Origin of the sequence: Burkholderia sp. MSMB0856, assembly GCF_001524645.2 — a bacterium.
Taxonomy (GTDB): domain Bacteria; phylum Pseudomonadota; class Gammaproteobacteria; order Burkholderiales; family Burkholderiaceae; genus Burkholderia; species Burkholderia diffusa.
In genome coordinates this window covers 2,405,978-2,463,648 of sequence record NZ_CP013428.1, presented here as the reverse complement: position 1 = coordinate 2,463,648, position 57,671 = coordinate 2,405,978, and the positions used below count along the sequence as shown (strand labels likewise).

At 68.6% G+C, this 57,671-nt stretch carries 47 protein-coding genes and 1 pseudogene (2 of these 48 running past the window's edge); 29 read left to right on the top strand and 19 right to left on the bottom strand.

Features of this window, described 5'->3' with window-relative positions:
- Positions 1-634 carry the 3' portion of a GGDEF domain-containing protein gene (locus WS87_RS28650; protein ID WP_059818508.1) on the top strand. It extends 317 nt beyond the left edge of the window, so only the last 634 of its 951 coding nucleotides appear in the window; its start codon lies off the left edge, out of view; its stop codon occupies positions 632-634.
- A gap of 38 nt (positions 635-672) precedes the next feature.
- Here the strand turns inward: WS87_RS28650 and WS87_RS28645 are convergent, their stop codons facing one another.
- Positions 673-1,557, bottom strand: coding sequence for an alpha/beta fold hydrolase (locus WS87_RS28645; RefSeq protein WP_059529019.1), 885 nt, complete (start codon positions 1,555-1,557; stop codon positions 673-675).
- A 207-nt stretch (positions 1,558-1,764) separates the two neighbouring features.
- Between WS87_RS28645 and WS87_RS28640 the strand changes: the two genes are divergently transcribed.
- The 5 genes from WS87_RS28640 (at position 1,765) to WS87_RS28620 (ending at position 7,157) form a co-directional block, all read left to right on the top strand.
- Complete coding sequence (locus WS87_RS28640) at positions 1,765-2,097, top strand: hypothetical protein (RefSeq protein ID WP_059529016.1); 333 nt, start codon at positions 1,765-1,767, stop codon at positions 2,095-2,097.
- Positions 2,098-2,354: 257 nt separating this feature from the next.
- On the top strand, positions 2,355-3,203 hold the full coding sequence (gene hpnD, locus WS87_RS28635) for a presqualene diphosphate synthase HpnD (protein ID WP_059529130.1): 849 nt from the start codon (positions 2,355-2,357) through the stop codon (positions 3,201-3,203).
- Positions 3,204-3,207: 4 nt separating this feature from the next.
- Positions 3,208-4,461 (top strand): hydroxysqualene dehydroxylase HpnE, encoded by a 1,254-nt coding sequence (hpnE, locus tag WS87_RS28630; RefSeq protein ID WP_059818507.1) that lies wholly within the window; start codon positions 3,208-3,210, stop codon positions 4,459-4,461.
- Between the two features lie 11 nt (positions 4,462-4,472).
- The gene (gene shc / locus WS87_RS28625) at positions 4,473-6,446 is read left to right on the top strand and encodes a squalene--hopene cyclase (RefSeq protein WP_059818506.1); all 1,974 of its coding nucleotides are present in this window, start codon (positions 4,473-4,475) and stop codon (positions 6,444-6,446) included.
- 54 nt (positions 6,447-6,500) lie between these two features.
- Positions 6,501-7,157 carry a phosphorylase gene (locus WS87_RS28620; protein ID WP_059689356.1) on the top strand — a complete coding sequence of 219 codons (657 nt, stop codon included), beginning with the start codon at positions 6,501-6,503 and terminating at the stop codon, positions 7,155-7,157.
- Between the two features lie 116 nt (positions 7,158-7,273).
- Here WS87_RS28620 and WS87_RS28615 read toward each other — a convergent pair whose 3' ends face one another.
- Positions 7,274-8,278 (bottom strand): MlaA family lipoprotein, encoded by a 1,005-nt coding sequence (locus tag WS87_RS28615; RefSeq protein ID WP_059818505.1) that lies wholly within the window; start codon positions 8,276-8,278, stop codon positions 7,274-7,276.
- Positions 8,274-10,905: pseudogene (locus tag WS87_RS28610) on the bottom strand (MMPL family transporter); the annotation flags it as partial. The gene WS87_RS28615 and the pseudogene WS87_RS28610, both read right to left, overlap by 5 nt.
- A 327-nt stretch (positions 10,906-11,232) precedes the next feature.
- On the opposite strand from WS87_RS28610, the gene WS87_RS28605 reads away from it, so the two are divergent.
- Positions 11,233-11,829, top strand: coding sequence for an MlaC/ttg2D family ABC transporter substrate-binding protein (locus WS87_RS28605; RefSeq protein WP_059529002.1), 597 nt, complete (start codon positions 11,233-11,235; stop codon positions 11,827-11,829).
- A 108-nt stretch (positions 11,830-11,937) separates the two neighbouring features.
- Here the strand turns inward: WS87_RS28605 and WS87_RS28600 are convergent, their stop codons facing one another.
- The 8 genes from WS87_RS28600 to glcD form a co-directional block, all read right to left on the bottom strand.
- The gene (locus WS87_RS28600; RefSeq protein WP_059818503.1) at positions 11,938-12,582 is read right to left on the bottom strand and encodes a response regulator; all 645 of its coding nucleotides are present in this window, start codon (positions 12,580-12,582) and stop codon (positions 11,938-11,940) included.
- A 31-nt stretch (positions 12,583-12,613) separates the two neighbouring features.
- Positions 12,614-13,993, bottom strand: a complete 1,380-nt coding sequence (locus WS87_RS28595; protein WP_059698177.1) for a cache domain-containing protein — start codon at positions 13,991-13,993, stop codon at positions 12,614-12,616.
- 131 nt (positions 13,994-14,124) lie between these two features.
- Positions 14,125-15,687, bottom strand: coding sequence for a sensor domain-containing diguanylate cyclase (locus tag WS87_RS28590; RefSeq protein ID WP_059818502.1), 1,563 nt, complete (start codon positions 15,685-15,687; stop codon positions 14,125-14,127).
- 548 nt (positions 15,688-16,235) lie between these two features.
- Positions 16,236-18,410, bottom strand: a complete 2,175-nt coding sequence (locus tag WS87_RS28585) for a malate synthase G (RefSeq protein WP_059818501.1) — start codon at positions 18,408-18,410, stop codon at positions 16,236-16,238.
- 42 nt (positions 18,411-18,452) lie between these two features.
- Positions 18,453-18,857, bottom strand: a complete 405-nt coding sequence (locus WS87_RS28580) for a GlcG/HbpS family heme-binding protein (protein ID WP_059818500.1) — start codon at positions 18,855-18,857, stop codon at positions 18,453-18,455.
- Positions 18,858-18,879: 22 nt separating this feature from the next.
- Complete coding sequence (gene glcF / locus WS87_RS28575) at positions 18,880-20,100, bottom strand: glycolate oxidase subunit GlcF (RefSeq protein ID WP_059818499.1); 1,221 nt, start codon at positions 20,098-20,100, stop codon at positions 18,880-18,882.
- A gap of 25 nt (positions 20,101-20,125) precedes the next feature.
- Positions 20,126-21,208: a glycolate oxidase subunit GlcE gene (gene glcE, locus WS87_RS28570; RefSeq protein WP_059818498.1), complete on the bottom strand. Its 1,083-nt coding sequence runs from the start codon at positions 21,206-21,208 to the stop codon at positions 20,126-20,128.
- A complete protein-coding gene (gene glcD, locus WS87_RS28565) occupies positions 21,208-22,707 on the bottom strand; it encodes a glycolate oxidase subunit GlcD (protein ID WP_059818497.1) in 1,500 nt (499 codons plus the stop codon). Before glcD ends, glcE begins: the two co-directional genes overlap by 1 nt.
- Positions 22,708-22,940: 233 nt before the next feature.
- On the opposite strand from glcD, the gene glcC reads away from it, so the two are divergent.
- Together glcC and WS87_RS28555 are read left to right on the top strand one after the other, a co-directional pair.
- On the top strand, positions 22,941-23,711 hold the full coding sequence (glcC, locus tag WS87_RS28560; protein ID WP_059818496.1) for a transcriptional regulator GlcC: 771 nt from the start codon (positions 22,941-22,943) through the stop codon (positions 23,709-23,711).
- A 196-nt stretch (positions 23,712-23,907) separates the two neighbouring features.
- Complete coding sequence (locus WS87_RS28555) at positions 23,908-25,389, top strand: nitronate monooxygenase (RefSeq protein WP_059818495.1); 1,482 nt, start codon at positions 23,908-23,910, stop codon at positions 25,387-25,389.
- A 166-nt stretch (positions 25,390-25,555) separates the two neighbouring features.
- Here the strand turns inward: WS87_RS28555 and WS87_RS28550 are convergent, their stop codons facing one another.
- From WS87_RS28550 to WS87_RS28530, 5 genes are all read right to left on the bottom strand, one after another.
- Entirely contained in the window at positions 25,556-26,407 is an 852-nt protein-coding gene (locus WS87_RS28550) for a carbohydrate ABC transporter permease (protein ID WP_059818494.1), read from the bottom strand.
- A 26-nt stretch (positions 26,408-26,433) separates the two neighbouring features.
- Complete coding sequence (locus tag WS87_RS28545; protein WP_059689227.1) at positions 26,434-27,393, bottom strand: carbohydrate ABC transporter permease; 960 nt, start codon at positions 27,391-27,393, stop codon at positions 26,434-26,436.
- Between the two features lie 54 nt (positions 27,394-27,447).
- On the bottom strand, positions 27,448-28,707 hold the full coding sequence (locus tag WS87_RS28540; protein WP_059818527.1) for an ABC transporter substrate-binding protein: 1,260 nt from the start codon (positions 28,705-28,707) through the stop codon (positions 27,448-27,450).
- A 63-nt stretch (positions 28,708-28,770) separates the two neighbouring features.
- Positions 28,771-30,756 carry a beta-galactosidase gene (locus tag WS87_RS28535; protein WP_059818493.1) on the bottom strand — a complete coding sequence of 662 codons (1,986 nt, stop codon included), beginning with the start codon at positions 30,754-30,756 and terminating at the stop codon, positions 28,771-28,773.
- A gap of 8 nt (positions 30,757-30,764) precedes the next feature.
- The gene (locus tag WS87_RS28530) at positions 30,765-31,913 is read right to left on the bottom strand and encodes an ABC transporter ATP-binding protein (protein ID WP_059818492.1); all 1,149 of its coding nucleotides are present in this window, start codon (positions 31,911-31,913) and stop codon (positions 30,765-30,767) included.
- A 190-nt stretch (positions 31,914-32,103) separates the two neighbouring features.
- Here WS87_RS28530 and WS87_RS28525 point away from each other — a divergent pair, with 190 nt between their 5' ends.
- Positions 32,104-33,138, top strand: a complete 1,035-nt coding sequence (locus tag WS87_RS28525) for a LacI family DNA-binding transcriptional regulator (RefSeq protein ID WP_059818491.1) — start codon at positions 32,104-32,106, stop codon at positions 33,136-33,138.
- Positions 33,139-33,253: 115 nt separating this feature from the next.
- On the opposite strand, the gene WS87_RS28520 is transcribed toward WS87_RS28525, so the two are convergent.
- The gene (locus WS87_RS28520; RefSeq protein WP_059689231.1) at positions 33,254-33,895 is read right to left on the bottom strand and encodes a GntR family transcriptional regulator; all 642 of its coding nucleotides are present in this window, start codon (positions 33,893-33,895) and stop codon (positions 33,254-33,256) included.
- A 94-nt stretch (positions 33,896-33,989) separates the two neighbouring features.
- On the opposite strand from WS87_RS28520, the gene WS87_RS28515 reads away from it, so the two are divergent.
- Positions 33,990-34,466 (top strand): OsmC family protein, encoded by a 477-nt coding sequence (locus tag WS87_RS28515; protein ID WP_059818490.1) that lies wholly within the window; start codon positions 33,990-33,992, stop codon positions 34,464-34,466.
- An 88-nt stretch (positions 34,467-34,554) separates the two neighbouring features.
- Here the strand turns inward: WS87_RS28515 and WS87_RS28510 are convergent, their stop codons facing one another.
- Complete coding sequence (locus WS87_RS28510) at positions 34,555-35,505, bottom strand: LysR family transcriptional regulator (protein WP_059818489.1); 951 nt, start codon at positions 35,503-35,505, stop codon at positions 34,555-34,557.
- Between the two features lie 114 nt (positions 35,506-35,619).
- On the opposite strand from WS87_RS28510, the gene WS87_RS28505 reads away from it, so the two are divergent.
- From WS87_RS28505 to WS87_RS28435, 15 genes are all read left to right on the top strand, one after another.
- The gene (locus WS87_RS28505; protein ID WP_059528963.1) at positions 35,620-37,371 is read left to right on the top strand and encodes an IlvD/Edd family dehydratase; all 1,752 of its coding nucleotides are present in this window, start codon (positions 35,620-35,622) and stop codon (positions 37,369-37,371) included.
- Between the two features lie 101 nt (positions 37,372-37,472).
- On the top strand, positions 37,473-38,402 hold the full coding sequence (locus WS87_RS28500) for a dihydrodipicolinate synthase family protein (RefSeq protein WP_059818488.1): 930 nt from the start codon (positions 37,473-37,475) through the stop codon (positions 38,400-38,402).
- A gap of 24 nt (positions 38,403-38,426) precedes the next feature.
- The gene (locus WS87_RS28495; RefSeq protein WP_059689236.1) at positions 38,427-39,356 is read left to right on the top strand and encodes a Gfo/Idh/MocA family protein; all 930 of its coding nucleotides are present in this window, start codon (positions 38,427-38,429) and stop codon (positions 39,354-39,356) included.
- An 81-nt stretch (positions 39,357-39,437) separates the two neighbouring features.
- A complete protein-coding gene (locus WS87_RS28490; RefSeq protein WP_059818487.1) occupies positions 39,438-40,442 on the top strand; it encodes an arabinose ABC transporter substrate-binding protein in 1,005 nt (334 codons plus the stop codon).
- 20 nt (positions 40,443-40,462) lie between these two features.
- A complete protein-coding gene (gene araG / locus WS87_RS28485; protein WP_059818526.1) occupies positions 40,463-42,010 on the top strand; it encodes an L-arabinose ABC transporter ATP-binding protein AraG in 1,548 nt (515 codons plus the stop codon).
- Between the two features lie 25 nt (positions 42,011-42,035).
- The gene (gene araH, locus WS87_RS28480; RefSeq protein WP_044847378.1) at positions 42,036-43,055 is read left to right on the top strand and encodes an L-arabinose ABC transporter permease AraH; all 1,020 of its coding nucleotides are present in this window, start codon (positions 42,036-42,038) and stop codon (positions 43,053-43,055) included.
- Positions 43,056-43,106: 51 nt separating this feature from the next.
- Entirely contained in the window at positions 43,107-44,006 is a 900-nt protein-coding gene (locus tag WS87_RS28475; protein ID WP_059818486.1) for an SMP-30/gluconolactonase/LRE family protein, read from the top strand.
- Between the two features lie 171 nt (positions 44,007-44,177).
- Positions 44,178-44,681 carry a MarR family winged helix-turn-helix transcriptional regulator gene (locus WS87_RS28470; RefSeq protein WP_059818485.1) on the top strand — a complete coding sequence of 168 codons (504 nt, stop codon included), beginning with the start codon at positions 44,178-44,180 and terminating at the stop codon, positions 44,679-44,681.
- Positions 44,682-44,911: 230 nt separating this feature from the next.
- Positions 44,912-45,742, top strand: coding sequence for a p-hydroxycinnamoyl CoA hydratase/lyase (locus WS87_RS28465; RefSeq protein WP_059448873.1), 831 nt, complete (start codon positions 44,912-44,914; stop codon positions 45,740-45,742).
- A gap of 47 nt (positions 45,743-45,789) precedes the next feature.
- Positions 45,790-47,238: an aldehyde dehydrogenase gene (locus WS87_RS28460; RefSeq protein WP_059818484.1), complete on the top strand. Its 1,449-nt coding sequence runs from the start codon at positions 45,790-45,792 to the stop codon at positions 47,236-47,238.
- Positions 47,235-49,142 carry a feruloyl-CoA synthase gene (locus WS87_RS28455; protein ID WP_059818483.1) on the top strand — a complete coding sequence of 636 codons (1,908 nt, stop codon included), beginning with the start codon at positions 47,235-47,237 and terminating at the stop codon, positions 49,140-49,142. Before WS87_RS28460 ends, WS87_RS28455 begins: the two co-directional genes overlap by 4 nt.
- Positions 49,143-49,294: 152 nt before the next feature.
- Positions 49,295-50,500 (top strand): 3-(3-hydroxy-phenyl)propionate transporter MhpT, encoded by a 1,206-nt coding sequence (mhpT, locus tag WS87_RS28450; protein ID WP_059528943.1) that lies wholly within the window; start codon positions 49,295-49,297, stop codon positions 50,498-50,500.
- Between the two features lie 65 nt (positions 50,501-50,565).
- A complete protein-coding gene (locus tag WS87_RS28445) occupies positions 50,566-51,714 on the top strand; it encodes a porin (protein ID WP_059818482.1) in 1,149 nt (382 codons plus the stop codon).
- A gap of 28 nt (positions 51,715-51,742) precedes the next feature.
- Positions 51,743-53,467, top strand: a complete 1,725-nt coding sequence (locus WS87_RS28440) for a tannase/feruloyl esterase family alpha/beta hydrolase (protein ID WP_059818481.1) — start codon at positions 51,743-51,745, stop codon at positions 53,465-53,467.
- 227 nt (positions 53,468-53,694) lie between these two features.
- Positions 53,695-54,312: a 3'-5' exonuclease gene (locus WS87_RS28435; protein WP_059818480.1), complete on the top strand. Its 618-nt coding sequence runs from the start codon at positions 53,695-53,697 to the stop codon at positions 54,310-54,312.
- Positions 54,313-54,404: 92 nt separating this feature from the next.
- Here WS87_RS28435 and WS87_RS28430 read toward each other — a convergent pair whose 3' ends face one another.
- Complete coding sequence (locus tag WS87_RS28430) at positions 54,405-55,118, bottom strand: GntR family transcriptional regulator (protein WP_059818479.1); 714 nt, start codon at positions 55,116-55,118, stop codon at positions 54,405-54,407.
- 172 nt (positions 55,119-55,290) lie between these two features.
- On the opposite strand from WS87_RS28430, the gene WS87_RS28425 reads away from it, so the two are divergent.
- The 3 genes in view from WS87_RS28425 to hydA are tightly spaced (at most 49 nt apart) and all read left to right on the top strand, a layout consistent with a single transcriptional unit that may run on beyond the window.
- On the top strand, positions 55,291-56,589 hold the full coding sequence (locus tag WS87_RS28425; RefSeq protein ID WP_059818478.1) for an MFS transporter: 1,299 nt from the start codon (positions 55,291-55,293) through the stop codon (positions 56,587-56,589).
- 49 nt (positions 56,590-56,638) lie between these two features.
- Positions 56,639-57,367, top strand: coding sequence for a maleate cis-trans isomerase family protein (locus WS87_RS28420; RefSeq protein ID WP_059818477.1), 729 nt, complete (start codon positions 56,639-56,641; stop codon positions 57,365-57,367).
- 10 nt (positions 57,368-57,377) lie between these two features.
- Positions 57,378-57,671, top strand: the beginning of a protein-coding gene (gene hydA / locus WS87_RS28415) for a dihydropyrimidinase (protein WP_059689249.1). 1,122 nt of this gene lie beyond the right edge of the window; only the first 294 of its 1,416 coding nucleotides appear in the window; it begins with the start codon at positions 57,378-57,380; its stop codon lies beyond the right edge, outside the window.

Genomic DNA, 57,671 nt, shown 5'->3' with positions numbered 1-57,671 from the left:
CTACATGCAGCAGGACTGCACGTTCATGCCGCTCACGCGCGGCCGCGAAGTCGAGGCCGTCTGCGTGACGATCTCGGACGTCACGCACGTGAGCGTGATGCAGCGCGAGCGCGAGGAGGCGGTCGCGAAGCTGCGCGAGCATGCGAATCGCGACGGCCTGACCGGCATCGCGAACCGGCGCTTCTTCGAGGCGCGGCTCGGCGACGAATTCGCGCGCTGGCAGCGCTACGGCGGCGACTTGTCGGTGCTGCTGTTCGACCTCGACCACTTCAAGACGATCAACGACCGGTTCGGGCACGCGGCCGGCGATGCGGTATTGCGCGAGACGGCGCGCCGCGTCGCGTCCATCGTGCGCGCGCAGGATACGTTCGGCCGCTTCGGTGGCGAGGAATTCGCGCTGCTGCTGCCGTGCACGAATCTCGACGAGGCGATGCGGGTGGCCGACAAGGTACGCGACGCGATCGGCAGCACGCCGGTCGACGCGGAAGGCGTCAGCGTGCCGGTGACGGCGAGCGTCGGCGGCGCGTGCGCGACGGCGGGCGCGTCGGGGTTCGACGCGCTCGTCAACGAGGCCGACACCGCGCTCTATCGCGCGAAGCGGCTCGGGCGCGATCGGTCGATCGCCTACGCGTAACCGCCGCGTCGCCGCTTCACGCGCGCGATGCGCGCCGTTCAGCTTTTCGCGATATCCGCGAGCACGCCGGCCAGCACGGCCGGCTGCGACACGAACGGCGAATGGCTGCTGTCGAGCTGGTGCACGTGCGTCGGGTTGCCGGGCACGAACGCGTCGGCTTCGTCGATGAAGCGCTGCTGCAGCGCGGGCAGGATCACGCGATCCGCCAGGCACTTGATGTAGTGACGATCGATCGCGCCCCAGCGCGCGGTGGTCGTCGGGATCGCGGTCGCGAACGGCGCAGCCGGCACGTCGCAGGTCATCAGGTTCGCCACCGCCTCGAAGTCGGCCTGCGGCACGTCGTCGTACAGCGCGCGCTTCGCGAGCTCGCGATACGCGGCATCGCCGCTGCGCGGATCGATCCGCAGCGCGCCCGCGACGCGCGGGCTCGCGAGCATCAGCGGGCCCAGCATTTCACCCTTGTTTTCGGGTGCACGCACATAGTCGAGGCCCGGCACGCCCGACGCGGGCATGAACGCCGCGAGATAGACGATCTTCGCGATCTTCTCCGGCGCGCGCTCCGCCGCGGCCGTGATCGCGAGGCCGCCCATGCTGTGGCCGACGAGCACGACCTTGCCGCGGCCGAGCGCGTATGCGTCGTCGACCGCCTGCATTACCTGCGTCGCGTAATCGTCGAGCGTGGTATTCGCGACCGGCGACGGCTCGGCGCCGAATGCGTCCTCGTCGAGCGGCCGTTCGAGATACGACGCGGGAAAGCGGGCATTGATGCCGTGCGCGGGCAGGTCGCGCGCGATCGACAGGTAGCCGCGCGCGGCCAGCGCGGCCGCGACGTGCGCGTAGCACCACGCTCCATGCCACGCGCCGTGCACCAGCACGAAAACGGGGTGGTCGGATTGCGCGGCGGCGGTTACGTTCGTCTCCATGGTGTCCGTGTCTTTTTTCGAGAAAGATGTTCATCTTAGACGAAGCCGCGCGCGTCCAAGCATGAACACGCGGCCCGACCGTGCACGCGCCCGGATCGGCCGTCGCGATCAGGCCCTTTTGTCTCGTTCAGGCCACATTTCGTCCTGATCTGATTTGAATTTGCGCCGAAGCGCGCTAATTTGACGCTTTGTTACCGATTGCGCTCCATGAACGTCGACTACCTCTTCTACCGGCGGCCGGAAAAGCCTGGCCCCTATTCGCTCGACGATCTGGGCGAGATCGCGCCGCCGATCGGTCCGAGCGACGTGGTGCGCGCGGGGATCGCGCGCGTGTTCGAGCAGATCGACTGGCACGAGTCGCCCGACGTGCCGGGCGCGTGGTTCGGCACCGGCGGCCCGTCGTTCCAGTTCACGGCGGAGCCCGACGGGCGCGTGACGAGCTTCATGGGCTCGCGCCTCGAGCGCCGCTCGATGCTGCAGCTGACGCGCGAAATGGGGCTCATCGCGCTCGATCTGCAGCGCGACATCGTCTACGGCTGACGGGCGGCGCGACGCCGTTCCCCGTCGCGGCCGGCCACGCCGGCACCGGGCCCCGAGGCGGCCCGCCGGGCGCGGCGTGTGTCCGCCATCGAACTTCAAAGATTGCTATACTTTCGCCCAATTCCGGCTTCCGGCCGGTAATTTGTGCCTGTCTGCGTCGATCGTTCGCATATCTCGCACGCATTTGACGCCCTGACCAACCCAGCCGGGCATGGCCTCTTCAATCGCCCCGCGTGGGTGTCTCCGTGGAGCTCGTCTTGGCCGTTTCCAATCTCGTCGTGGACGAACAAGAAACCGACGCCGCTGCCGTCACATCGGGCAGTTCTTTCTATCTGGCGATGCGCATCCTGCCGGCAGTGCAGCGCGACGCGATGTTCCAGGTCTACGCGTTCTGCCGCGCGGTCGACGACATCGCCGACAGCGACCTGCCGCGCGCCGAGCGCAACGCGGGCCTCGATCGCTGGCGCGCGGACATCGATGCCTGCTTCGCCGGCCAGCCGCCGCGCCATCTGGTCGCGCTCGAGCGCGAGATCCGCGCATTCGACCTGAAGCGCGAGGACTTCCACGCGATGATCGACGGGATGGCGATGGACGCCGCCGAGGACATCTGCGCGCCGGACGAACCGACGCTCGACCTGTTCTGCGATCGCGTGGCGAGTGCGGCCGGCCGTCTGTCGGTGAGGATTTTCGGGATCCCGGAGGCGGAAGGCATCGAGCTGTCGCACCACCTCGGCCGCGCGCTGCAGCTGACGAACATCCTGCGCGACATCGACGACGACGCAGCGATCAACCGCTGCTATCTGCCGCGCGAGCTGCTCGCGCGCGAAGGCATCGCGATCACCGATCCGGCGACGATCGTGCGCGACCCGGCGCTGCCGCGCGTGTGCGCGACGCTCGTCGAGCGCGCGCTCGAACACTTCCGCGCGGCGGACGCCGTGATGGATCGCTGCACGCGCGCGCAGGTCAAGGCGCCGCGCATCATGTCGGGCGCGTACCGCTGCATTCTGGAAGCCGCGATCGCGCGTGGCTTCGCCGCCCCGCGCGTGCCGCTGCGCAAGCCGAAGGCGCGCATGCTGATGATCGCCGCGCGCTACGCGCTGTTCTGAGCCGATGCCCAGAACCGTCCACGTGATCGGTGCAGGACTCGCGGGCCTGTCGGCCGCCGTCGAGCTGCAACGCCGCGGGCGGCGCATCGTGCTGCACGACGCGCATGCGCATGCGGGCGGCCGCTGCCGCTCGTGGTTCGACGGGACGCTGAACACGACGCTCGACAGCGGGCTGCACCAGGTCTTCGCGGGGCAGTCCGCGACGCAGCGCTATCTGCGTGCAATCGGCGCGGCCGATCAGCTGACGGGCCCCGCGCTGCCTGAATATCCGGTGGTCGACGTCGCGTCGCAGCAGCGCTGGACGCTGCGCTTCGGCAACGGGCGCTGGCCGTCGTGGCTGTTCGACGCGGCATCGCGTGCGCCGGGCACCACGCCGCTCGACTACCTCGCGCTGGCGTCGCTCGCGTTCGCGCGCACCGGCCGTTCACTCGCACAGACGATGCGATGCGACGGCGTGCTGTGGGATCGTTGGCTGCGGCCATATTGGCTCGGGGTGCTGCACGTCGAACCGCGCCACGCGAGCGCCGAGCTCGCGCGTGCGGCACTGTTCGGCATGTTTGCCGCGGGCGGCCCCGGTTGGCGCCCGCTCGTCGCGCGCCACGGGCTTGGCAGCGCATTCGTCGAACCGGCGCTGCGGATGCTGCAGCACGGCGGCGCGCAGATCCAGCTGAACTCGCGACTCGATGCGTTCGAATTCGGCGCGCACGGCAACGCGGTCGATGCGGTCGCGATCGGCGGCGAGCGCGTCGATCTCGCGCCGGGCGACGCGGTCGTGCTGGCGGTGCCGCCCGAGGTCGCGCAGCCGCTCGTCCCGGATCTCACCGCGCCCGACACGTTCAGCGCGGTCGTGACCGCGTATTTCGCGGTCGATACACCGGCCGGCAGCCCGTTGCAGACGGCCGTCGTCAACGGCATCGTCGACGCGGTGCGCACCGGCGATGGTCCGCTCGCGGCGACGATCCGCGACGCGGGCCGCTGGCTCGACATGCCGCGCGATGCGCTCGCGCGGCGCATCTGGGAAGACGTCGCGCGCGTGACCGGCGCGAACCCGGAAACCCTCCCCACGTGGCAGCTCGTCGTCGAGCCGCGCGCGGGGTTCGCGGCGGTGCCGTCGCAGGAAATGAAACGTCCGGCCGTGCGTACGCGCTGGACCAATCTCGTGCTGGCGGGCGACTGGATTGCCACCGGCTTGCCCGCCACGATCGAGGGCGCGATCCGTTCCGGCCAGTTGGCCGCGGACGTGCTCCAGACACAATAAGAGAGGGACCGATGAACGATCTCACCGATATGGCTACCCTGTCCGCCGGCACCGTGCCGGCCGGGCTCGACGCGGCCGTCGCCAGCGCGACCGACGCGCTGCTGGCCGCGCAGAACGCGGACGGACACTGGGTCTACGAACTCGAAGCCGATTCGACGATTCCCGCCGAATACGTGCTGCTCGTCCACTATCTCGGCGAGACGCCGAACCTCGAGCTCGAACAGAAGATCGGCCGCTATCTGCGTCGCATCCAGCAGGCCGACGGCGGCTGGCCGCTGTTCACCGACGGCGCGCCGAACATCAGCGCGAGCGTGAAGGCGTATTTCGCGCTGAAGGTGATCGGCGACGACGAGAACGCCGAGCACATGCAGCGTGCGCGTCGCGCGATTCACGCGATGGGCGGCGCCGAGATGTCGAACGTGTTCACGCGGATCCAGCTCGCGCTGTACGGTGCGATTCCGTGGCGCGCGGTGCCGATGATGCCGGTCGAGATCATGCTGCTGCCGCAGTGGTTCCCGTTCCACCTGTCGAAGGTGTCGTATTGGGCGCGCACCGTGATCGTGCCGCTGCTGGTGCTGAACGCGAAGCGTCCGATCGCGAAGAACCCGCGCGGCGTGCGTATCGACGAGCTGTTCGTCGACCCGCCCGTCAATGCCGGTCTCCTGCCGCGCCAGGGCCACCAGAGCCCCGGCTGGTTCGCATTCTTCCGCGTGGTCGACCACGCGCTGCGCGCGGTCGACGGCCTGTTCCCGAGCTACACGCGCGAACGCGCGATCCGCCAGGCCGTGTCGTTCGTCGACGAGCGCCTGAACGGCGAGGACGGCCTTGGCGCGATCTATCCGGCGATGGCCAACGCGGTGATGATGTACGACGTGCTCGGCTATGCGGAAGATCATCCGAACCGCGCGATCGCGCGCAAGTCGGTCGAGAAGCTGCTCGTCGTGCACGAGGACGAAGCGTATTGCCAGCCGTGCCTGTCGCCGGTGTGGGACACGTCGCTTGTCGCGCATGCGCTGCTCGAAACCGGTGACGCGCGTGCCGAGGAAGCGGTGCTGCGCGGCCTCGACTGGCTGCGCCCGCTGCAGATCCTCGACGTGCGCGGCGACTGGATCTCGCGCCGCCCGAACGTGCGGCCGGGCGGCTGGGCGTTCCAGTACGCAAACGCGCACTATCCGGACGTCGACGATACTGCCGTGGTCGTGATGGCGATGGACCGTGCGCAGAAGCTCAAGCAGACGGATACGTATCGCGAATCGATGGCGCGCGCGCGCGAATGGGTCGTCGGCATGCAGAGCAGCGACGGCGGCTGGGGCGCGTTCGAACCGGAAAACACGCAGTACTACCTGAACAACATTCCGTTCTCGGATCACGGCGCGCTGCTCGATCCGCCGACCTCGGACGTATCGGGCCGCTGCCTGTCGATGCTGTCGCAGCTTGGCGAGAGTGCGCTGAACAGCGAGCCGGCCCGTCGCGCGCTCGACTACATGCTGAAGGAGCAGGAACCGGACGGCAGCTGGTATGGCCGCTGGGGGATGAACTACGTGTACGGCACGTGGACGGCACTGTGCTCGCTGAACGCAGCCGGCCTGACGCCGGACGATCCGCGCGTGAAGCGCGGCGCGCAGTGGCTGCTGTCGATTCAGAACAAGGACGGCGGCTGGGGCGAGGACGGCGACAGCTACAAGCTGAATTACCGCGGCTTCGAGCAGGCGCCGAGCACCGCGTCGCAGACGGCGTGGGCGCTGCTCGGCCTGATGGCGGCCGGCGAGGTGAACAACCCGGCCGTTGCACGCGGCGTCGATTACCTGATCGCGCAGCAGAACGAAGAAGGCCTGTGGGACGAGACGCGTTTCACGGCAACCGGCTTCCCGCGCGTGTTCTACCTGCGTTATCACGGCTATCGCAAGTTTTTCCCGCTGTGGGCGCTCGCGCGCTATCGCAACCTGAAGCGCGCCAATGCGACGCGCGTGACGGTCGGGATGTAACGCGTGGCACCGGCGCAGCACAACGGCACGTTGCCCGTCATCGCCGTCACGGGGATGGCGTTCGAGGCACGCATCGCGCGCGGCCAAGGCGTCGAGGCCGTGTTCGCCGCGCGGGCCGACCGGCTCGAGCGCGCGCTGGCCGAGGCGACCGCGCGCGGTTGCGCGGGCATCGTGAGTTTCGGCACGGCGGGCGGGCTCGCTCCCGATCTCGCGCCCGGCGCACTCGTAATCGCGGACGCGATCGACGGGCCGTTCGGCCGCGTGCAGACCGATCCGGGCTGGAGCGCGCGGCTCGTCGCCGCGCTGCACGACACGCCGGTGTGGGCGCGCGTCACGCGCGGCACGATGGCGGCGGTCGGCGCGCCGGTGGTCAGCGAGCAGGAAAAGACGTCGCTGCATCGCACGAAGGGCGCGCTCGCCGTCGACATGGAGTCGCATATCGCCGCGGCCTTCGCGGCGTCGCGCGGCGTGCCGTTCGCGGTGTGCCGCGCGATCGTCGACCCTGCGTGGCGCACGCTGCCGCGCGCGGCGACGGCCGGCCTGCGCGACGACGGCAGCACGGCCATCTTGCCGATCCTGCGCGAACTGCTGAAGCAGCCGTCGCAGCTCGGCCCGCTGCTGCAGGTCGCGGGCGACGCGCGCGCGGCACGCACGACGCTGATCCAGGCGCGGCACGCATTCGAGCGTGCCGGCGCGATGCGGATCGTCTGAGCGGCGCTCGCCGCTTTCCGCTTCTCCCCCCCCTTCCCTTTTCGTTTCGCGTACGCGCAAAAAAAGAGCGCTGCATGATGCAGCGCTCTTCGGTTTGCGGGCGGATGCCGTGCGCGTTACTGCACGGCCGGACCGCTCGCGGGCACCGTCGGCATCGCCGGCGCGATCGGTGCGCCGTTGGTAGCCGGCGCAGTCGTCGCCCCGGCGGACGCAGCCGCCGGCGCCGCCGCCGGCGCACTCGCCGGCGTCGCGCCGTCGGCACCCGGATCCTCATACTGCGGCAACCCCGGCGCGGCCGGCGCGTTGTTCGGTGCCGTGCCCGATGCGCCGCCCGACTCGCCCGGATCCTCGTAATTCGGCAAGCCCGGCACGGTCGGCGCGGCCGCCGGCACCGCGCCCGATTCACCCGGCTCGGTGTAGTTCGGCGGCGCGGCCGATGCCGACTGGCCGCGATACGTCAGCGACTTGCGCTGCTGCAGATACGCATCGCGGACGAACGAGTACGGATCGAGCGCCGCCTGTTTCAGCAGATCGGTCGCGCCGAGCAGGTCCGAACGCGCGCTGATGAACTGCGCGATGTACATCGGATTGCGCGCGGCCGGCTCGATGTAGTTGAGCAGGTTGAAGCGGACGTCCACCGCGCGGCCGACGCCATCGCGGATCGTGCTCGGCCCGAACACGGGCAGCACGAGGTACGGGCCGGACGGCACGCCCCAGCGCGCCATCGTCAGCCCGAAATCCTGGTGATGCTTGGGCAGCCCGGCCGGCGTCGCGATGTCAATCAGGCCGCCGACACCGAACACCGAGTTCATCGCCACGCGCATCAGATCCTGCGTCGCATCGGTGATGCGCAGCTGCAACAGGTTGTTGGCCATGTTGCCGAGATCGCCGAGGTTCGAGAAGAAGTTGCTGATCGCGGTGCGCACGGGCGTCGGCGTGACCTTCTGGTAACCCTTCGCGATCGGCACGGCGATGTTCGTGTCGACCGTGTCGTTGAACTTGTACATCGCCCGGTTCATCGGCTCGAGCGGGTCGTTGGGGTTGCGGTTCGGGCCCGTCGCGCAGCCGCTCAGCACCGCGCTGGCAGCGACGGTCGCCGCAATGATTCGCACCTTGTTCATTATTTCCTTGCGATTGGTTCTTTGGCGCGTTTGACGCGCGGTTTGCCCATCAGGACGGGCTGAAACACCACGGCGCCGATCAGGGTGCAGGTCAACGCCAGCGCGAGCAGCTTGCCCATGCTCGACGTGCCCGGATGATGCGACAGCCACAGGCTGCCAAAGGCGGTTGCGGTCGTCGCGGCGCTGAACAGCACCGCGTGCGTGAGGCTCGACTGCAGCAGGCCCGTCTGGCCCGCGCGCCACGCCATCACGAAGTACACCTTGAACGCGACGCCGACGCCGAGCATCAGCGGCAGCGCGATGATGTTCGCGAAGTTCAGCGACATGCCGAGCACGACGCACATCTCGAGCGTGACGAGCCCCGACACGAGCAACGGCACCAGCGTGCGCAGCACGTCGCCGAAGCGGCGCAGCGTGATCCACAGCAGGATCGTGATCGACAGGATCGACCACAGCGCCGCGTGCAGGAACGCGTTGATGATCGTGTCGGCCGAATGCAGGATCGAGATCGGGCCGCCGATCGCGCCCGGCTCAGCGGCCTTCACCGCCTTCGCGAAGCGGCGCAGCATCGTGTCGTCGTTCGGGTCGACGCCCTTCGGCACCTTCGGCGAAATCTGCACGAGCGCGTGACCGTCCGGCGCGATCCAGTCGCGCACGAGCTGCGGCGGCAGCGCGTCGCGCGTGATGTCCTGCGGCTGCAGCAGCGTCGCGAGCTGATTGAGCGCGATGCGCAGCGTGTCGGAGAACGCGCGTTCGGCGCGGTCGCGCGTCGCGCTGTCGGCGGCGGCGAGCTTCGCGAGCGATGCCGACAGATGCTGGGCGGCGGCCGCGCCCGGGCCCGGGTGATCTTCCGCCGCGTAGCTCAGCAGGTCCGACACGCGCTTGAGCGCGGCGACGCGCTGCGCGTCGGTCGCGGCCGGCGCGGCCGGTTGCGTCAGCGCGGGCAGCAGATCGCTCGCGGCCGCGGCGATCGCCGCACGCTTGGCCGGCTGGTCGGCCGGCACGAAGGTCGACAGCGTCGTCGTGCGGCCGACTTCCGGCAGCGCATCGAGGCGCTTCGCGGCCGCGTCGGCCTCGGCGAGCGACGGCGCGAGCAGCGTGACGTCGTTGACGGCCGCTTCGGGCGAATCCTTCAGCGCGAGCAGCGTCGCCATCGATTCGCTGTTCGGATCCTTCAGGTGCAGCGGATTGAAGTCGAAGTGCAGGAACGCGAGCAGCGGCAGCGCGCCGATCACGACCGCGAGCGTGCCGATCAGGATCGGCTTGCGATGGCGATCGAGGAAGTCGTCGACCGGGGCGAGCCACGGAAAGCCCGGCGTCTTCGATTCGCCCGGCGGCGCGAACAGGCGCAGCAGCGCGGGCAGCAGCGTGAGCGTGGTCAGCAGCGCGACGAACATCCCGACGCCCGCGATCAGGCCGAGCTCCGACACGCCGCGATAGGCCGTGGGAATGAACGAGAAGAAGCTCGCCGCGACCGCCGTGGTGGCCAGTGCGAGCGGCATGCCCATCGAGTGCGCGGCACCGATCAGCGCGTGATCGATGCGCGGATCGCGGAAGCGTTCCTCACGGTATTTCACGCCGTACTGAATCGAGAAGTCGACGCCGAGGCCGACGAACAGCACCATGAACGCGACCGAGATCATGTTCAGCGAACCGACCATCGCGAGGCCGAGCGCCGCGGTCACGACGAGGCCGACGAACAGCGTGACCAGCACCGAGCCGATCATCCGCTTCGAGCGCAGCGCGAGCCACAGGATCACGAGCACGGCGAGGAGCGTGAGCGCGCCGTTGAGCGCGGCGCCGTCTTCCACCGATGCGAATTCGTCGTCGGCGAGCGGTTGTTCGCCGGTCAGGCGCACGATCGCGCCGTAGCGTTGCTCGAGGCCGAGCGCTTTCGCGGTGTCGCGGATCACCTGGGTCGTTTCGGCGCCGGCCTTCAGCGCACCGTAGTTGACGACCGGCTGCACCGTGACGAACGCGCGGGCCGGCTGGCGTGCGGCATCGCTGTCGACCAGCCCGCGCCACGAGAACGCGGCGGGCTTGCCGGCCAGCACGTCGTCGACCGTCGCGGCGCTGCGCGCAAGCAGCTTCGCCATCGCGGGCAGCTTCACCTGGCCGGTCAGGAGCGGCTGGCCAAGCGTGGTGGACAGCGTGGTCGCGAGCCCGGTCAGGCTCGGGTTCTTCGCGAGTTCGTTGACGAGCGGCCGTGCGCTCGCGAGCTGCGTCGTCGTGTCCGTCACTTCCTGCGGCGACAGGAACAGCAGCCCGTTGTGCTCGAAGAACGGGCCGCCGCCGGGTTCGGCGACCTGGCCGATGCGGCCGGCGTCGGCCTGCTTCTGCAGGGCTTCGGTGAGCGTATGCGCGGCGGCGGTCGCGAATTCGGGCGCCGGGGCCTCGACCACCGCGAGGATCGTGCCGTTGCGTTGCGGGAAGGCCTTGTCGACGGCCTGGCCGAGCGCGGCCCACTGGGGTTCCGCGTCGACGAGCTTGCTGATGTCCGTGTTGATCTTGAAGTGCTGCGCGACGTAGACGCCGCTGAAGACGGCGACGACGAGCGATAGCACGACGACCCAGACGGGGCGGCGTACCGACCATGCGACGAGTCGGACGATGAGAGATGTCACCATGTGGCGGTGGGAAGGGGCTGGCAAGGACAAAACAACGAGTATACCGGCGCAACGTGGCGTCGGTCGCGACGATGGAGCGTAAAGGGGCGGGAAGGATATTTGCTCCGCGGCGCAGGAATCGGCGCGCAGCGCCCGGCGATTCGTATGGGGATACTTACATAATCGACCGGCATCGTGCCGCGGCGGGGCCTGTGACAAAAGGGGTTGAAAGGTAACAGTCGGTCACCGCGCGGCAGGCCGGCCGCCGGGCCGCTATACTTCGACCCACCGGCCGATGCCACCGATGCAATCCGCCGGCCGTTTTTTCTCATCGAGTGCGATATCCGTATGAAACGTCATCTGTTTGCTTTCGTCGCGGCGGCCGCCGTGTCGGTTTCCGCTTTCGCGCAGAGCGCGCCCGTCGACATCGTCCGCAATGCGGTCGAAGGCACCGTCAACGCGATGAAGGCCGATCCGGGTGCGCGCGGCGGCGACATGGCGAAAGTCACGCAAGTCGTCGAGCAGCGCTTCCTGCCCGCGACGAACTTCGAACGCACGACCCGCATCGCGGTCGGCGATGCCTGGAAGCAGGCGACGCCGCAACAGCAGCAGGAGCTGTACAAGCAGTTCAAGCTGCTGATGACGCGCACCTATGCCGCGTCGCTCGCGCAGCTCGGCGGCCAGGACGCGAAGTTCTCGTTCAAGGCCGGCGGCGCGTCGGGCGCCGATGCGCTGGTGCAGTCGACGGTCACGACGCCGGGCGACAGCCAGTCGGTCGGCTATCGCCTCGGCAAGGTCGGCAACGACTGGAAAATCTACGACATCGACATGTCGGGCGCGTGGCTGATCCAGGTCTACCAGGGCCAGTTCAAGGGCCAGCTCGCGTCGGGCGGCATCGACGGCCTGATCGCATATCTGCAGAAGCACAACGCGCGGACGAACTGATCGCCGCCGGTCGGCCGGCATGTTCAGCATGCCGGCATGCATCAAGGGCGCCCTCGGGCGCCCTTTTTCGTTGCGGGTTCGGAATGACGCGGCACCCGTGTCGGGGCGCTACCGCCGCCGATGCTCGACCGCGAACTTGATCAGCTCCGCCTGCCCTTCGATCTCGAGCTTGCGCTTCAGATTGAGCCGGTGCGTTTCCACCGTGCGCACCGACAGCCCCGTCTGCTGCGCGATCTGCTTGCTCGACAGCCCCTCGGCCAGCGCATCGAGGATGTCGCGTTCGCGCGGCGTCAGGCGGTCGAGCGGCGACGCGGCCGCGCTCGCCTGGATCATCCGCGCGGCGAGCCCTTCGCTGAAGAACGTCTGCCCCGTGAGCACCGCGCCGATCGCACGCACGATCTCGCTCGCGGGCGAATCCTTCAGCAGATAGCCGCTCGCGCCGGCGCGCACGGCCTGCGTCACGTATTCGATGTTGTCGTGCATCGACAGCATCAGCACGCGAATCCCCGGAAAGCGCTCGTGGAAGATGCCGGCGAGCGTGATGCCGTTCATCCCGTTCATGCCGACGTCCATCAGCGCGAGATCGGGCTCGAGCGACGCGGCGAGCGCGAGCGCCTCGTCCGCGTTGCCGGCTTCGCCGACCACGGACAGGTCGGCCGCCTCGAGCCGCATCCGCAGGCCGTCGCGCACCAGCGGGTGATCGTCGACGAGCAGCAGTCGGGCGGCGGGCTGGACGGTATCGGGGGCGCTCATGGGCAAAGGTCTCCGGTGATGGGGCGCGTGCTCAGGCGGCGCGCAGCGGCACGCGCGCGGCCACGACGGTGTGGCCGACCTGCGACGTGATCGTCAATGTGCCGCCGAGCGCGTCGAGGCGCTCGCGCATGTTGCGCAGCCCGATGCCGCGGCGCGCATCGGTCTGCGACCGCTCGGCGTCGAAGCCGCAGCCGTTGTCGGCGATGGTCAGCGTGGCGGAATGCGCGCCGACGTCGAGCGTGACGGCCGCGCGCGATGCCTGCGCATGATGCACGATGTTGCTGAGCGCTTCCTGCGCGATCCGGAACAGCGCCGTATTGACCGGCGCGGGCAACGGCCGCGCGCCGCTGTGCGCGACCTGCGTATAGCCGATGTCGATGCCGCTTTCCGCGCCGAGCTCGCGCACGAGCTGCTCGAGCGCGGCCGCGAGGCCGAGATCGTCGAGCATCGCCGGGCGCAGCGCATGCGAGATACGCCGCACTTCGCGCAGCGTGTCGCCGAGCCGCCCGACGCCGGACGCGAGCGCCTGCTCGGCTTCGGGCATGCGCGTCGCGCCGCGCTCGAAGCGCGCGAGCGCGGATTCGAGCATCAGCTTCGCGGACACCATCATCTGGCTGATCCCGTCATGCAGTTCGCGCGACAGCCGCTCGCGCTCCTGTTCCTGCGATTCGACGACACGCTGCGCGAGCTGCTTGAGCTTCGCGTCGGCGCTGCGCGATTCGCTGACGTTCAGCACCAGCGCGCAGACGGCGATCGCCGCCGCGCCGGTCAGCGCGATCGCGGTGAGCCAGCTCATCGTCCGCTCGATGTTCGCGGACGCGCGCGCGTCGATGCGTTGCAGCGCGGTGTCGACGTCGTCGAGATAGATGCCGGTGCCGACCATCCAGCCCCAGCGTTCGAGCGCGACGACGTAGCCGAGCTTCGGCGCGGGCTTGCCCGTCGACGGCCGCTGCCACGTGTAGCGCACGTAGCCGCCGCCGTGCGATGCGGCGCCGATCAGCTGCTGGATCGTCAGCGCGCCTTGCGGGTCGCGCATCGACCAGTAGTTGTGGCCGACGCGCTCGGGCTCGCGCGGGTGCATCAGCGCATTGCCGTGCAGGTCGTAGACGAAGAAATAACCGTCGGGGCCGAAATCCATCTTCTGCAGCATCGCGAGCGCCTGCGTGCGGAGCAACGCGTCGTCGCGCGCATTGCGGCCGCTCGCGTCGTACAGCGGCATGATCGCGCTCGTCGCGAGCTCGACGTAATGCTTCAGCTCGATTTCCTTGCTCGACAGGTAGGCGGCCTGGATCGTCGCGTGCTGCGTGCGCGCGAGCGACGTCGCCTGCTGGCGCACGCCGAAGCCGATGCCGGCGATCGCGAGCAGGAATGGAACGATCGCCAGGAGGAAAATCTTTGCCTTGAGTCTCATGGTGGTGTGAAGCGGGCGCGGGCCGGCCGGCGCATGTGTCTGTCGCGCGGCGGCGGCGAGCCGACATTGTCGGCGATTTCGCCCGCGGGCGATCGGAAGGCCCGGGCGACGGCCTGCCGGCCTGCCGTGGCTCAGGCGCGCCGCGGCGTGCGATCGACGCTCACGGCCGTCTGCACGACGACCCGGTTGCGTCCGCGTTCCTTCGCGCGGTACAGCGCGTCGTCGGCGAGCTTCAGCGCGGCCTGGATGCTGTCGTCGCGCTCCGGATAGCAGGTCGTCACGCCGATGCTCGCGGTCAGGCAGTCGGACGAGCCCGTGGCGTGCCGGATGCCGAGATCGAGGATGCCGGTGCGGATCGCTTCGGCGATCGTCACGGCGCCGGGCGTGTCGACGTCGGGCAGCACGACGACGAACTCCTCGCCGCCGTAGCGGGCCGCATAGTCGGCCGGGCGCCGCAGGCAGCCGGCGATGCAGCGGCCGACCGCGGCGAGCGCGTCGTCGCCGGCCTGGTGGCCTTGCGTGTCGTTGTAGCGCTTGAAGTGATCGACGTCGACGAACAGCAGCGACAGCGCATGTTGCGAGCGTGCCGCGCGGCGCCATTCGCGCTCGAGCGTGACGTCGAGCATGCGGCGGTTGTCGAGGCCGGTGAGGCCGTCGGTGCGCGCGAGCGCCTGCAGTTCGGTTTCCGCGCGGTGACGCTTGCGCAGTTGCACGTCGAGCAGCAGCGACAAGCCGACGAAGCCGAGCGCGAGCATGGCCATCGCCGAGCCGATCGGGATCGCGCGGTCGTACCACGCGGCGTAGGTGTCGGCTTCCGAGCGCGCGACCATGATGATCAGCGGCAGATTTTCGAGATGCCGAAACACGTACAGGCGGCGCACGCCGTCGATCGACGCGGTATCGGCGAAGCTGCCCTCATTCGCGGTCATGAAGTGACGGAACGTGCTGGCCTTGCTGATGTCGCGGCCGACGATCGCCGGATCGTACGGCTTGCGCGCGACCATCCGGCCGTCGGTGTTGATCAGCGCGACGGAGCCGCGATCGCCGAGCGCCAGGCGCGAGAACAGGTTCTGGAAATATTCGAGCCGGATCGACATCACGGCGACGCCGCCGAACGACCCGTCGGGCCGCGTGATCCGCCGGCTGAGCGCGATGCTCAGCGAGCCGCCGCGCAGCCGCGAATGGTACGGATCGCTGACGTACAGGCCGACGTTCGGGTGGTCGCGGTGCACCGTGAAATACGGTTCGTTGCTGAAGTTGGCCTTGCGCGGCACATCGCTCATGCCGTCGACCGCGATGTCGCCGTTCGCGTCGAGCACGTAGATGCCGCCGAGGTATTTGGCCGTCGTCGCGCGGTCGAACAGCACCTGGCGGCGCAGCGACATCGGCAGCGCGGCGACCGCGGGATCGTTCGAGCCGTCGACGACCGCCTGCAGCGACAGCGAATAGATCTCGATGTTGCGCTCGATGTCCCACGACGCCATCAGCGCGATGTTCTGCTGGGTGGTGCGCGCGCGATCGCGTGCGTCGATGCGGCCTTCGTACAGCACGATGGCGCACAGCAGCAACAGGAGCAGCGCGATCAGCAGCCCTGAATAGAAGATCAGGTGCGGCAGCAGGAACCGGCGAAATTGCGCGGCGATGCGGCCCGTCAAGCCGGATTCGCTGGGCATTGCGTAGTCGGTTTCTGCCATGGTCCGTGGATCGATGGGCATCGCCGCCAGGCGGCGGGCCGATGCGATTGTTCGTATGATTTGCCGGCGGCGATCCGGTGCGCGGTCTCCGATGCGCACGCCGCCCGATCGGCCGGAGAACCGGAGCCGATCATCGATGATTGCGGTCGGATAAACCGCAAAAATCGCTCCATTCACCAGGAGGACTGGCCGCGATTCAACGATCCGACTAATCGGGCGGCGCGGATTGTTCCGAGTATAACGCGCGTATTTGTATACGCGGAGAATGTTGCGGACCGTTGATCCGGATCAAATTATCGCCGTGGCCAATACTTGCCAATCGCGCGTGGAGCGTTGCGGTGCAAGGCGTTGCGCCAGGGGCGGCGCGGTGCGCATTCCACGGTCGCCGGTTTAACAATTTTAACGGCCGGTGAAGCAGGAACTTGAAGCGGTGCGCGACGGACCGATTATCGATTTCGATGTCCGCGTGAATTCGCAGATGAAAACGGGCGGCCACGATGGCCGCCCGTTTCGCGAAACCGCATGCGGGAAAGCCCGCATGCAAGGGTTTACGCGCCGTGCTGCTGCGCCTTGTACGCGAGCCGGAACCGATGCAGCAGCGGCTCGGTATAACCGCTCGGCTGCGACGTGCCCTGCAGCGCCAGCGCGCACGCGGCCTGGAATGCCGTCGACTGGTCATAGCCGGGCGCCATCGGGCGATAGTTCGGGTCGCCAGCGTTCTGCTGATCGACGACGCGCGCCATCCGCTTGAACACGTCGAGCACGAACGCCTCGGTGATCACGCCGTGGCGCAGCCAGTTCGCGATGTGCTGGCTCGAGATGCGCAGCGTCGCGCGGTCTTCCATCAGGCCGACGTCGTGGATGTCCGGCACCTTCGAGCAGCCGACGCCCTGTTCGACCCAGCGCACGACGTAGCCGAGGATGCCCTGCGCGTTGTTCTCGACTTCGCTCAGGATCTCGGCCTCGCTCCACTCGGCGCGTTCGACGACCGGCACGGTCAGCAGGCCTTCGAGCAGCGCGTCGCGTTCGCTCGCATACGGCGTCTTCTCGAGTTCCTGCTGGACGGCCTGCACGTCGACGAGGTGGTAGTGCAGCGCATGCAGCGTCGCGGCAGTCGGCGACGGCACCCACGCCGTGTTCGCGCCGGCGCGCGGATGCGCGATCTTCTGCTCGAGCATCGCGTGCATCAGGTCCGGCATCGCCCACATGCCCTTGCCGATCTGCGCGCGGCCGCGCAGGCCGGCCGACAGGCCCGCGAGCACGTTGTTGCGCTCGTACGACTGGATCCACGCCGACGACTTCATGTCGCCCTTGCGGATCATCGGGCCTGCCTCCATCGCGGTGTGCATCTCGTCGCCGGTGCGATCGAGGAAGCCGGTGTTGATGAACGCGACGCGCGCGGCGGCGGCCGCGATACAGGCGGCGAGGTTCACGCTGGTGCGGCGCTCCTCGTCCATGATGCCCATCTTCAGCGTGTTGCGCGGCAGGCCGTACAGGTCCTCGATGCGCGCGAACAGCGTGTCGGCGAACGCGACTTCGACCGGGCCGTGCATCTTCGGCTTCACGATGTAGATCGAGCCCGTGCGCGAGTTGCGCTTCGCCTTCAGGTCGTGCAGCGAGCACAGCACCGTGACGACGCCGTCGAGGATGCCTTCCGGAATTTCGTTGCCGTCGCGGTCGAGCACCGCGCCGTTGGTCATCAGGTGGCCGACGTTGCGCACGAACAGCAGCGAGCGGCCATGCAGCGTCAGCGTGCCGCCGGCCGGCGTCGTGTATTCGCGATCGGCGTTCAGGCGGCGCGTGAAGGTCTTGCCGCCCTTCGCGACTTCCTCGACCAGCGTGCCCTGCATCAGGCCGAGCCAGTTGCGATAGAGCTGGACCTTGTCGTCGGCGTCGACCGCCGCGACCGAATCCTCACAGTCGATGATCGTGCTGACCGCGGCTTCGAGCACGACGTCCTTCACGTTCGCGAGATCGGCGCGGCCGATGGGGGTCGACGCGTCGATCTGGATCTCGAGGTGCAGGCCGTTGTGCTTCAGCAGGATCGCGGACGGTGCGCCTGCCGCGCCCTGGTAGCCGACGAACTGCGCCGGCTGCGCGAGGTGCACGACGCCCTTGCCGGTTTCGACGGCGAGCTGGCCGTCCTCCACGCGATAGCGCAGTGCATCGCGGTGCGAGCCGCTCGCGAGCGGCGCCGCGTTGTCGAGCACGTTACGCGCGTAGTCGATCACGCGCTGGCCGCGCGTCGGGTTGTAGGCCGTGGTGCGTTCGGCGCCGCCGTCCTCGGGCAGCGCGTCGGTGCCGTACAGTGCGTCGTACAGGCTGCCCCAGCGCGCGTTCGCGGCGTTCAGCGCATAGCGCGCGTTCGACAGCGGCACGACGAGCTGCGGGCCGGCCTGCGTCGCGATCTCGCTGTCGACGTTCGCGGTGGCTGCCGCAACGTTCGACGGGACCGGCACGAGGTAGCCGATCTGTTCGAGGAACGCGCGATACGCGGCGTGGTCGCGCACCGGGCCGGGGTGCGCGCGATGCCACGCGTCGAGTTCCAACTGCAGGCGGTCGCGTTCCGCGAGCAGTTCGCGGTTGCGCGGTGCGAGATCGTGCACCAGGGCCGAGAAACCGCTCCAGAAGGCGGCCTTGTCGATACCGGTGCCCGGCAGTGCTTCGTTTTCAATGAACTGGCTCAGCGCTGGCGCGACTTGCAGTCCTGCTTGGTCGATCATCGTGATTCCTCCCGGGGAAAAAATCGCGCGCGGCTTGGCTGGTTATGCCGCGACGCTTTGTGTGCCGGCGCGGGCGATCTGCGCGTCCTGTTCGGACTTTACGCCAGACACGCCGATCGCGCCCGCAATGCGGCCGTTCACCGTCACCGGCACGCCGCCTTCGAGCAACCCCGTCAGCGGCACGCTCAGAAACGCCGTGCGGCCACCGTTGATCATATCCTCATACGCCTTCGTCTCGCGACGGCCGAGCGCCGCCGCGCGCGCCTTGTCCTGCGCGATGCAGGCGCTGGCCGCCGATGCACCGTCGAGGCGCGCGAACGCGAGCAGGTGGCCGCCGTCGTCGACGACGGCGATCGACACGGCCCAGCCGTGGCGCTCGGCCTCCGCGCGGGCGGCCGCGAGCATGCGTTCGACGTCGGCGAGTTCGAGTTCGGGCTTGGTTTTCATGGCGTTCCTCCGGAATCAGCGGTCAGTTGACGAGTCGGTTGTCGACGAGCTCGATCCAGTGGCGCACGCGCGTGCGGCCCGCGCCGTTCAGGTGAGTCTGGCAGCCGATGTTGGCCGTGACAATCAGGTCCGGCCGCGCGGCTTCGAGTGCGTCGAGCTTGTTGTCGCGTAGTTTGGTGGCGAGTTCGGGCTGCGTCAGCGCGTAGGTGCCGGCGGAGCCGCAGCACAGGTGGCCGTCGGCGACATTCGTCAGATCGAAGCCGAGCCGCGTCAGGATGCTTTCCACCGCGCCGCCGAGCCGCTGCGCGTGCTGCAGCGTGCACGGGCAATGAACCGCGACGCGGCGCTGCGTCGCATCGGCCAGCGCGTCGAGCGGCTCGGCCGCGACGACTTCCGCGAGATCGCGCGCGAGTGCGCTGACGCGCCGCGCCTTGTCGGCATAGACGGGGTCGGAGCGCAACAGCTCGCCGTATTCCTTCACGAATGCGCCGCAACCGCTCGCCGTCAGCACGATCGCCTCCGCGCCCGCCTCGATCGCGGGCCACCACGCATCGATGTTGCGGCGTGCGCGCGCGAGTCCGGCCTCCTGCGCGTTCAGGTGATATTCGGTCGCGCCGCAGCAGCCGGCCTCGCGCGCGGGCGTCACGCCGATGCCGAGCCGGTCGAGCACGCGCGCGGCGGCCGCGTTCGTGTTCGGCGACAGCGAAGGCTGCACGCAGCCTTCCAGCATCAGCACGCGCCGGGCATGGCGCACGGGCGGGCGCGGCGCGGCGGCGGGCACGGCGGCCGGAATCTTGTCCTGCAGCGTGCCGGGCAGCAGCGGGCGCAGCGCGCGGCCGGCCTTCAGCAGCGCGGCGAAGGTCGCAGGCCGCGGCACGACGTGACGCAGGCCGGCGCGCAGCAGGCGCTCGCGCGCCGGACGCCGCGCGCGCTTCTCGGCTTCCGCGCGGCCGATGTCGAGCAGCGTGTGATAGCGCACGCCGGACGGACAGGTCGTCTCGCAGTTGCGGCAGGTCAGGCAGCGGTCGAGATGCTGCTGCGTGCGCTCGCCGCACGGTTCGCCCTCGAGCATTTGCTTGATCAGGTAGATGCGTCCGCGCGGCCCGTCGAGCTCGTTGCCGAGCACCTGGTAGGTCGGGCAGGTCGCATTGCAGAAGCCGCAGTGCACGCACGCGCGCAGGATCGCTTCCGCTTCGTCGGCCCGGTCGAGGGCCTTGCTGGCTTCGCTGAGATTGGTTTGCATCGGCGGTTCGAAGTCGGGTTGGCGTTCAGACGTCGGCGTACAGGCGGCCGGGATTGAAAATCGCATGCGGATCCAGCTGCGCCTTCAGCTGGCGATGCACGCGCAGCAGCGCGGGCGGCAGCGGCTGGAACGGCTCGGACGTCGTGCCGGGCGTGAAGCAGGTCGCGTGGCCGCCCCACTGCGCGGCGAACCGCTGCACGTCGGCCGGTGCGGCGTCGGTTTTCAGCCAGCGCTGCGCGCCACCCCAGTCGACGAGCAGCGCGCCGGCGAGCGAATCGAGCGGCGCGGCGGCTGGCACCGACACGCGCCACAGCGGGCGCGGATCGTCGAAGAATGGCAGCGACAGGTCGCGCAGCCGTGCCCAGAACCCGTCGTCGCGATCGTCCATGCGCGCGCCGCCGATCGTGTCGCGCGCGGCCTTCACCGAGCCCTCGCCGCCTTCGAGGCGCACCCGCAGCACGCCGTCCGCGTGGCAGGCGCCCGCCAGCGGCAGCCCCGCGCGACGCCATCCGGCGACGCGCTGCACGGCTTCGGCGGCGGCGAGCGGCAACGCGAGATCGCCGGTCGCGCGCGGTTTCGGCAGCACCTTCAGCGACACCTCCGTCACGACGCCGAGACAGCCGAAGCTGCCCGCGAGCAGCCGCGACACGTCATAGCCCGCGACGTTCTTCATCACCTCGCCGCCGAAGCGCAGATGTTTCGCGTGGCCGGTGATCACGCGGCAGCCGAGCACGAAGTCGCGCACCGCGCCCGCCCACGGGCGGCGCGGCCCCGACAGCGCGGCCGCGAACATCCCGCCGACGGTGGCCGAGCCGCCGAACGTCGGCGGCTCGCACGGCAGCATCTGGCCGGCCGCGTCGAGCATCGCGTCGAGTTCGGCGAGCGGCGTGCCCGCGCGCGCAGTGATGACGAGTTCGGTCGGGTCGTACGCGACGATGCCGCGATGCGTGTGCATGTCGAGCGTGCGACCTTCGACGGCGCGGCCGACGAACGCCTTCGTGCCCGCGCCGCGAATGTGCAGCGGCTGGCGATCGTGGATCGCGGCGTCGACCTGCGCGACGAGCGCTGCGCTGTCGTCGATCGATTCGGGTTCGCGTTCGCGTCGCATCAAAAGCGCTCCAGTTCGGGAAACGGCAGCTTGCCGTGATGGACGTGCATCGCGCCGAATTCGGCGCAGCGATGCAGCGTCGGGATGTTCTTGCCGGGATTGAGCAGGCGCCGCGGATCGAACGCGGCCTTCACCGCGTGGAAGAACGTGATTTCGTCGGCGTTGAACTGCACGCACATCTGGTTGATCTTCTCGCGCCCGACGCCGTGTTCGCCGGTGATGCTGCCGCCCACTGCGACGCACAGCTCGAGGATCTTGCCGCCGAGCGCCTCCGCGCGGTCGAGCTCGCCGGGACGGTTCGCGTCGAACAGGATCAGCGGATGCATGTTGCCGTCGCCCGCATGGAACACGTTCGCGACCGGCAGCGCATATTCGGCGGACAGCGCGGCAATCCCTTCGAGCACGCGCGGCAGTTCGCGGCGCGGGATCGTGCCGTCCATGCAGTAATAGTCGGGCGACATGCGGCCGACCGCCGGGAACGCGTTCTTGCGGCCGGCCCAGAAACGCTGACGCTCCGCTTCGTCGCGCGCGACGCGGATTTCCGATGCGCCGGCGTCGCGCAGCAGCGCGGCGACGCGTTCGGCGTCTTCGTCGACGTCGGTTGCCGCGCCGTCGAGTTCGCACAGCAGGATCGCCTGCGCGTCGACCGGATAGCCCGCGTGGATGAAGTCTTCGGCCGCACGGATCGCGAGGTTGTCCATCATCTCGAGCCCGCCGGGGATCACGCCCGCGCCGATGATCCGCGCGACCGCCGCGCCGGCTTCGGCGACGTCGTCGAAGCTCGCCATCAGCACCTTCACGCTCGGCGGCAACGGCAGCAGCTTCACCGTCACCTCGGTGACGATGCCGAGCATCCCCTCCGAGCCGGTGAACAGCGCGAGCAGGTCGAAGCCGGGGGCGTCGAGCGCGTCGGCGCCGAGCGTCAGCGTGTCGCCGTCGATCGTCAGGATCTCGACCTTCAGGATGTTGTGCACCGTCAGCCCGTATTTGAGACAGTGCACGCCGCCCGCGTTTTCGGCGACGTTGCCGCCGATCGAGCATGCGATCTGCGACGACGGATCGGGCGCGTAGTAAAGGCCGTGCGGGGCCGCGGCCTGCGAGATCGCGAGGTTGCGCACGCCGGGCTGCACGCGCGCGATGCCGGCGTCGGCGTCGATTCCGAGAATCCGGTTGAACTTCGACATCACGAGCAGGATGCCCTTTTCGAGCGGCATCGCGCCGCCCGACAGGCCCGTGCCCGCGCCGCGCGCGACGACCGGCACGCCGTGCGCGGCCGCGACGCGCAGCACCGCGCGCACTTGCTCGACCGTGTCGGGCAGCACGACCGCGAGCGGCACCGTGCGGTACGCGGCGAGGCCGTCGCATTCGAACGGCTTCAGCGCCTCGCGTTCGTGCAGCACGTCGAGGCCGGGCGCCGCCGCGTCGAGCGCGGCGACGAGCGTGTCGCGGTCGACGGTCGCCAGCGGGCCGTCGATGCGTTCGTCGTAGGTGAAACTCATCGTGTGTCTCCCGTCTCCACCCTCTTCACCATGCAGGCGGCCGCGGGATGCGCGGCGCGCCGGATGGACCGCATTCTTGGCGGGAGGCCGGCACGTGTCCAGACGTTGCTGGCGTGGTCATACCAGTTTTTCGAGGCGTGCCTTTCGTGAGGACTCGATCAAGACATAAAACCCAATCCACACAGGGGTTTGTGAGAAAATCGACAACATTCGCCAGAAGTGGTCATACCAGTATGGAAAAGCAGGATCGACAAGCACCGGCGCGCAATGTCGCCGACGTCGTCGCCGAGCGGATCGAGCAGTTGATCGTCGACGGCGTGCTGAAGGCCGGGCAAGCGCTGCCGTCCGAGCGGCGGCTCACCGAGAAGCTCGGCGTGTCGCGCACGGCCGTGCGCGAAGGGATGAAGCTGCTGCGCGCGCGCGGGATCATCGACACGATGCACGGCAAGGGGTCGTTCGTCGCGAGCCTGACCCCGCAGCGCGAAGTCTCGCCGATGATGCATCTGCTCGGCTCGCAGCCGCGCACGCTGTACGACCTGTTCGAAGTGCGCGGGATGCTCGAGACCGAAGCCGCGCGGCTCGCCGCGCTGCGCGGCACGCCCGCCGACTTCATCCTGATCAAGCGCCGATACGAGGAAATGACCGCGGCCGACGCGCAGGATCTCGATCCGGCCGCGCGCGCGAAGCTCGACCATGCGTTCCATCTCGCGATCTGCGAGGCGTCGCACAATCCGGTGCTCGTCAACACGCTGCAATCGCTGACCGATCTGCTGCTCAGTTCCGTGTTCGCGTCGGTGAACAATCTCTATCACCGCGAGCTGCTGAAGAAGCAGATCGACCGCCAGCACGCGCGGCTCTACAACGCGGTGACTGGGCGGCTGCCCGACCAGGCGCGCAAGGCCGCGAGCGAGCATATCCGGCAGTGCGTCGATTATCTGCGCGAGATCGAAGCGGAGGAGCAGCGGCTCGTGCGCTCGACGCTGCGCCTCGAAGGATGGACCTGAGCCGCTTGAGCCGGCGTGGCCGTTGGCGCCGTGACATATATCAGGCATATTGCGCCATCCGTGCGGCCTGACGGTCGAATATGTCACAATCTGACGCATTCGATGCGTGGCCCGACACGGCCCGTTTCGCCCTGGCGCGACACGCGCCTTCGCGGTTGACCGTGACGTGCCGCCAATCCTTGAAGGAGGACGCTGCATGTCGATTCCGATGCATGGCGACGGGGCCGAGGCTCGCGCCGTCCAGATCCTGCATCGCCCCGTCTGCGACCTGCTCGGCTGTGCATGGCCGATCGTGCTTGCGGGCATGGGCGGCGTCGCGCGGGCGGAGCTCGCGAGTGCGGTGAGCGCCGCCGGCGGGTTCGGTTTTCTCGGGATGGTGCGCGAGCCGGTCGCGTTGATCCGGCGCGAGGTCGAACAGGTGCGCGCGGCCACCGAGCGGCCATTCGGCGTCAATCTGATTCCCGCGTCGACGCCGCCCGAGTTGCTCGATGCGCAGATCGATGCGTGTATCGAACTGCGTGTGCCTGTGGTTGCGTTGTTCTGGGACGTGATGCCGGCCGTCGTGCGGCGTCTGCGCGATGCGGGCGTGCGGGTGGTTCATCAGGTGGGCTCGCTCGACGATGCGCGCGCGGCCGAGGCGGCCGGGGCGCAGGCGCTGATCGCACAGGGGCGCGAGGCTGGCGGCCACGTGCGTGGTGATCGGCCGTTGGCCGAGTTGGTGCCTGAAGTGATTCGCGCGACGCGGTTGCCGGTGCTCGCGGCGGGCGGGATCGTCGACGGCGCCGACGTGGCCGCCGCGATGGCGCTCGGCGCGCAGGGCGCGGTGATGGGCACGGCGTTCATCGCGACGCACGAGTCGTTCGCGCATGCGTATCACCAGCAGCGGATCGTCGATGCGCGTGAAGGCGACACGTTGTTGACCGACATCTTTCACATCAACTGGCCGCGCGGTGCGCGGGTTCGTGTGCTGCCGTCGAGCGTGACGCGTGGCGAGCGCGGTGATCCGTTCAACGACGAGCGCGTCGTGATCGGCGACGAGAAAGGGCGGCCGATCTATCTGTTCAGCACCGACTCGCCGTTGCGTACGATGACCGGCGATGTCGAGGCGATGGCGTTGTATGCGGGCACGGGGGCCGGGCGAATTCGAGCGATCGAATCGGCCGGCGACTTGCTGCGCCGGATCGTGCGCGACGCGGCGGCGATCGTCGAGAAAGGTGCGGCGGTCTCACCGACGGGCGAGGTGAATGAGGACCGCACGGCATTGCTCGCGGCGCTCGACGAATTGCTGGAGGCGGAGCGCGCGGGTGCGCGCGTTGCATCTGAAACGGCGGAAGAGGTGACTGAAGATCCTGAACTCCATCGGCTGATCGCGCATATCCGACAGGACGAGGCGCATTGGTGCAGCGTGCTGGTCGATGCGATACGCACGCTCGGCGCGACGCCGACGCGCGCGACCGGCGCGTTCCATGAAAAGGCGATGGCGATCGATGATCTGGCCGAGCGGATGGCGTTTTTGAATCGCGGACAGCGGTGGGTCGTGCGCAAGCTGCAAGCGCTGCTGCCGACGCTCGCCGATCCGGATATTCATCACGCGCTGTCGTTGATGCTGGTCGCGCACGAGAAGAATATCGGCGCGGTGGATGTGCGGTTGAGGGAGAAGGGGGCGGGGAGCGTTTAGGTAGGGCGTATCCGCGCAGGTTCTTTGGGGATTGCCGAGGTGGGTATGGTCTATTTGGCCCTGACGTGAACACAGGCCCCATCAGAATAAAAAAGCCCGCCGAAGCGGGCAATCCTCTCGATGAAGAGGGGGAGATCTGAATGTGCGATCGGCGGTCAGCGCGAGTTCAACCTTTGGTCGCCCCGAACGTCAGCCCCGCGACGAAATGTTTCTGCATCGCGAAGAACATCGCGACCGACGGCAACGCGGCGAGAATCGACCCGGCCGAGACGAGGTTCCACGATGTCGTCCATTGTCCCTTCAGCGCTGCCACCCCCGCGGTGATCGGCGCGGCCTCGTCGCCTTGCGTGAGACACAGCGCCCAGAAGTAATCGTTCCAGACGAACGTGAACACGAGAATCGCAAGCGCCGCCAACGCCGGCCGGATCAACGGCAACACGATGCGCCAGAACACCGTCCATTCGCCGGCGCCTTCGATCCGCGCCGCCTCGATCAGCTCGAACGGCAACTGCCTGATGAAATTCCGCAGAAACAGCGTACAGAACCCCGTCTGAAACGCGACGTGAAAGAGAATCAACGCCTCGACCGTATTGAATACCCCGAGCCTGAGCGACAAATCCCGCACGGGAATCATCAACACCTGCACCGGCACGAAATTCCCCGCGACGAACGTCCCGAACAACGCAGCATTCCCGCGAAACCGGTAAGTCGCCAGCGCGAACCCGGCCATCGCGGCAAGCGCGATCGACCCGAGCACCGACGGCACCGTGATCTGCACGCTGTTCCAGAAGTAATGCAGCATCGGCGACGTGGTCAGCGCGTCGCGATAGTTCTCGATCATCGAGAAGTGTCGCGGCCAGCCCCAGTAGTGGCCTTCGACCAGTTCCTCGGTCGAGCGCACCGACGTGACGAACACCGCGATCATCGGCAGCAGCCAGATCACCAGCGCGACGGGCAGCGACAGCTTGTACAGCCGGCGCGATACCGGCTTCCAGTGGGCAACGGGTGTCGGAAACATGATGAAGGCATCCCCGGAAGGTCAGGTCACTGCTCGTTGCGCAGCATGCGGCGCAACTGGAACACGATGTAGACGAGCATGATCGCGAACAGCACGACCGCGATCGCCGCGGAATAGCCGAGCCGGTAGTACTTGATCGCCTGGTCGTACATGTAATACGCGAGCACGGTCGAGCTCTCAAACGGGCCGCCGCCCGTCATGACCGAAATCAGGTCGAAGCTGCGTAGTGCGCCGATCACCGTGACGACGATCGCCATGAATGTGGTCGGCCGCAACTGCGGCAGCACGACGTGCCACAGCAGCGCGAAGCCGCGCGCGCCTTCCATCCGCGCCGCTTCGATCTGTTCCGGGTTCACCGACGTGAGGCCGGTGAGGTACAGGATCATGCAGTACGCGGTCTGCGGCCACAGCGCGGCGAACACGATGCCGAACGTCGCGTAGCGCGCATCGCCGAGCACCGGGATGCCGTGTCCGGCGATCAGCGCGAGCAGCCCGAAGGTCGGATCGTAGAACCACGAGAAGATCAGGCCGACGACCACGCCCGACAACACGAACGGCGCGAAGAACAGCGACTTCACGAGCCGGATGCCGGCGACCGCCTGGTTCAGGTACAGCGCGAGCGCGAGGCCGAGCGGCGGCGCGAGCATGAACAGCGCGAGCCAGATCACGTTGTTGCGCAGCGCGGTGTAGAACGTCGGCGCGTGCAGCAGCTCGGCGTAGTTCGCGAGACCGACGAACGTGCGCTCGGTCATTCCGTCCCAGTTGCAGAGGCTCAGCCACAGCGTCGACAGGATCGGCCAGATCACATAGACGGCAACCATTGCGCACGCGGGCGCGAGAAAGAGCCACGCGGCGCGCTGTTGCCGCCGCACGGCCGGCGACGGGCGACGCGCGCGCAGTGCGGCGGGCGACCTGCCGGCCGGCGGCGCGGCGGCGGCCGGAGCGGCAGGCGTTTCGACGGGTCTGGACGTGATCGGACTGGACACGGCAAGCCTCCTGGGCGGACGCGGCGGCACCGGGCCGCCGCAGGGGTCACGCGGTTACTTCTTGTAGATCCGCTTGCGGGTCTGCTCGAGTTGCGCGAGCACGGCATCGAGCTGCGCGGGATTCGCGAGGAACTGCTGCATCCCCTTCATCCCTTCGTCGGCCATTTCCTTCGTCATGTCGCGGTCGTAGAACTGCGCGACGCCGCCCCGGGTATCGGCGAGGATCCGGAAGCCGATCCGCGAGATCGGATCGGCCGGTTCCGGCGACTTGCTGTTGGCCGACAGCGAGCCGAGCCCTTCCGCGAGCTTCGCGCCCATCTCGGGCGTTTCGACGAACGCGAGGAACGTATGCGCGTCGGCCTTGTTCTTCGCCTTGGTCGGGATGTGCAGCGATTCGACCGGGCCGTCCTCGGCGGTCGGCACCTTCGGGTCGATGATCGGGAAGCGGTAATAGCCCATTTCCTGCTTCACGTTCGGCGGAAAGCCCGCGGCGATGAAGGTGCCCATCAGCATCATCGCGGCCTTGCCCTGGAACAGGAACGGCTGCGCGCCGTCGAGATCGTAGGACAGCGCGTTGTCGATGAAATAGCCCGAATCGATCAGCGATTTCCACGTCGTGTAGACCTTCTTCACGCGCGGGTCGGTGTACGGCACGTCGCCGGCCATCAGCTGCTGGTGGAACGCATTGCCGTTCAGGCGCAGGTCGAGATAGTCGAACCAGCCGGCGAGCGTCCACGCGTCGCGGCCGCCGACCGCGACCGGCGTGATGCCGGCCGCCTTCAGCTTCTTGCATGCGTCGAGGAATTGGTCCCAGGTCTTCGGCTCGTCGGCGATGCCGACCTTGCGGAACAGGTCCTTGCGATAGAACAGCCCCCACGAGTAATAGACGGTCGGCGCCGCGTACTGCTTGCCGTTGTACGACGATGCGTCGCGCGTCGACGCGTACATCGCGCCCCAGCCGTTCTTTGCCCAGTCGCCGCTCAGGTCCTCGAACAGCCCGCGCTTCGCGTAGTACGCCATCCGCTCGCCCGCGTGCCAGTTCACGACGTCGGGTGCGACGGTCGTGAGCCATGCGGGGAGCTGCACCTTGTACGCTTCCTCGTCGACGAAGGTGGGCTTCACGTCGATGTCGGGATGGGCCTTGTGGAACGCCTCGAGCGTCGACTGCCAGACCGCGCGCTGGCTGGCGCCCTTGAACGCGATGTTGATCGTCAGCGTGCCCGCGTCGGCCGGCGCCGCGGCGCCGAACGAAGCGAACGCGATGGCGGCGGCGGTCGCAAGCCGGGCGGCGACGCGAAGGGGGCGATGTGTCATGTATGTCTCCATTCCTGTGTGTCGTTGTGCTTGACCGGCGCGTCGCGGCGCCGGGGGCGGTTGCTACGAACGGCTTCGGTACACGGCGACGCCTTGCGGCTCGACCTGCGCGGCGCCGACCACGAACGCGGACGGCGGCACCGCATCGATCGTGTGCGGCGTGCTGCCGTAGTTGAATACGTAGGTCAGGCCGCCGCGCCGGCTTACGCGCACGCCGTCGCCGAGCGGAGATGGTGTCAGGCCGGCTTCGGCCGCGACATCGGCGAACAGGCGCGCGGTGGTCGCATCGTCGAACAGCGCGGCCCAGTAATGCAGCGTGCCGTGCGACACGCAGGCCGGATGACCGTCGGCGAAGCGTGCACGCACGACGCTGCGCGCGTCGTCGTGCAGCTCGACGAGGTCGCGCCAGTGGCGTGCGTCGCCGGTGAGCGGCGAGCCGTCGCGCAGCGTGCCGTCGATCCGCTCGGTCACGTTCGGCCGCAACGATTCGACGCGCCACACGCGCATCGGCAGGATCGCGGCGAGGGGGCCGGGCGGCAGCGTCGGCGGAATCTGCAGGTCGATGGTCTTCGAACCGGTGCGCGGGCCGAACACCGCATGCGCGCCCGAGGCGGCGAGCCGCGCCGCGAAGTCGTCCGGCACGATCGGCAGCGGCGGCACGACGACGAGCCGGTAGCCGTCGAGCGGCGCATGCGCGGAAATGATGTCGACGTCGAGGCCGAGCGAACGCAGCGCCGAGTAGTACTCGAACGCGAAGCGCGGGTAGTGGAAATCGGCGCCTTGCGGCTGCACTTCGAGCAGCCACTTCGCTTCGTAGTCGAACACGAGCGCGACGGGCGCACGCACGGCGCCGTTCGCGTCGGCATCGGCGCCGATCACGGCGGCAATCTCGTGCGCGACGCGCTGTGCTTCGCGGCCGCCCTCGTCGAGTCGATCGTCCGGCGTGTGCAGGCCCGCGTGCATCTGCTCCTGCGCGAACGGCGCCTGCCGCCAGCGGAAGTACGACACGCAGCCGGCGCCGTGCGCGAACGCTTCCCAGCTCCACAGGCGCACCATGCCCGGCAACGGCGCGGGATTCCAGTGCGCCCAGTTCACGGGCCCCGGCTGCTGCTCCATCACCCAGAACGGCAGCTTCGACATCCCGCGATAGAGGTCATGATTGAACGACGCGAAATCCGGGTGGCCGGTGCGCAGCCAGCGCGCCTTCACGTCGGGCGCGAACCATTGCTCCTCGAGCGCGCCGAGCGGGTAGCTGTCCCACGTCGCGACGTCGAGGTCGCGCGCGACCTCGTAGTGATCGAACTCGGTGAAGAGCTGCATGAAATTGTGCGCGACGGGGCGGCCCGGCGAATGGGCACGGATCACGTCGACCTGCATCCGGTGATAGCGTGCGACTTCGTCCGACGCGAAGCGCCGATAGTCGAGGCGGTGCGACGGATGCGCTTCGGTCACGGTGCCGACCGGCGCGTCGACTTCGTCGAAATGCCGATACTCCATGCTCCAGAACACGGTGCCCCACGCGCGGTTCAGCGCGTCGATCGTGCCGTAGCGCGCCTGCAGCCATGCGCGAAAACGCACGAGCGCGGCGGGCGAGTAGCTGACGACCGTCTGATGGCAACCGAGCTCGTTGTCGGTCTGCCAGTAGCGCACGGCCGGGTGGCGGCCGTAACGTTCGGCGACCGCCGTGCAGATGCGGCGCGACGCGTCGAGATAGGTCGGCGACGAGAAGTCGTAGTGGCGGCGCGAACCGAACGTGCGCGGCCGTCCGTCCGCGCCGATCGCGAGGATGTCGGGGTGACGGTCGACGAGCCACTTCGGCGGCGTCGCGGTGGGCGTGCACATCACGATCTCGAGACCGGCCGCGGAGAGCACGTCGACCGCGCGGTCGAGCCAGCCCCAGTCGTATTCGCCCGGCGACGGCTCGATGCGGCTCCACGCGAATTCGGCGATCCGCACCTGCGCGATGCCGAGCGCCTTCATCCGGCGGGCGTCGTCGGCCCACATCGATTCCGGCCAGTGTTCCGGGTAGTAACAGACTCCGAGGCGCATGCCGATCCTTATGCGTAATGGTGGACGGGAAGGTCGGCGCACGCGGGCAGCGCGCGGCCGTCTTCGGTGAAGAGGTGGCAGGCCGCGGCCGGCGCATGCGCGTGCACGCGCTCGCCGCGACGCAACGGCGCGTCGCCTGGCACTTTCGCGATCAGCGGCGTGCCGCCTGGCTGGTCGAGATGCACGTAGGTCTGCTCGCCGAGACGCTCGACGAGCACGACGTCGCGCGCGAGCGTGGTTGCGTCGTGCGCGGCGCCGAGCGTCAGGTGTTCGGGGCGGATGCCGAGCGTGACGGCCGCGCCGACCGCGAGCACGGAACCGTCGCGCGGCAGCGTGAAGGTTTCGCCGGACGGCACGACGGTGACGATCGTGCGCTGCGCGTCGCAGGCTACGACGATGGCCGGCAGGAAGTTCATCCGCGGCGAGCCGATGAAGCCGGCGACGAAGCGGCTGGCCGGATGGTGATAGAGGTCGAGCGGCGCACCGACCTGCGCGATGCTGCCGTGCCGCGCGGTGTCCGCGCCGGCGTGCAGCAGCACGATCTTGTCGGCGAGCGTCATCGCTTCGGTCTGGTCGTGCGTCACGTAGACGACGCTCGCACGTTCGAACTGCCGGTGCAGCTTCGCGATCTCGATGCGCGTCTGGCCGCGCAAGGCCGCGTCGAGGTTCGACAGCGGTTCGTCGAACAGAAACACGCCGGGCTCGCGCACGATCGCACGACCGATCGCGACGCGCTGCCGCTGGCCGCCCGACAGCGCTTTCGGCTTGCGCTCGAGCAGCGTGTCGAGCTGCAGGATCCGCGCGGCGTCGCGCACCTTCCGGTCGATCTCGGCCTTCGGCACGCGCGCGAGCTTCAGCCCGAACGCCATGTTCTCGTAGACCGTCATGTGCGGAAACAGCGCGTAGCTCTGGAACACCATCGCGACGCCGCGTTCGGCGGCCGGCACGTCGTCGACGCGGCGGCCATCGATCGAGAGCTCGCCGTCGCTCAGGTCCTCGAGCCCCGCGATCATCCGCAGCAGGGTCGACTTGCCGCAGCCGGACGGACCGAGGAACACGCAGAACTCGTGCGCGCCGATCTCCAGATCGACGTCGCGAATGACCGGCGCGTGCTCGCCGTAGGCTTTCTGCACGCGCCGCATCGAGATGCTCGCCATTGTCTCCGCTCCATGTTCTAATGCGCTCTCATCGATGCTTAAGCGCTTAACCATCGCGATCAAAAAAAGCGCCGATAGCGATCGTGGCCGAGCCGTGCCCGTTGATCGGGCGGCAGGGTGTGCGGCGATAGTGCACCGCTTCGGTGAGCGAAGCAAATACTGGATCGGCATCTCATATAGTGGACACATCATGGCGACACTCGATGAAGTGGCCCGCCGCGCCGGCGTGACGGCCGCGACGGTCTCGAACGTGCTGCGCAACCGCGGCCGGGTCGGCGAAGCCACGCGGGCGCGGGTGCTCGACGCCGTGCAGGCGCTCGGCTACCGGCCGCATCTGGCTGCGCGGGCGCTGGCGGAAGGGCGCGCGCCGACGGTCGCGCTGATGGTGTCGAGCATCGCCAACCCGTTTTATCCGGAATTCGCGCTCGCGGTCGAACGCGCGGTGCGCCGCAACGGGCAATTCCTGATCGTCTGCAATACCAACGAAGATCCGTTGCAGGGGCGCGCGTATCTCGACCAGATCGCCGGCACGATTTCCGAAGGCATTCTCGTGACCAACGCGAACCTGCATTTGCCGGATCTCGTCGACGTCGCGCGGCGCGGCGTGCCGGTCGTGCTGTGCCTGTGGGAGCGGCCCGATGCGCCGCCCGAAGGGTTGCCGTGCGTGGCCGTGGATTTCCGCGAGGCGGGGCGGATCGCGACGCGGCATCTGCTCGAGCTCGGGCATCGGACGATCGGCGTGATCGTCGGCGGCTCGGCGAGCGGCGTGCAGGCGGCGCGCTACGACGGCTTCGTCGACGTGATGCGCGAAGCCGGGCTCGACGCGTCGATCGTCGCGGCCGAACCCGATTCGATCGAAGGCGGCGTGCGCGCGGCGGGATGGCTGCTCGACGCGCATCCGGAGCTGACCGCGCTGGTCGCGACCAACGACCTGCCCGCGATCGGCGCGCTGCACGCCGCGGCCGATCGCGGCCGGCGCGTGCCCGACGATCTGTCGATCGTCGGCATCACCGATATTCATCTGGCCAGCGATACGCGTCCCACGCTGACGACCGTTGCGATCCCGACCGCCGAGGCCGCGGGGCTCGCGGTCGAACTGCTCAACGCATTGCGCGAGGCGGGCGGGCACATCGACGATGCATCGCGCGTGCGGACGGCGCCGGTGCCGCGATTGGTGGTGCGGGGTACGACGGGCGCGGCGCCGGGGCGGCGCACGAAGGCGTAGACGTCGACGGGGGCGCGAGTTTTTCCGGTACCGGGCGCGGCTTGGAAGCTGCACATGGGGCGAGCCGCGAACCGGTGGACGCAATGACGAGGCCCGGCCGGATCGCCCGGCGTCGTCACCCGCCTTCGACGAGCCGCATCACGATGCGCCGGGCCGAATCGAGATGCGCGACTGTCATCGCGCGTGCGCCACGTGCATTGCGTTCGCGGCATGCTTGCAGGATTGCGTCGTGCTCGACCTGGAACGACGGCGTATCCGCGAGCAACGTGGCTTGCAGCCGCTCGTAGCGCTCGACCTGGCTGCGTAGCTCCGCGATCGCCTTCAACTGCCGCGCGTTGCCGCAGCACGAATACAGCAACGCATGGAATTCGCGATTCAGTTCGCCTTGCCGGCGCGGCACGTTCGATTCGCCGAGCAGCCGGTGCACGAGTTCGGCACGCGCGAGCGTTTCGTCGTCGAGCCGCTTCACGCTGCGGTAGATCGCATCGCCTTCGAGCAGCGCGCGCATGTCGTAGATTTCCTGCACGTCGGACGCGCTCAGCATCCGCACGACCGCGCCGCGATTGCGGAAGATGTCCAGCAAGCCTTCGCGCTCCAGACGCTGGATCGCTTCGCGCATCGGAATCCGGCTGATTCCGAAGCGCTCGGCGAGGTCGCGCTCGACGAGCCGCTCACCTGCGTGCAACTCGCCGTTGATGATCATCTCCCGCAACGATGCGGCCACGGCGTCCGCCGTGGAATCGGGTCTGGCTTCCATGCTTCCGGGTTCCTCATTTTGGAATAATGGTATACCAAACGGCATTCCGGTGCCACAATGACGGCCTCACGTTCCGACAGCAGAGGAGAGCGAGATGGCGCATGGCGAACACAAGTACCGCGTGGCAGTGGAGTGGACCGGCAACCGGGGAACCGGTACGTCGGGGTATCGCGAATACGGCCGCGATCATGTGATCCGCGCGGGTTCGAAGCCGGACATTCCGGGCTCGTCGGATCCGGCGTTCCGCGGCGACGCGGCGCGCTGGAATCCGGAAGACCTGCTGCTGGCGTCGGTATCGGCGTGCCACAAGCTCTGGTATCTGCATCTATGTTCCGATGCGGGCATCCGCGTGCTCGCGTATGTCGATGACGCCGAAGCGACGATGCTCGACAGCCCCGAGCCGGGGCGCTTCACCGAAATCGTGCTGCACCCGCATGTGACGATCCTCGCGGGCGACGATCGCGAACTGGCCGAGCGGCTGCACCATGACGCGCATGCGAAGTGCTATGTGGCGAATTCGGTGAATTTCCCGATCCGGTGCGAACCGGTGATCGAGTTCGCGGCGGGGTGATGCCAGGCTTGGAGCGGGCTGGGTTCGCTGCGCGCCGGGCGTAACCGCAACGCGGCGCGCGGGCCGGACGAAACCGGGCCGCGCCGCGTTACAACGCGATCCCGTAAACCTCCCTCGCCGCCGCCCGAATCGCATCCGCCATCACCTCGACGGCCGGCGAATGCAGCCGGTCGGTGCGCGTGATGATCCCGAAATCGTCCATCCGGCAATCCATCTCCAGCGGCAGCACCGAGACGATCCCGTGCCGCGCGTAGTACAGCGCGACATCTTCCGCGAGCACCGCGATCATGTCGCTCTGCTCGATCAGCTGCGTGATGAACAGCAGCGCGGCCGTCTCGACGACGTTCGCGGGCGGTGCCAGGCTCGCGCGCTGGAACACGAGCTCGAAGCGGTGGCGCAGCACGCTGCCGGCCGGCGGCATCACCCATGCGGCGCGCTGCACGTCGGCGAGCGACAGCGGCGCCTGCGCGAGCAGCGGATGGCCGGGCCGCACGACCGCGGCGACCGGCTCGCCGGTCAGCGGCTCGTAGCGCAGGTGCAGCTTGTCGTGTTCGGCGGACAGCCGGCCCAGCACGATGTCGAGCCTGTCCTGCGCGAGGTGTTCGAGCAGCGCATTACTCGTGTCGATCGCGACGGATACGCGCACGTTCGCATGCGTGCCCTTCACCGCGGCGACGGCCGGCGGCACGAGCCGCAGCCCCGGCGACGTGATCGCGCCCACCGCCACGTGCCCGAGATGGCCGGCCTTCAGCGCGGCCAGTTCCTCGCGCGCCTGGTCGAGGCTGCCGAGCGCCGCACGCGCGTGGCGGATCAGCACGTCGCCATACAGCGTCGGCCGCATCCCGCGCGGCAGCCGCTCGAACAGCACCGCGCCGATCGATTCCTCGAGCTCGCGCAGCAGCTTCGACGCGGCGGGCTGCGTCATGTTCAGCGCGGCCGCCGCGCGGTGAATGCTGCCTTCGTCGGCGAGCGCGACGAGCAGCAGGAGCTGGCGGGTCTTCAGGCGGTTGCGGTTTCCCCACGGGCTGGCTTCTTGCATCGTACGGGTTTATATCGATATCGGATTCGATATCGTAATCGCCTAAAACGTCATTAGCCAGTTATCAAAATTCTGCCTAGACTGCGCCGGTATCCCGTCACCACAGGACTGACGATGTCGGCAACAAAACCCAGGCTGCGCTCCACCCAATGGTTCGGCACGAACGACAAGAACGGCTTCATGTACCGGAGCTGGATGAAGAACCAGGGCATCCCCGATCACGAGTTCGATGGTCGGCCGATCATCGGCATCTGCAACACGTGGTCCGAACTGACGCCGTGCAACGCGCACTTCCGCAAGCTCGCCGAGCACGTGAAGCGCGGGATCTCGGAAGCCGGCGGCTTCCCGGTCGAGTTCCCGGTGTTCTCGAACGGCGAATCGAACCTGCGGCCATCCGCAATGCTCACGCGCAACCTCGCGTCGATGGACGTCGAGGAAGCGATCCGCGGCAACCCGATCGACGCGGTCGTGCTGCTCGCCGGCTGCGACAAGACGACCCCGGCGCTGCTGATGGGCGCGGCGAGCTGCGACGTGCCGGCGATCGTCGTGTCGGGCGGGCCGATGCTGAACGGCAAGCTCGAAGGCAAGAACATCGGCTCGGGCACGGCCGTGTGGCAGTTGCATGAATCGCTGAAGGCGGGCGAGATCGACCTGCACCACTTCCTGTCGGCCGAGGCCGGCATGTCGCGCTCGGCCGGCACCTGCAACACGATGGGCACTGCGTCGACGATGGCGTGCATGGCCGAGGCGCTCGGCGTCGCGCTGCCGCACAACGCCGCGATTCCGGCCGTCGATTCGCGCCGCTACGTGCTCGCGCACATGTCCGGCATCCGCATCGTCGAGATGGCGCTCGAAGGGCTCGTGCTGTCGAAGGTCCTGACGCGCGCCGCGTTCGAGAACGCGATCCGCGCGAATGCGGCGATCGGCGGCTCGACCAACGCGGTGATCCACCTGAAGGCGATCGCGGGCCGCATCGGCGTGCCGCTCGAGCTGGAGGACTGGATGCGCATCGGCCGCGACACGCCGACGATCGTCGACCTGATGCCGTCCGGGCGCTTCCTGATGGAGGAGTTCTATTACGCGGGCGGGCTGCCGGCCGTGCTGCGCCGGCTCGGCGAAGGCGGGCTGCTGCCGCACCCGGACGCGCTGACGGTCAACGGCAAGTCGCTGTGGGACAACGTGCGCGAAGCGCCGAACTACGACGACGAGGTGATCCGCCCGCTCGACCGGCCGCTGATCGCGGACGGCGGCATCTGCATCCTGCGCGGCAATCTCGCGCCGCGCGGCGCGGTGCTGAAGCCGTCGGCGGCGAGCCCCGAGCTGCTGAAGCATCGCGGCCGCGCGGTGGTGTTCGAGAACCTCGATCACTACAAGGCGACGATCAACGACGAAGCGCTCGACGTCGATGCCAGCTCGGTGCTGGTGCTGAAGAACTGCGGGCCGCGCGGGTATCCGGGGATGGCCGAGGTCGGCAACATGGGGCTGCCGCCGAAGCTGCTGCGCCAGGGCGTCAAGGACATGGTGCGGATCTCGGATGCGCGGATGAGCGGTACGGCTTACGGCACGGTCGTGCTGCACGTCGCGCCGGAAGCCGCCGCGGGCGGGCCGCTGGCCGCCGTGCGCAACGGCGACTGGATCGAACTCGACTGCGACGCCGGCACGCTGCACCTGGACATTACGGACGACGAACTGCAGCGCCGCCTGTCGGACGTCGATCCGACCGCCGCGCCCGGCGTGGCCGGCCAGCTCGGCAAGGGCGGCTACGCGCGGCTGTACATCGATCACGTGCTGCAGGCCGACGAGGGGTGCGACCTCGACTTCCTGGTCGGCATGCGCGGTGCCGACGTGCCGAGTCATTCGCATTGAGCGGCAGGCGGGCGCGGGCGATGGCCCGCGCGACGCGAAGTGGCGATATGAAACCGTGAACGCTTGATGGCCTCGCCTCGAGGCCGACGCAGGACCGAACCATGACATCGAGCAGCACGCCGCGTTATCGCGGCATTTTCCCCGTCGTCCCGACGACGTTTTCCGACACCGGCGAGCTCGACCTCGCGAGCCAGAAGCGCGCGGTCGACTTCATGATCGACGCGGGCTCCGACGGCCTGTGCATCCTCGCGAACTTCTCCGAGCAATTCGCGATCACCGACGACGAACGCGACGTGCTCACGCGCACGATCCTCGAACACGTCGCCGGCCGCGTGCCGGTGATCGTCACGACTTCGCACTACGGCACGCAGGTGTGCGCCGCGCGCAGCCTGCGCGCGCAGCAGCTCGGCGCGTCGATGGTGATGGCGATGCCGCCGTATCACGGCGCGACGTTCCGCGTGCCCGAAGCGCAGATCTTCGACTTCTTCGCGCGTGTGTCGGACGCGATCGACATCCCGATCATGATCCAGGACGCGCCCGCGAGCGGCACCGCGTTGTCCGCGCCGTTGCTTGCGCGGATGGCGCGCGAGATCGAGCAGGTCGCGTACTTCAAGATCGAGACGCCCGGCGCGGCGAACAAGCTGCGCGAGCTGATCCGGCTCGGCGGCGACGCGATCGAAGGGCCGTGGGACGGCGAGGAAGCGATCACGCTGCTCGCCGACCTGCATGCCGGCGCGACCGGCGCGATGACGGGCGGCGGGTTTCCGGACGGCATCCGGCCGATCCTCGAAGCCTTCCGCGAAGGGCGGCACGACGATGCGTTCGCGCGCTATCAGGCGTGGCTGCCGCTGATCAATCATGAGAACCGCCAATCCGGGATCCTCACCGCGAAGGCGCTGATGCGTGAAGGCGGCGTGATCGCGTGCGAGCGGCCGCGGCATCCGATGCCGGAACTGCATCCGGACACGCGCGCGGAGCTGATCGCGATCGCGCGCCGGCTCGATCCGCTCGTGCTGCGCTGGGCGCACTGAGCAAGTGGCGAAGGAGGAACGCAGATGAGCAACGTGATTTCGCTGGGCGTGATCGGGATCGGCAAGATCGCACGCGACCAGCACCTGCCGGCGATCGCCGCCGAACCGGGTTTCGTGCTGACCGCGTGCGCGAGCCGTCACGCGGAAGTCAGCGGCGTGCGCAATTATCAGGACCTGCGCGCGCTGCTGGCCGCCGAGCCCGAACTCGACGCGGTGTCGCTGTGCGCGCCGCCACAGGTGCGCTACGCGCAGGCGCGTGCCGCGCTCGAAGCCGGCAAGCACGTGATGCTCGAGAAGCCGCCGGGCGCGACGCTCGGCGAAGTGGCCGCGCTCGACGCGCTCGCGCGCGAACGCGGCCTCACGCTGTTCGCGACCTGGCATTCGCGCTGCGCGAGCGCGGTGGAACCGGCGCGCGCGTGGCTCGCGACGCGCACGATCCGCGCGGTGCAGGTGCGCTGGAAGGAAGACGTGCGGCGCTGGCATCCGGGCCAGCAGTGGATCTGGGAACCCGGCGGCCTCGGCGTGTTCGATCCCGGCATCAACGCGTTGTCGATCGTCACGCGGATCCTGCCGCGCGAACTCGTGTTGCGCGAGGCGACGCTCTACGTGCCGAGCGACGCGCAGATGCCGATCGCGGCCGAACTCGATTGCGCCGATACGGAAGGCGTGCCCGTGCGCGCGGAATTCGACTGGCGGCACGGCCCCGTCGAGCAATGGGAAATCGCGGTCGACACGTCGGACGGCGTGCTCGCGATCAGCCGCGGCGGCGCGCAATTGTCGATCGGCGGCGAGCCGGTCGAGATCGGGCCGCAGCGCGAATATCCGGCGCTGTATGCGCAGTTCCGCGCGCTGATCGCGCGCGGCGAAAGCGACGTCGACGTGCGGCCGTTGCGGCTCGTCGCCGATGCGTTTCTGTTCGGGCGGCGCGTCGGGACCGACGCGTTCGGCCGCTGATACCGTGCCGGCGCGCGCCATCGCGAGCGCGACCGCGCACGACGGTAGTTGAAGACCCAAGCCAATACAAGGAGACACCGCATGAACCGCACGATTCGCCGACACACCCTGCGCGCGCTGCTGGCCGCGCTTTGCATTGCGCCGCTCGGGATGTACGGCGCAGCGCACGCCGACGCGCCGCTGAAGATCGGCTTCCTGGTGAAGATGCCCGAGCAGGCATGGTTCATCAACGAGCAGAACGCGGCGTCCGCGCTGGGCCAGAAGGAAAACTTCTCGGTCGTGAAGATCGGCACGCCGGACGGCGAGAAGGTGCTGGCCGCGATCGACAACCTCAACTCGCAAGGCGCGCAGGGCTTCGTGATCTGCGCACCCGACGTGCGCCTCGGGCCGGCGATCGCCGCGCGCGCGAAGCGCTACAACATGAAGTTCGTGACGGTCGACGACCAGCTCGTCGACTCGACCGGCAAGCCGCTCACGAACGTGCCGCACCTCGGGATGTCGGCGACCAAGATCGGCAACCAGGTCGGCCAGGCGATCGCCGACGAGATGAAGCGGCGCGGCTGGAAGCCCGAGGAAGTCGGCGCGCTGCGCATCACCAACTACGAGCTGCCGACGGCGAAGCTGCGCACCGACGGCGCGACGCAGGCATTGCTCGCGAACGGCTTCCGCAAGGAGAACATCTTCGACGCGCCGCAGAAGACGACCGACGACAGCGGCGGTCTCGAGGCGGCCTTCCCGGTGCTCTCGCGCCATCCGAACGTGAAGAAATGGGTGGTCTTCGCGCTGAACGAGGAAACCGTGCTCGGCGCGGTGCGCGCGACCGAACAGCTGCACATTCCGGCGGCCGACGTGATCGGCGTCGGCATCAACGGCGCGGGCGAGGCGTTCGCCGAATTCCAGAAGAAGGAACCGACCGGCTTCTACGGAACGATCGCGGTCAGCTCGACGAACCACGGCAAGGACAGCACGCAGAACCTCGTCGACTGGATCCGTAACGGCAAGACGCCGCCCGCCGACACGCAGACGAGCGGCAAGCTGATGACGCGCACGAACTGGCAGGCCGTGCGCACCGAGCTCGGTATCTGAGCGTGCGGGGCGACGACGCGATGACGATGCAGACGATGACGGCCGTGTCCGACAACGACGACGCGGCCGTGGCCACGTCCGGCGATGCGCTGCTCGCGCTCGACGGCATCACAGTGACGTTCCCGGGCGTGCGCGCACTCGACGGCGTGTCGCTGTCGGTGCGCGCGGGCGAAGTGCACGGGCTGATGGGCGAGAACGGCGCGGGCAAGTCGACGCTGCTGAAGGTGCTGTCCGGCGTGAACCAGCCGCAGGCCGGCACGTTGACGCTGAACGGCACCGTGCAGCGCTTCGCGTCGACGCGCGCCGCGCTCGAGGCCGGCATCGCGATCATCTACCAGGAGCTGCATCTGGTGCCCGAGCTGACGGTCGCGGAGAACCTGATGCTCGGCCAGTTGCCGAGCCGGCTCGGCGTGGTCGACGAACGTGCGCTTGCCGTACGCGCGCTCGACGCGCTGGAGCGGCTCGGCGAGCATATCGATCCGGACATTCCGGTGAAGTATCTGTCGATCGGCCAGCGCCAGATGATCGAGATCGGCAAGGCGCTGATGCGCGACGCACGCGTGATCGCATTCGACGAACCGACCAGCTCGCTGTCCGCGCGCGAGACCACGCAGCTGTTCCGCATCATCCGTTCGCTGCGGGCGGAAGGCCGCGCGATCATCTACGTCACGCACCGGATGGAGGAAGTCGACGCGCTGTGCGACCGCGTGACGGTATTCCGCGACGGCCGCCGGATCGAGACGTTCGAATCCGTTGCCGATCTCGACCGGGACCGGCTGATCGGCTGCATGGTCGGCCGCTCGATCGAGGACGTGTACGGCTACCGGCCGCGCACGGCCGGCGACGTGCTGATCGAGGCGAAGGGGCTGATGGGGCCCGGCCTGTCCGAGCCGGTGTCGTTCGCGGCGCGGCGCGGCGAGATCGTCGGCTTCTTCGGGCTCGTCGGCGCGGGGCGTTCGGAGCTGATGAAGCTGCTGTACGGCGCGGCGCGCCCGAGCGGCGGGCACGTCGAGCTGGGCGGCAAGCGCGTCGCGTTCGCGAGCCCGCGCGACGCGGTGCGTGCCGGCATCGCGCTGTGCCCGGAGGACCGCAAGCAGGAAGGCATCGTCGCGATCGCGTCGGTCGCCGACAACCTGAACATCAGCGCGCGCCGCCATTTCAGCCCGGCGCGCGTGCTGCTCGACGCGCGGCGCGAACGCGAACTCGCGCAACGCTACATCGAGCGGCTCGCGATCAAGACCCGCGACGGCGAGACGCCGATCGGCGCGCTGTCGGGCGGCAACCAGCAGAAGGTCGTGCTCGCGCGCTGGCTGGCCGAGCGCATCGACGTGTTCCTGATGGACGAGCCGACGCGCGGCATCGATGTCGGCGCGCGCGCGGAAATCTACAACCTGTTCTACGAGCTCGCGGAAGCGGGCCGCACGGTGATCATCGTGTCGAGCGACCTGGCCGAGGTGATCGGCGTGTCGGACCGCATCGTCGTGATGAAGGAAGGGCGGATCGCGGGCGAGGTCGCGAAGGCGCAGGCGACGCCCGATGCGCTGATCAAGCTCGCGCTGCCGCGCTAGCGCAGTCAACCGGAAAGCAACTGATATGAGCCAGGCAATGCAACCCCAACGTACTTCCCCGTCCCCGGATGCCGCGGCCGCGCCCGCGCGAGCGCGCGGCGGCGTGTGGCAACTGATCAACCGCTCCGGCATCGTGATGGTGTTTCTCGTGCTGTTCGCGACGCTGTCGCTGACCGTGCCGGACTTCCTCACGCCGCGCAACATCCAGGGCCTGCTGCTGTCGGTCACGCTGATCGGCTCGATCGCGGTGACGATGATGTTTGTGCTCGCGCTCGGCGAAGTCGACCTGTCGGTCGCGTCGATCGTCGCGTTCTCGGGCGTCGTCGCGTCGACGCTGATCACCGCGACGCACAGCGTCGTGCTCGGTATCGCGGCCGGCGTGCTCGCCGGCGGCGCGGTCGGGCTCGTCAACGGCGTGCTGATCGCGCGCTGGCGGATCAATTCGCTGATCGTCACGCTCGCGATGATGGAAGTCGTGCGCGGGCTCGCGTTCATCACGTCGAACGGCGACGCGGTGATGATTTCCGAGGAGCGCTTCTTCGATCTCGGCGGCGGGTCGTTCCTCGGCATTTCGTATCCGATCTGGAGCAACATCGTCGGCTTCGTCGTGTTCGGTTTCCTCTTGCGCAAGACCGTGTTCGGCAAGAACGTGCTGGCCGTCGGCGGCAACGGCGAGGCCGCACTGCTCGCCGGGCTGCCGGTGATGCGCATCAAGATCGCGGTGTTCGTGCTGCAGGGGCTCGTGACCGGTTTCGCCGGCGTGATGCTCGCGTCGCGGATGAGCCTCGGCGATCCGAAGACGTCGGTCGGCCTCGAACTCGGCGTGATCTCTGCGTGCGTGCTCGGCGGCGTGTCGCTGACGGGCGGCGTCGCGACGATTTCCGGCGTGCTGGTCGGCGTGCTGATCATGGGTTCCGTGCAGGACGCGATGAGCCTGCTGAACGTGCCGACCTTTTACCAATATCTGATACGCGGCGGAATTCTGTTGCTCGCGGTGCTGTTCGACCAGTATCGTCGCAACCAGCGGCGCGCGATGAAGATCTGACCCTGGCGAACGCGCGTCCGCCCGCGAAGGCGACAGACATCGGGAGACGGCATGCAACAGATTCATCCGGGCGCGGCGGCGCTGCTCGTCGACAGCCGCAACACGCTCGGCGAAGGCGCGACGTGGTGCGACGCGACACACGCGCTGTACTGGACGGACATCGAAGGCGCGCGGCTGTGGCGCTGCCGCGCGGACGGCTCGGACCTCGCGCAGTGGCCGATGCCGGAGCGGCTCGCATGCTTCGCGCTGACGAACGAGCCGAATGTGCTGCTCGTCGGGCTCGCGACGCATCTCGCGTTCCTCGATCTGCGCAGCGGCGAATTCACGCGGATCGTCGACGTCGAACTCGATCTGCCGACGCGGCTGAACGACGGCCGCTGCGATCCGTTCGGCGCGTTCGTGTTCGGGATGAAGGACGAAGGCGGCGACCCGCCGCGCGCGGTCGGCGGCTTCTACCGGCTCAATCCGGACCTCACGCTCGAACGGCTTGCGTTGCCGGCGGCGGCGATCGCGAACAGCATCGCGTTCTCGCCGGATGGGGCGAAGATGTATTTCTGCGATTCGATGGTGCGCGAGATTTTCGTATGCGATTACCGCGCGGGCGGCGACGTGGCCAACGCGCGGCCGTTCGCGCGACTGACCGATGCGGATGGCGACCCGGACGGCTCGACGATGGATCGCGACGGCGGGCTGTGGAACGCGCAGTGGGGCGGCCGGCGCGTGGTGCGCTACGGGCCGGACGGCGCCGAGACGGATCGCGTGACCGTGCCGACCGCGCAGCCGAGCTGCGTGACGTTCGATGGCGAAGGCCGGCTGTACGTGACGAGCGCGCGCGTCGGATTGAGCGACGACGCGCTGGCGAGCGATGCGCACGCCGGCGGCGTATTCGTCGCCCGGACGCGCTACACGGGGCTGCCGACCGCAAGATTCGCTGGGGCGCCGCGCGGCTGACCGCGTGTCGGATCCCGTTCATGGGATGCGTCCGACGCAGCGAGCCAGGCGATCCGGCGCGCGATCTGCCGCGCATGCACACGCGCACGGAGGCTGTCCGGCTTGCCGGAACACGCCGTTCGCTCCCCGACGTGCTGGTAAGATGGCCCGCAATTCCATCCCGCCCGCACCATGAGTTCTGCACCGACCAAGCCCGCGAATCCGAAAAACGCCGCGAAGAACGCCGCCCGCGCGACGGGCGACAAGTCGAAGGCGCGCGTGCCGCAGCGCCTGACCTACGTGGTCGGCAGTCTCGAACGGCTGCTGCGCCGCCACATGACCGACGCGCTCGCACCGCTCGGCATCACGCTCGCGCAATACACGGCGCTGTCGGTGCTTGAGGCGCGCGGTGCGTCGTCGAACGCGCAACTGGCGGAACGCTCGTTCATCACGCCGCAATCGGCGAACGAGGTGATGAGCGTGATGGCCGCCCGCGGTTTCGTCACGCGCGAAGCCGACCCGTCGCACGGCCGCATCATCCTGCTGACGCTGACCGACGAAGGCGCGGCGATGCTGCGCGAATGCGAAGCCGTGCTGCGTCCGCTCGAGACGCGGATGCTCGGCGACGTCTCCATCGACGACGCCACGCACGTGCAGCGCACGCTCGAACTGTTCGCGCGCAACCTGCGCAGCTGACCCTTTCCCGAACCTTCACGACACGGGCCCGTGCGGCCCGTGTTCGCGTTCCCGCCCGCTCGCCGGTCACCTGACCGTTCCCCGATTCCAGCATTGCCGTCGCTTTCCGCTCCGGGTTTACACCGGCGCTCGTGCCGCTTGCAATATCAGGTAGCCTGATATTAAATGAAGCCGTCCGCAGCAGGAATGCTGCGCACCGAATCGCACAGGAACGAACGACAGGAACAGACATGAGCAAGTACGACAACCGCTGGCAGACCGTTGAAGTGAAAGTGGAGGCCGGCATCGCGTGGGTCACGCTGAACCGCCCCGAGAAGCGCAACGCAATGAGCCCGACGCTGAACCGGGAGATGCTGGAGGTCCTCGACGCGGTCGAATTCGACGACGAGGCCAAGGTGCTGGTGCTGACCGGCGCGGGCGCGGCGTGGACGGCCGGCATGGATCTGAAGGAATATTTCCGCGAGATCGACGGCGGCTCCGACGCGCTGCAGGAAAAGGTGCGGCGCGACGCGTCGGAATGGCAGTGGCGCCGCCTGCGGATGTACAACAAGCCGACGATCGCGATGGTGAACGGCTGGTGCTTCGGCGGCGGTTTCTCGCCGCTCGTCGCGTGCGACCTCGCGATCGCGGCGGACGAAGCGGTGTTCGGGCTGTCCGAAATCAACTGGGGCATCCCGCCGGGCAACCTCGTCAGCAAGGCGATGGCGGACACGGTCGGGCATCGCCGCGCGCTGCACTACATCATGACCGGCGACACGTTCACCGGTGTCGAGGCGGCTGAAATGGGCCTCGTGAACAGCAGCGTGCCGCTGGCCGGCCTGCGCGACGCGACGATCGCGCTCGCCGCGCGGCTGATGGACAAGAACCCGGTCGTGCTGCGCGCGGCGAAGCACGGCTTCAAGCGTTCGCGCGAACTCACGTGGGAGCAGTGCGAGGATTACCTGTATGCGAAGCTGGACCAGGCGCAGCTGCGCGATCCGGAGCGCGGCCGCGAACAGGGGCTGAAGCAGTTCCTCGACGACAAGACGATCAAGCCGGGCCTGCAGGCATACAAGCGCTGATACAAGCGCCGACGCAACCGACAGAGACAGGCAAGGCAGGAGACGACATGACCGACAGACGGATGCTGATCGCCGGCGAGTGGTGCACCGCCCGCGACGGCCGAACCTTCGACCGATTCAACCCCGCGACGGGCGCGCTCGCGTCGCGCGCGCCGGCGGCCGGCCCGGCCGACGCCGACGCGGCGATCGAAGCCGCGCATCGCGCGTTCCCCGCATGGGCGGCGGTCGCGCCGACCGAACGGCGCCGCCGCCTGCTGAAGGCCGCGGACCTGATGGACGCGCGCATCGACGCGTTCATCGCGACCGGCGTCGCCGAAACGGGGGCGACGCCCGGCTGGCTCGGCTTCAACGTGACGCTCGCGGCGAACATGCTGCGCGAGGCCGCGTCGATGACGACGCAGATCGACGGCGACGTGATCCCGTCCGACGTGCCCGGCAATCTCGCGCTGGCGATGCGCGTGCCGTGCGGCGTCGTGCTCGGCATCGCGCCGTGGAACGCGCCGGTGATCCTCGGCACGCGCGCGCTGGCGATGCCGCTCGCATGCGGCAACACGGTCGTGCTGAAGGCGTCCGAGGCGTGCCCGGGCGTGCACGCGCTGATCGGCGCGGTGCTGGAGGATGCCGGGCTCGGCGCGGGCGTCGTGAACGTGATCACGCACGCGGCGGCCGATGCGCCCGAACTCGTCGAGCGGCTGATCGCGCATCCGCACGTGAAGCGGATCAACTTCACCGGGTCCACGCACGTCGGGCGCATCATCGCGCGCCATGCGGCCGCGCACCTGAAACCCGTGCTGCTCGAACTCGGCGGCAAGGCGCCGGTGCTCGTGCTCGACGATGCCGATCTCGATGCGGCCGTCGACGCGATCGCGTTCGGCGCGTTCTTCAACCAGGGGCAGATCTGCATGTCGACCGAGCGCGTGATCGTCGCGCGGCCGATCGCCGATGCGCTCGTCGAACGGCTGGCCGACAAGGCGCGCTCGCTGGTCGCCGGCGATCCGCTGGCGGGCCATGCGCTCGGCACGATGGTCGATGCGTCGGCCGCCGCGCGCGCGGCGTCTTTGGTCGAGGATGCGCGTGCGCTTGGCGCGCAACTGCCACTCGGCTGCCGTGTGGAAGGCGCGACGATGCAGCCGGCGATCGTCGACGGCGTCACGCGCGACATGCGCCTGTATCGCGAGGAATCGTTCGCGCCGGTGGTGGCGATCCTGCGCGCGGACAGCGACGACGAAGCGGTCGCGCTCGCGAACGACAGCGAGTTCGGGCTGTCGGCGAGCGTGTTCAGCCGCGATATCGCACGCGCGATGACGGTCGCGCGCCGGATCGAATCGGGGATCTGCCACATCAACGGGCCGACCGTGCATGACGAGGCGCAGATGCCGTTCGGCGGCACGAAAGCGAGCGGCTACGGCCGCTTCGGCAGCCGCGCGTCGATCGCCGAATTCACCGAGCTGCGCTGGATCACCGTGCAGACCACACCGCGTCACTACCCGATATGAGCGAGCCGACGATGAATGTTGCGACGCCCGTAAGCGGGCCGGCGAACGACACCGGCGGCGTGCGCTATCGCGCGGCGGCCGTCGCGGTCGGCGCGGCCGAGATTCGTCGCGCGGAAAACGGCACGTGGTACCTGCGCTCGCGCGAACCGCTCGGCGACTACCCGACGCGCCTGACCGACTGCCTCGTGCGCGGCGCGCACGCGCATCCCGACCGCGTGCTCGCCGCGCGGCGCGGCGCCGACGGCCGCTGGATCGAGATCACTTACGCGCAGATGCTCGAACGCGCCCGCGCGCTCGGCCAGGGCCTCGTCGATCTCGGGCTGTCGGTCGAGCGACCGCTCGCGGTGCTGTCCGGCAACGATCTCGAGCATCTGCAGCTGATGTTCGCGGCGATGCTGGCCGGCGTGCCGTATGCGCCGATCTCGCCCGCGTATTCGCTGGTGTCGACCGATTACGGCAAGCTGCGTCACACCCTCGGCGTGCTGCGGCCGGGCGCGGTGTTCGTCGCCGAGCGCGCGCCGTTCGCGCGTGCGCTCGACGCGACGCTGCCGGCCGATGCGGCGCTGATCGTCGCGAACGATGCGGATGCCGATGGCGCCGCGGCGGGCCGCGTCGTGCCGCTGTCGCGCCTGCTCGCGACCGCTCCGCGCACGATCGACGCGATTCATGAAGCGATCGGCCCCGATCATCTCGCGAAGATCCTGTTTACGTCGGGTTCGACGAAGCAGCCGAAGGCCGTGCCGACCACGCACCGGATGCTGTGCAGCAACCAGCAGATGCTGCGCCAGACGATGCCCGAGCTGACGCGCGAACCGCCGGTGCTGGTCGACTGGCTGCCGTGGAATCACACGTTCGGCGGCAGTCACAACCTCGGCATCGCGCTGTACAACGGCGGCACGCTGTACATCGACGACGGCCGCCCGGTGCCGGGCCGCTTCGACGAAACCGTGCGCAACCTGCGCGAGATCGCGCCGACGATCTACTTCAACGTGCCGAAGGGCTGGGAAGAGCTGACCGCCGCGCTCGAACGCGATGCCGTGCTGCGCGACACGTTCTTCTCGCGCGTGAAGCTGTATTTCTTCGGCGGCGCGGGGCTGTCGCAGGCCGCGTGGGACCGGCTCGACCGCGTGACCGACGCGCATTGCGGCGAGCGCATCCGGATCATGGCCGGCCTCGGGATGACGGAGGCGTCGCCGTCGTGCCTGTTCACGACCGGGCCGCTGATGCGCGCCGGCTACATCGGCCTGCCCGCACCCGGCTGCGACGCGAAGCTCGTGCCGTGCGGCGGCAAGCTCGAACTGCGCTTCAAGGGGCCGAACGTGATGCGCGGCTACTGGCATGCCGACGTCGATCCGCGCGACGTATTCGACGACGAGGGTTATTACCGCAGCGGCGACGCGGGGGGCTTCGCCGATCCCGAGCGGCCGGAACTCGGGCTGCTGTTCGACGGCCGGCTGACCGAGGATTTCAAGCTGAGCAGCGGCACCTTCGTCAGCGTCGGGCCGTTGCGGGCGAACGCGGTGTCGAGCGGCGCGCCGTACGTGCAGGACGTGGTCGTCACCGGGATCAATCGCGACGACATCGGGCTGCTGGTGTTTCCGCGCATCGACGCATGCCGCGCGCTGGCGGGGCTCGCAGCCGATGCACCGGTTTCCGACGTGCTGCGCGCGCCGGCCGTGCGCGCAGCGTTCGCGTCGTGGCTTGCCGTGCTGAACCGGCATGCAAGCGGCGGTTCGACGTTCGTCGCGCGCATCCGGCTGATCGACACGCCGCCGTCGCTGGATCTCGGTGAAGTGACCGACAAGGGTTCGCTGAACCAGGCGGCCGTGCAGAAGCATCGCGCGGCGACTATCGACGCGCTGTACGACCCGGCGCGGCGCGATCCCGACGTGATTTACGCGTAGGCGGAAGCCAACCGAAGCAAACCGAAGCAAGCAGTGACAACGACCTGCCGGCCACGATACCGGCAGGCATTCTTGCGGCCAGTGAATCAGGCTGCCTGATAAGGTCGGCCGATGCAGGCCGACCGACTACAAGACATGGGACTGGAGACACGATGAACACTTACGTTGCCGAAAAACCCACGGTCGCGACCACGCTCGCGCTGTGTTTCGCGATCGCACTCCTCGAAGGGCTCGACCTGCAGTCGGTCGGCGTCGCCGCACCGCGCATGGCGCGCGAATTCGGGCTCTCGGTATCGCAGATGGGTATCGCGTTCAGCGCGGGCACCTTCGGGCTGCTGCCGGGGGCGATGCTCGGCGGGCGCCTCGCCGACCGGATCGGACGCAAGCGCGTGCTGATCGCGTCGGCCATGCTGTTCGGACTGCTGTCGATCGCCACCGCGCAGGTGTCGACCTTCGCGATGCTCGTCGTCGTGCGCGTGCTGACCGGCATCGGCCTCGGCGGCGCGATGCCGAACCTGATCGCGCTGTCGTCCGAAGCGGTCGAACCGCGCTCGCGCAGCAGCGCGGTGGCGACGATGTATTGCGGCATCCCGTTCGGCGGCGTGATCGCGTCGCTGATCGGCGTGCTGCTCGCCGGCGACACCGAATGGCGCCACATCTTCTACGTCGGCGGCGTGGGGCCGCTGCTGCTCGTGCCGCTGCTGGCGTTGTTCCTGCCGGAATCGCGCGCGTATCTCGACGTCGCCGGCACGCCGGCCGCGCGCACCAGCGTCGCGCGCACGCTGTTCGGCGACGGCCGCACGACGTCGACGGTCGCGCTGTGGGTCAGCTATTTCTGCACGCTGATCGTCCTCTACTTCCTGCTGAACTGGCTGCCGTCGCTGATGGCCTCGCGCGGGCTCGATCGCGCGCACGTCGGCCTCGTGCAGATCGCGTTCAACGTCGGTGCGGGGCTCGGCGCGCTCGGCATCGGCGCGGCGCTCGACCGGATGCGCGCGTCGCGCGTGGTCGGCGGCATGTATGTCGGGATCGTGCTGTCGCTCGCCGCGCTCGCGGCCGCGCCTGGCTTCGCGTCGCTCTCGGCGGCCGCGTTCGCGGCGGGGATGTTCGTGGTCGGCGGGCAGTCGGTGCTGTATGCGCTCGCGGCGATCTACTACCCGACCGCGATGCGGGGCACCGGCGTCGGCGCGGCGGTGGCGGTCGGCCGGCTCGGCTCCGTCGTCGGACCGCTCGCGGCCGCGACGCTGCTGGCCGCCGGCCGCAGCGCGCCCGTCGTGATCGGCGCGAGCATCCCCGTCACGCTCGTCGCGGCCTTCGCTGCATTCGTGCTGATTCGCCGCCCGCAAGCCGGCGACTGAGGTTTCGTTTTTTCAATGCGCGCCGTCAGAGCGCGCAATTCAACACGGTCTGGAGACGCAACGAAATGAAGACGAAGACAAGGAACGGCCTGCTGGCCGCCGGCGCGTGCTGCGCACTGGCCGCGACCGGCGCGCACGCGCAGTCGAGCGTGACGCTGTACGGGATCATCGATACGGGCGTCGAGTTCGTGTCGCACGCGAACGCGGCGGGCGACCACGTCGTGCGCATGCCGGGCGTGACGGGCGAGCTGCCGTCGCGCTGGGGCCTGCGCGGCACCGAGGATCTCGGCGGCGGCTACCAGGCGGTGTTCACGCTCGAAAGCGGCTTCAACGTGCGGGGCGGCGATCTCGGGCAGGGCGGCCGGCTGTTCGGGCGGCAGGCGTTCGTCGGACTGAAGAGCGGCTTCGGCACGCTCGCGTTCGGCCGCCAGTACACGATGACCTATCTCGCGCTGCAGGGCGCGGACATCATCGGCCCCGACATCTACGGGCTCGGCTCGTTCGACGCATACGTGCCGAACGGCCGCGCCGACAACGCGGTGACCTACGTCGGCACGTATCGCGGCGTGACGCTCGGTGCCGCGTATTCGTTCGGCCGCGACGGCGCGGGCACCGGCAACTCGCCGGGGCAGGGCACGTGCGCCGGGCAGGTGCCGGGCGATGCCGTCCAGTGCCGCAACTGGTCGGTGATGCTCAAGTACGACAGCGCGTATTTCGGTGCGGCGGCGTCGTACGAGGAGCAGCGCGGCGGCACCGGCGCGGCCGCGAACTTCTTCGACGGCTTCGCGCCGGTCGCCTTCACCAGCAGCGGCGGCAAGGACGCGCGCACGCACGTGAGCGCGTATGCGCAGGCGGCCGGCGCGCGAATCGGCGCGGGGTGGATCGGGCGGCGCGTGTCGACCGGTTCGCCAGCCGCACCCGGCGCGCATTCGGACCTGTTCTTCCTCGGTGCGTCGTATGCGATCAAGCCTGACTTCGTCGTCGACGGCGAGGGCTACCGGATCGTCAACAGCGCGCACGACACGCGCGCGACGATGGCCACGCTGCGCGCGACCTATCTGCTGACCAAGCGCACGGCCGTCTACGCGCAATCGTCGTATCTGTGGAACAGCGCGCATGCACGCTACGCGGTCAGCGGCGGCGGGCCCGGCACGACGCCCGGCGCGGGGATGGGGCAGCTCGGCGCGATGGTCGGCGTGCGGCACATGTTCTGATCCGGCAGCCTGACGAGGGGGAGATATCTTGAACGGAAAATCTGCATTCCTTTGCATTGCGCCGCTGTCGGCGGCGGTCATGCTCGCCGGGTGCGGCGGCGACGATTCGGTCAACGCCACGCCGACGCACCTGAGCGCCGCGACGCCGGCCGCGATGACGCAAGCCTGCGACGCGCTCGCCGCGAAGCTGTCGTATGCGAACACGTCGTTCACGTCGGTGACGACCGCGGCCGCCGGCGCGCTGAAGGTGGCCGGCAAGCCGATCGCCGAACACTGCGTGATCGACGGGAAGATGAACGAGCGCGTGAGCGCGGTGGACGGCCAGACCTATGCGATCGGCTTCGAGATGCGTTTGCCGAAAGCGTGGAACGGCCGCTTCTTCTACCAGGCGAACGGCGGGCTCGACGGCAACGTCATGACCGCGACCGGCGAGATCGGCGGCGGCGGGCCGCTGACCGACGCGCTGAACATGGGCTTCGCGGTGATCAGCTCGGATTCCGGGCACAGCGCCGCGCAGAACCCGCTGTTCGGCCTCGACCCGCAGGCGCGGCTCGACTACGGCTACGGCGCCGTCGACGCGCTCACGCCGATGGCGAAGCAGGTGATCCGGCTCGCATACGGGAAGATGCCCGACCGCAGCTATTTCGGCGGCTGCTCGAACGGCGGCCGTCACGCGATGGTCACGGCCGTGCGCAACGCGGGCGACTACGACGGGATCATCGCGGGCGACCCGGGCTTCCACCTGCCGAAGGCGGCGATCGGCGAGATGTACGGCGCGCAGCAGTTCGCGAAGATCGCGTCGGCGACCGGCGCGAACGGGCTGCCGGACATCCGTAGCGGCTTCACCGACACGGAGCGCCGGCTGGTCGGCGCGACGATTCTCGACAAGTGCGATGCGCTCGACGGCGTGGCCGACGGGATGGTGCAGGACGTCGCCGCGTGCCAGGCGCATTTCAGCGTCGAGACGGACATCCCGACCTGCGCGAACGGCACGCGCACCGGCGCCTGCCTGACGACCGCGCAGAAGAGCGCGCTCGAGAACGTGTTCGCGGGCGCGCGCAATAGCGCGGGCACGGCGCTCTACGCGAGCTTTCCGTACGATCCGGGCATCGCGGCCGGCGGCTGGGCCGCGTGGAAGCAGTCGAATTCGGTCACGCTCGATCCGGCCGCGATGGCGTTCACGTTCACGACGCCGCCGAAAACCGCCGCGACGCTCGCGAACCTCGCCGGTTTCGCGCTCGGCTTCGACATGGACAACGACGCGCCGGCGATCTTCGCGACGAACGGCGTCTACACGCAATCCGCTTGGTCGTTCATGACGCCGCCCGACGAGACCAACCTGTCCGCGCTGAAGTCGCGCGGCGCGAAGCTGCTGGTCTATCACGGCACCGGCGACCCGGTGTTCTCGTACAACGACACGAGCGACTGGTACGGCCGGCTCGCGCAGGCGAACGGCGGCGACGCGTCGGATTTCGCGCGCCTCTATCCGGTGCCGGGCATGAACCATTGCTCGGGCGGGCCGGCAGCCGACCAGTTCGACATGCTGACGCCGCTCGTCGCATGGGTCGAGCAGGGGCAGGCGCCCAGGGCGATCGTCGCCACGGCGCGCGACACGACGAACGCGGTGCCGAATGCGGACGTGCCGACGTCGTGGGGCGCGGGACGCACGCGTCCGCTGTGTCCGTATCCGCAGGTCGCGCGCTACAACGGGTCGGGCGACGTGAATTCGGCGGCGAGCTTCAGTTGTCGCTGACGCAGCGGGCGTGCGAATGTACCGATGCGCGGGGGCATCGGTGCATTCGCCGTTGTTTTGCAGCGGAAGCGGCGAGCGTGTCGGCCTGAACGGGAACGGCGATGAGCTGCGCACGACGACGGCGTTTGCTGCCCGACGCCGCATCCGGGGATACTATGGCGCTTTTCCGTCGGTGCGACGCGTCCCGATCGACGTGGCGCGCCAGGTATCCTTCCTCCGATTCGACCATGCAAACCGTAGCGGTACTCGACTTCGAAACAACCGGGCTTTCCCCGAACATGGGCGACAGGGCGACCGAGATCGCCGTGATTCTGCTGCGCGACGGCGAGATCGTCGACCGCTACCAGAGCCTGATGAACGCGGGGCGCCGCATTCCGTCCGACGTCGTCGCGCTCACCGGCATCACGAACGAGATGATTGCGTCGGCGCCGCCGGTGTCGAAGGTCATGACGGAAGCCGCCGCATTCGTCGGAAGCCACCCCGTCGTCGCGCACAACGCCGGCTTCGACAAGCGGTTCTGGCAGGCCGAGCTCGGCATGCTCGGCGTGGCGGCCGAGCATGCGTTCGCGTGCACGATGCTCGTCGCGCGGCGCATCTACCCGCACGCGCAAAGTCACCGGCTGTCGAGCCTCGCCGACATGATGCGGCTGCCGAAGTCAGGCCGCGCCCACCGCGCGATGGTCGACGCGGAGATCGCGAGCCATCTGTGGTGCCGGATGCAGCGCGACATCGGCGAAACTTACGGGCTGCGACAAGTCGATCACGGGCTCATGTCGCGCTTGCAGACGACGAGCAAGGCCAAGGTCGCGACGTTTTTCGGTTCATTGGCCGCCGACCGGCGCTGACGCCGGTCGTCACTCGCCGATCTCCACCGGCGCCTCGAGCCCGACCTTCACGCGGCTGCCGCAGCAGCAGGGCGGCCTGCGCGCAGCCGGCTTTACGCTTCGGCCGCCCGCTTGCCCGGCGCGTCGGCCGTGCTCGTGCGATCGAGGATCGCCAGCACTTCGCGCGCGGTGTTTTCCGAATGGCTGCGCAGCACCTGCGGCAGCTGAGTGTGGTCGGGATCGGCGAGCGCGGCCATGATGGCTTCGTGCTCGTGCAGCGATTCGGCCCAGCGCAGCGTGTCCGCGTTCGCGGCGCCGCGTGCGCGGTGCACCTTCGACATCAGCGACGCATAGATGCCCGACAGCACCGGGTTGCCCGCCGCGTCGACGATCATCTGATGAATCTGCTGGTTCAGCCGGAAATATTCGACGCGCTTGCCGGCCTCGTGGCACTCGACCATCCGCCGGTGCTTCGCCTGCAACGCGGCGAGCGTCGCCGCGGCGATGCGCTTGCACAGCAACTCTCCCGCCATCGCCTCGAGCCCGTGCAGCAGCTCGAACGTCGACACGAGATCGTCGACGTCGATCGGTGCGACGCGATAGCCGATGTACTGGCGATGCGTGACGGCGCCTTCCGCGACGAGCACCTTCAGCGCTTCGCGCAGCGGCGTCTTCGACACGTCGAACGCGAGGCTCAGTTCCTTTTCGTCGATCCGCGCGCCGGGCGGCAATTCGCCTTCGTCGATCATCACGCGCAGGCGCGCGGCGATCTCCGCGGCCATGCCGCGGGTGCGCAGAAGCAGGGGATTGCGGGGTGTCTGGCTCATGATGGGGCAAGCTTATCACGATATCGGGGCTTACCCTGCACCATCGTAGTGATCAAACAAATTCAATGAAACCAAGTGTTTACGCTAACGGTAATTATAAATTTCTAATCCTATACTCGGTTCCACGTTGCGCGACGTCCTGACCATCCTCGTTCACTCCTGGAGTCCGTCCATGTCTTCAACCTCCGGTGTCGCCGGCCTGACGGTCGGCAAATCCGCCGTCCGCTGGAAGATATTCGTCGTCATGCTGAGCCTCATCGCGATCAACTACGTCGATCGCGCGTCGCTGTCCGTCGCCATGCCTTACATCTCGCAGGAGTTCAACATCGGGCCGGCGATGGAGGGTCTGATCCTCAGCTCGTTCTTCTGGACCTATGCGGTGATGCAGATCCCGGGCGGGATGCTCGCCGACCGGTTCAAGCCGCGCATCGTGATCGCGACGGCGACCGTGTTCTGGGGCTTCTTCCAGGCCATCGCCGCGCTGTGCACGAGCGCGCCGGCGCTGTTGCTCACGCGCCTCGGCCTCGGCGCGTCCGAAGCGCCGATCTATCCGGCCGGCGGCAAGCTCAACGCGATCTGGATGACGCAGACCGAGCGCGGCCGCGGCGCCACGCTGCTCGACGGCGGCGCGCCGCTCGGCGCGGCCCTGGGCGCGGTGCTGATCGCCGGGCTGATCGCGCTGCTCGGCTCGTGGCGTCTCGCGTTCGCGGTGGCCGGGGTCGGCACCGTGCTGGCCGGTTTCCTCGCGTGGTACTACATCCGCAACACGCCGCGCGAGCATCCGGGCGTCAACGATCTCGAAGCCGACTACATCGAGGCGTCTCACGCGAGCGATCTCGCGGCCGAGCCGGCCGATGCGTCGGGCCGCTCGCGCGACTTCTTCAAGTACCGCTCGGTGTGGTGCATGTTCTTCGGCTGGATGTGCTTCAACAGCGTGTTTTACGGGCTGCTCACGTGGATGCCGAACTATCTGCACAAGGTGCACGGCTTCGACATCAAGCAGATGGGCGGCTCGACCTTCATCATCTTTTTCTGCGGCTTCGTCGGCGAACTGCTCGGCGGCTGGATCGCCGACAAGTGGAAGGCCGCGGGCGGCCGTCCGAACGTCGTGATGCGCACGCTGTTCGGCATCGCGGCCGTGATCGCGACCGTGTCGATCTTCTCGGTCGCCTATGTGAAGAACCCGCTCGTCGTCGTCGCGCTGCTGTCGTCGACGCTGTTCTTCCTGCGCTGGTGCGGGCTGTACTGGTGCATCCCGTCGTCGCTCGGCACGCGCAACAAGATCGGCTTCCTCGGCGGCCTCATGAACCTCGGCGGCAACATCGGCGGCATCACCGTGCCGATCCTCGTCGGCGCGATCGTGCAGTTCACCGGTTCCTATTTCCTTGCGCTGATGGTGTTCGCGGCGGCCGGCGTCGGCCTGCTCGCGTGCTCCAGCGCGATCGACTACGAAAACAAGCTTCCCGTCTGACCGACCCCTTTCACTGCATCGACTGCATTCACTGATAGAGAAACCCATCATGAAGAAACGTACCCTGCTCGGCATGCTCACCCCGTCGTCCAACACGTCGCTCGAACCGCTGACGAGCGCGATGGTCGCCGGTCTGCCGGGCGTGTCCGCGCACTTCGCGCGCTTTCCCGTCACCGAGATCTCGCTGACGGGCCAGGCGCTCGGCCAGTTCGACGACGACAAGATCATCCAGGCCGCGATGCTGCTCGCCGACGCGAAGGTCGACGTGATCGCGTGGAACGGCACGTCGTCCGGCTGGCTCGGCTTCGAGGCGGACGAGCGGCTGTGCCAGCGCATCACCGCAGCGACCGGCATTCCGGCCACGACCTCCGTGCTCGCGCTCAACGAGATCCTGAAGAAGACCAGCGCGCACGAGTTCGGCCTCGTCACGCCGTATCTGGACGACGTGCAGACGAAGATCGTCGACAACTACCGCCGCTCTGGGTTGAACTGCATCGCCGAGCGCCACCTGAACCTGAAGGTCAATTTCTCGTTCTCCGAAGTGACGGGCGACCAGATCGGCGGGATGGTGCGCGAAGTCGCGAAGGCCGGCCCGCGCGCGATCTCGATCTTCTGCACGAACCTGAACGCCGCGCACCTGGTGCCGGCGCTCGAGGAAGAGACGGGCATTCCGATCTACGACACGATCTCGACCGTGGTGTGGAAGTCGCTGCAGCTCGCCGACTACGACACGCGGCAGGTGAAGGGCTGGGGGCGTCTCTTCAGCGACGTGATCTGAGGCGCGCGCCATGTCGAACGATCTCGATTTCGTGATCCGTCACGCGGACGTCGTGACGGCGGCGGACCGGTTCTCGTGCGACATCGGCATCCGCGCGGGGCGCGTGGCCATGCTCGGCCACGGGCTCCCGCGCGCGCCGCGCGAGCTCGATGCAACCGGGATGCTGGTGATGCCGGGCGGCGTCGATGCGCACTGCCATCTCGACCAGCCGATGCCCGACGGGCTGAAGATGGCCGACGACTTCCTGTCCGGCACGCGCTCCGCGCTGTGCGGCGGCACGACCACCGTCGTGCCGTTCGCCGCG

Excerpts from the sequence above, each read along its gene's own strand:
- WS87_RS28645 (WP_059529019.1), bottom strand. The coding sequence starts at position 1,557 with ATGGAGACGAACGTAACCGCCGCCGCGCAATCCGACCACCCCGTTTTC.
- WS87_RS28640 (WP_059529016.1), top strand. The coding sequence starts at position 1,765 with ATGAACGTCGACTACCTCTTCTACCGGCGGCCGGAAAAGCCTGGCCCC.
- hpnE (WP_059818507.1), top strand. The coding sequence starts at position 3,208 with ATGCCCAGAACCGTCCACGTGATCGGTGCAGGACTCGCGGGCCTGTCG.
- shc (WP_059818506.1), top strand. The coding sequence starts at position 4,473 with ATGAACGATCTCACCGATATGGCTACCCTGTCCGCCGGCACCGTGCCG.
- WS87_RS28620 (WP_059689356.1), top strand. The coding sequence starts at position 6,501 with ATGGCGTTCGAGGCACGCATCGCGCGCGGCCAAGGCGTCGAGGCCGTG.
- WS87_RS28615 (WP_059818505.1), bottom strand. The coding sequence starts at position 8,278 with ATGAACAAGGTGCGAATCATTGCGGCGACCGTCGCTGCCAGCGCGGTG.
- WS87_RS28605 (WP_059529002.1), top strand. The coding sequence starts at position 11,233 with ATGAAACGTCATCTGTTTGCTTTCGTCGCGGCGGCCGCCGTGTCGGTT.
- WS87_RS28600 (WP_059818503.1), bottom strand. The coding sequence starts at position 12,582 with ATGAGCGCCCCCGATACCGTCCAGCCCGCCGCCCGACTGCTGCTCGTC.
- WS87_RS28595 (WP_059698177.1), bottom strand. The coding sequence starts at position 13,993 with ATGAGACTCAAGGCAAAGATTTTCCTCCTGGCGATCGTTCCATTCCTG.
- WS87_RS28590 (WP_059818502.1), bottom strand. The coding sequence starts at position 15,687 with ATGGCAGAAACCGACTACGCAATGCCCAGCGAATCCGGCTTGACGGGC.
- WS87_RS28585 (WP_059818501.1), bottom strand. The coding sequence starts at position 18,410 with ATGATCGACCAAGCAGGACTGCAAGTCGCGCCAGCGCTGAGCCAGTTC.
- WS87_RS28580 (WP_059818500.1), bottom strand. The coding sequence starts at position 18,857 with ATGAAAACCAAGCCCGAACTCGAACTCGCCGACGTCGAACGCATGCTC.
- glcF (WP_059818499.1), bottom strand. The coding sequence starts at position 20,100 with ATGCAAACCAATCTCAGCGAAGCCAGCAAGGCCCTCGACCGGGCCGAC.
- glcE (WP_059818498.1), bottom strand. The coding sequence starts at position 21,208 with ATGCGACGCGAACGCGAACCCGAATCGATCGACGACAGCGCAGCGCTC.
- glcD (WP_059818497.1), bottom strand. The coding sequence starts at position 22,707 with ATGAGTTTCACCTACGACGAACGCATCGACGGCCCGCTGGCGACCGTC.
- glcC (WP_059818496.1), top strand. The coding sequence starts at position 22,941 with ATGGAAAAGCAGGATCGACAAGCACCGGCGCGCAATGTCGCCGACGTC.
- WS87_RS28555 (WP_059818495.1), top strand. The coding sequence starts at position 23,908 with ATGTCGATTCCGATGCATGGCGACGGGGCCGAGGCTCGCGCCGTCCAG.
- WS87_RS28550 (WP_059818494.1), bottom strand. The coding sequence starts at position 26,407 with ATGTTTCCGACACCCGTTGCCCACTGGAAGCCGGTATCGCGCCGGCTG.
- WS87_RS28540 (WP_059818527.1), bottom strand. The coding sequence starts at position 28,707 with ATGACACATCGCCCCCTTCGCGTCGCCGCCCGGCTTGCGACCGCCGCC.
- WS87_RS28535 (WP_059818493.1), bottom strand. The coding sequence starts at position 30,756 with ATGCGCCTCGGAGTCTGTTACTACCCGGAACACTGGCCGGAATCGATG.
- WS87_RS28530 (WP_059818492.1), bottom strand. The coding sequence starts at position 31,913 with ATGGCGAGCATCTCGATGCGGCGCGTGCAGAAAGCCTACGGCGAGCAC.
- WS87_RS28525 (WP_059818491.1), top strand. The coding sequence starts at position 32,104 with ATGGCGACACTCGATGAAGTGGCCCGCCGCGCCGGCGTGACGGCCGCG.
- WS87_RS28520 (WP_059689231.1), bottom strand. The coding sequence starts at position 33,895 with ATGGAAGCCAGACCCGATTCCACGGCGGACGCCGTGGCCGCATCGTTG.
- WS87_RS28515 (WP_059818490.1), top strand. The coding sequence starts at position 33,990 with ATGGCGCATGGCGAACACAAGTACCGCGTGGCAGTGGAGTGGACCGGC.
- WS87_RS28510 (WP_059818489.1), bottom strand. The coding sequence starts at position 35,505 with ATGCAAGAAGCCAGCCCGTGGGGAAACCGCAACCGCCTGAAGACCCGC.
- WS87_RS28505 (WP_059528963.1), top strand. The coding sequence starts at position 35,620 with ATGTCGGCAACAAAACCCAGGCTGCGCTCCACCCAATGGTTCGGCACG.
- WS87_RS28500 (WP_059818488.1), top strand. The coding sequence starts at position 37,473 with ATGACATCGAGCAGCACGCCGCGTTATCGCGGCATTTTCCCCGTCGTC.
- WS87_RS28495 (WP_059689236.1), top strand. The coding sequence starts at position 38,427 with ATGAGCAACGTGATTTCGCTGGGCGTGATCGGGATCGGCAAGATCGCA.
- WS87_RS28490 (WP_059818487.1), top strand. The coding sequence starts at position 39,438 with ATGAACCGCACGATTCGCCGACACACCCTGCGCGCGCTGCTGGCCGCG.
- araG (WP_059818526.1), top strand. The coding sequence starts at position 40,463 with ATGACGATGCAGACGATGACGGCCGTGTCCGACAACGACGACGCGGCC.
- araH (WP_044847378.1), top strand. The coding sequence starts at position 42,036 with ATGAGCCAGGCAATGCAACCCCAACGTACTTCCCCGTCCCCGGATGCC.
- WS87_RS28475 (WP_059818486.1), top strand. The coding sequence starts at position 43,107 with ATGCAACAGATTCATCCGGGCGCGGCGGCGCTGCTCGTCGACAGCCGC.
- WS87_RS28470 (WP_059818485.1), top strand. The coding sequence starts at position 44,178 with ATGAGTTCTGCACCGACCAAGCCCGCGAATCCGAAAAACGCCGCGAAG.
- WS87_RS28465 (WP_059448873.1), top strand. The coding sequence starts at position 44,912 with ATGAGCAAGTACGACAACCGCTGGCAGACCGTTGAAGTGAAAGTGGAG.
- WS87_RS28460 (WP_059818484.1), top strand. The coding sequence starts at position 45,790 with ATGACCGACAGACGGATGCTGATCGCCGGCGAGTGGTGCACCGCCCGC.
- WS87_RS28455 (WP_059818483.1), top strand. The coding sequence starts at position 47,235 with ATGAGCGAGCCGACGATGAATGTTGCGACGCCCGTAAGCGGGCCGGCG.
- mhpT (WP_059528943.1), top strand. The coding sequence starts at position 49,295 with ATGAACACTTACGTTGCCGAAAAACCCACGGTCGCGACCACGCTCGCG.
- WS87_RS28445 (WP_059818482.1), top strand. The coding sequence starts at position 50,566 with ATGAAGACGAAGACAAGGAACGGCCTGCTGGCCGCCGGCGCGTGCTGC.
- WS87_RS28435 (WP_059818480.1), top strand. The coding sequence starts at position 53,695 with ATGCAAACCGTAGCGGTACTCGACTTCGAAACAACCGGGCTTTCCCCG.
- WS87_RS28430 (WP_059818479.1), bottom strand. The coding sequence starts at position 55,118 with ATGAGCCAGACACCCCGCAATCCCCTGCTTCTGCGCACCCGCGGCATG.
- WS87_RS28425 (WP_059818478.1), top strand. The coding sequence starts at position 55,291 with ATGTCTTCAACCTCCGGTGTCGCCGGCCTGACGGTCGGCAAATCCGCC.
- WS87_RS28420 (WP_059818477.1), top strand. The coding sequence starts at position 56,639 with ATGAAGAAACGTACCCTGCTCGGCATGCTCACCCCGTCGTCCAACACG.